At 26.6% G+C, this 57671-nt stretch carries 55 protein-coding genes, 1 tRNA gene and 1 rRNA gene (2 of these 57 only partly in view); 31 read left to right on the top strand and 26 right to left on the bottom strand.

Features of this window, described 5'->3' with window-relative positions; all coding sequences use genetic code 4:
- Together EXC58_RS02760 and EXC58_RS02755 are read right to left on the bottom strand one after the other, a co-directional pair.
- Positions 1-245 carry the 5' end (the start) of a DNA polymerase III subunit beta family protein gene (locus EXC58_RS02760; RefSeq protein ID WP_129725517.1) on the bottom strand. Its footprint begins 871 nt before the window's first position, so 245 of the gene's 1116 nt are visible here — the first part of the coding sequence; it begins with the start codon at positions 243-245; its stop codon lies beyond the left edge, outside the window.
- A gap of 131 nt (positions 246-376) precedes the next feature.
- A complete protein-coding gene (locus tag EXC58_RS02755; protein WP_129725516.1) occupies positions 377-1792 on the bottom strand; it encodes a DnaA ATPase domain-containing protein in 1416 nt (471 codons plus the stop codon).
- Between the two features lie 208 nt (positions 1793-2000).
- On the opposite strand from EXC58_RS02755, the gene EXC58_RS02750 reads away from it, so the two are divergent.
- The 6 genes from EXC58_RS02750 (at position 2001) to fusA (ending at position 8481) form a co-directional block, all read left to right on the top strand.
- Complete coding sequence (locus EXC58_RS02750; RefSeq protein WP_129725515.1) at positions 2001-2921, top strand: ABC transporter ATP-binding protein; 921 nt, start codon at positions 2001-2003, stop codon at positions 2919-2921.
- A gap of 7 nt (positions 2922-2928) precedes the next feature.
- Positions 2929-4041 (top strand): hypothetical protein, encoded by a 1113-nt coding sequence (locus EXC58_RS02745; RefSeq protein ID WP_129725514.1) that lies wholly within the window; start codon positions 2929-2931, stop codon positions 4039-4041.
- A complete protein-coding gene (locus tag EXC58_RS02740) occupies positions 3998-5296 on the top strand; it encodes an aldehyde dehydrogenase family protein (RefSeq protein WP_129725513.1) in 1299 nt (432 codons plus the stop codon). Before EXC58_RS02745 ends, EXC58_RS02740 begins: the two co-directional genes overlap by 44 nt.
- Before the next feature lie 116 nt (positions 5297-5412).
- Positions 5413-5829, top strand: coding sequence for a 30S ribosomal protein S12 (rpsL, locus tag EXC58_RS02735; protein WP_129725512.1), 417 nt, complete (start codon positions 5413-5415; stop codon positions 5827-5829).
- Between the two features lie 61 nt (positions 5830-5890).
- Complete coding sequence (rpsG, locus tag EXC58_RS02730) at positions 5891-6361, top strand: 30S ribosomal protein S7 (RefSeq protein WP_129725511.1); 471 nt, start codon at positions 5891-5893, stop codon at positions 6359-6361.
- Positions 6362-6390: 29 nt separating this feature from the next.
- On the top strand, positions 6391-8481 hold the full coding sequence (fusA, locus tag EXC58_RS02725) for an elongation factor G (protein WP_129725510.1): 2091 nt from the start codon (positions 6391-6393) through the stop codon (positions 8479-8481).
- A gap of 46 nt (positions 8482-8527) precedes the next feature.
- On the opposite strand, the gene EXC58_RS02720 is transcribed toward fusA, so the two are convergent.
- Positions 8528-9064: a hypothetical protein gene (locus EXC58_RS02720; protein ID WP_129725509.1), complete on the bottom strand. Its 537-nt coding sequence runs from the start codon at positions 9062-9064 to the stop codon at positions 8528-8530.
- A gap of 265 nt (positions 9065-9329) precedes the next feature.
- Between EXC58_RS02720 and cypl the strand changes: the two genes are divergently transcribed.
- From cypl to EXC58_RS02705, 3 genes are read left to right on the top strand one after another with little or no spacing between them, the layout of a single operon-like run.
- Positions 9330-10556 carry an ABC transporter thiamine pyrophosphate-binding lipoprotein p37/Cypl gene (cypl, locus tag EXC58_RS02715; RefSeq protein WP_129725508.1) on the top strand — a complete coding sequence of 409 codons (1227 nt, stop codon included), beginning with the start codon at positions 9330-9332 and terminating at the stop codon, positions 10554-10556.
- The gene (locus EXC58_RS02710; RefSeq protein ID WP_129725507.1) at positions 10549-11277 is read left to right on the top strand and encodes an ATP-binding cassette domain-containing protein; all 729 of its coding nucleotides are present in this window, start codon (positions 10549-10551) and stop codon (positions 11275-11277) included. Before cypl ends, EXC58_RS02710 begins: the two co-directional genes overlap by 8 nt.
- 1 nt (position 11278) lies before the next feature.
- Positions 11279-13030 carry an ABC transporter permease subunit gene (locus EXC58_RS02705; RefSeq protein WP_129725506.1) on the top strand — a complete coding sequence of 584 codons (1752 nt, stop codon included), beginning with the start codon at positions 11279-11281 and terminating at the stop codon, positions 13028-13030.
- 59 nt (positions 13031-13089) lie between these two features.
- Here EXC58_RS02705 and EXC58_RS02700 read toward each other — a convergent pair whose 3' ends face one another.
- The 3 genes from EXC58_RS02700 to EXC58_RS02690 are packed head-to-tail and all read right to left on the bottom strand — an operon-like array spanning position 13090 to position 19316.
- The gene (locus EXC58_RS02700) at positions 13090-17448 is read right to left on the bottom strand and encodes a PolC-type DNA polymerase III (RefSeq protein WP_129725505.1); all 4359 of its coding nucleotides are present in this window, start codon (positions 17446-17448) and stop codon (positions 13090-13092) included.
- Positions 17449-17487: 39 nt separating this feature from the next.
- The gene (locus EXC58_RS02695) at positions 17488-18549 is read right to left on the bottom strand and encodes a phosphatidate cytidylyltransferase (protein ID WP_129725504.1); all 1062 of its coding nucleotides are present in this window, start codon (positions 18547-18549) and stop codon (positions 17488-17490) included.
- A 23-nt stretch (positions 18550-18572) separates the two neighbouring features.
- Positions 18573-19316: a phosphotransferase gene (locus EXC58_RS02690; RefSeq protein ID WP_129725503.1), complete on the bottom strand. Its 744-nt coding sequence runs from the start codon at positions 19314-19316 to the stop codon at positions 18573-18575.
- Between the two features lie 127 nt (positions 19317-19443).
- Here EXC58_RS02690 and EXC58_RS02685 point away from each other — a divergent pair, with 127 nt between their 5' ends.
- Together EXC58_RS02685 and trmB are read left to right on the top strand one after the other, a co-directional pair.
- A complete protein-coding gene (locus EXC58_RS02685; RefSeq protein WP_129725502.1) occupies positions 19444-20811 on the top strand; it encodes an FAD-dependent oxidoreductase in 1368 nt (455 codons plus the stop codon).
- Positions 20812-20890: 79 nt separating this feature from the next.
- Positions 20891-21499, top strand: a complete 609-nt coding sequence (gene trmB / locus EXC58_RS02680; RefSeq protein WP_129725501.1) for a tRNA (guanosine(46)-N7)-methyltransferase TrmB — start codon at positions 20891-20893, stop codon at positions 21497-21499.
- A 21-nt stretch (positions 21500-21520) separates the two neighbouring features.
- Here trmB and EXC58_RS02675 read toward each other — a convergent pair whose 3' ends face one another.
- From EXC58_RS02675 to EXC58_RS02660, 4 genes are all read right to left on the bottom strand, one after another.
- Positions 21521-22429: an energy-coupling factor transporter transmembrane component T family protein gene (locus EXC58_RS02675; protein ID WP_129725500.1), complete on the bottom strand. Its 909-nt coding sequence runs from the start codon at positions 22427-22429 to the stop codon at positions 21521-21523.
- Positions 22429-23364, bottom strand: coding sequence for an energy-coupling factor transporter ATPase (locus tag EXC58_RS02670; protein ID WP_129725499.1), 936 nt, complete (start codon positions 23362-23364; stop codon positions 22429-22431). The genes EXC58_RS02675 and EXC58_RS02670 overlap by 1 nt, the downstream gene beginning before the upstream one ends.
- Positions 23355-24155: an energy-coupling factor transporter ATPase gene (locus EXC58_RS02665; protein ID WP_129725498.1), complete on the bottom strand. Its 801-nt coding sequence runs from the start codon at positions 24153-24155 to the stop codon at positions 23355-23357. The genes EXC58_RS02670 and EXC58_RS02665 overlap by 10 nt, the downstream gene beginning before the upstream one ends.
- A 68-nt stretch (positions 24156-24223) precedes the next feature.
- Positions 24224-24832: a ribonuclease HII gene (locus EXC58_RS02660; protein ID WP_129725497.1), complete on the bottom strand. Its 609-nt coding sequence runs from the start codon at positions 24830-24832 to the stop codon at positions 24224-24226.
- A 67-nt stretch (positions 24833-24899) separates the two neighbouring features.
- On the opposite strand from EXC58_RS02660, the gene EXC58_RS02655 reads away from it, so the two are divergent.
- Positions 24900-25403 (top strand): hypothetical protein, encoded by a 504-nt coding sequence (locus tag EXC58_RS02655; RefSeq protein ID WP_129725496.1) that lies wholly within the window; start codon positions 24900-24902, stop codon positions 25401-25403.
- A complete protein-coding gene (locus EXC58_RS02650) occupies positions 25396-26802 on the top strand; it encodes a phosphotransferase (RefSeq protein ID WP_129725495.1) in 1407 nt (468 codons plus the stop codon). Before EXC58_RS02655 ends, EXC58_RS02650 begins: the two co-directional genes overlap by 8 nt.
- 62 nt (positions 26803-26864) lie before the next feature.
- On the opposite strand, the gene EXC58_RS02645 is transcribed toward EXC58_RS02650, so the two are convergent.
- The 3 genes from EXC58_RS02645 to EXC58_RS02635 all read right to left on the bottom strand — a co-directional run bounded on the left by EXC58_RS02645 (position 26865) and on the right by EXC58_RS02635 (position 27794).
- Positions 26865-27170, bottom strand: coding sequence for a thioredoxin family protein (locus EXC58_RS02645; protein WP_129725494.1), 306 nt, complete (start codon positions 27168-27170; stop codon positions 26865-26867).
- A 158-nt stretch (positions 27171-27328) separates the two neighbouring features.
- Positions 27329-27434 (bottom strand): 5S ribosomal RNA (gene rrf / locus EXC58_RS02640).
- A gap of 39 nt (positions 27435-27473) precedes the next feature.
- A complete protein-coding gene (locus EXC58_RS02635) occupies positions 27474-27794 on the bottom strand; it encodes a hypothetical protein (RefSeq protein WP_129725493.1) in 321 nt (106 codons plus the stop codon).
- A gap of 83 nt (positions 27795-27877) precedes the next feature.
- On the opposite strand from EXC58_RS02635, the gene EXC58_RS02630 reads away from it, so the two are divergent.
- From EXC58_RS02630 to EXC58_RS04760, 3 genes are all read left to right on the top strand, one after another.
- On the top strand, positions 27878-28279 hold the full coding sequence (locus EXC58_RS02630) for a hypothetical protein (RefSeq protein ID WP_129725492.1): 402 nt from the start codon (positions 27878-27880) through the stop codon (positions 28277-28279).
- Between the two features lie 307 nt (positions 28280-28586).
- Positions 28587-29528 carry a hypothetical protein gene (locus EXC58_RS02625; RefSeq protein ID WP_197723784.1) on the top strand — a complete coding sequence of 314 codons (942 nt, stop codon included), beginning with the start codon at positions 28587-28589 and terminating at the stop codon, positions 29526-29528.
- The gene (locus EXC58_RS04760; protein WP_197723783.1) at positions 29529-30152 is read left to right on the top strand and encodes a hypothetical protein; all 624 of its coding nucleotides are present in this window, start codon (positions 29529-29531) and stop codon (positions 30150-30152) included.
- Between the two features lie 93 nt (positions 30153-30245).
- Here EXC58_RS04760 and EXC58_RS02615 read toward each other — a convergent pair whose 3' ends face one another.
- The 10 genes from EXC58_RS02615 to lysS all read right to left on the bottom strand — a co-directional run bounded on the left by EXC58_RS02615 (position 30246) and on the right by lysS (position 39174).
- Entirely contained in the window at positions 30246-32180 is a 1935-nt protein-coding gene (locus tag EXC58_RS02615; RefSeq protein WP_129725491.1) for a transketolase-like TK C-terminal-containing protein, read from the bottom strand.
- Positions 32173-33708, bottom strand: coding sequence for a PTS ascorbate transporter subunit IIC (locus EXC58_RS02610; protein WP_129725490.1), 1536 nt, complete (start codon positions 33706-33708; stop codon positions 32173-32175). Before EXC58_RS02610 ends, EXC58_RS02615 begins: the two co-directional genes overlap by 8 nt.
- Positions 33709-33716: 8 nt before the next feature.
- The gene (locus EXC58_RS02605; RefSeq protein WP_129725489.1) at positions 33717-33992 is read right to left on the bottom strand and encodes a PTS sugar transporter subunit IIB; all 276 of its coding nucleotides are present in this window, start codon (positions 33990-33992) and stop codon (positions 33717-33719) included.
- Positions 33982-34437 carry a PTS sugar transporter subunit IIA gene (locus tag EXC58_RS02600; protein ID WP_129725488.1) on the bottom strand — a complete coding sequence of 152 codons (456 nt, stop codon included), beginning with the start codon at positions 34435-34437 and terminating at the stop codon, positions 33982-33984. Before EXC58_RS02600 ends, EXC58_RS02605 begins: the two co-directional genes overlap by 11 nt.
- Before the next feature lie 9 nt (positions 34438-34446).
- On the bottom strand, positions 34447-34746 hold the full coding sequence (locus EXC58_RS02595) for a hypothetical protein (protein WP_129725487.1): 300 nt from the start codon (positions 34744-34746) through the stop codon (positions 34447-34449).
- Positions 34739-35410, bottom strand: coding sequence for a hypothetical protein (locus EXC58_RS02590; protein ID WP_129725486.1), 672 nt, complete (start codon positions 35408-35410; stop codon positions 34739-34741). The genes EXC58_RS02595 and EXC58_RS02590 overlap by 8 nt, the downstream gene beginning before the upstream one ends.
- Positions 35410-36039: a hypothetical protein gene (locus EXC58_RS02585; protein ID WP_129725485.1), complete on the bottom strand. Its 630-nt coding sequence runs from the start codon at positions 36037-36039 to the stop codon at positions 35410-35412. The genes EXC58_RS02590 and EXC58_RS02585 overlap by 1 nt, the downstream gene beginning before the upstream one ends.
- The gene (locus EXC58_RS02580) at positions 36002-36682 is read right to left on the bottom strand and encodes a beta/alpha barrel domain-containing protein (RefSeq protein ID WP_129725484.1); all 681 of its coding nucleotides are present in this window, start codon (positions 36680-36682) and stop codon (positions 36002-36004) included. Before EXC58_RS02580 ends, EXC58_RS02585 begins: the two co-directional genes overlap by 38 nt.
- 178 nt (positions 36683-36860) lie before the next feature.
- The gene (locus EXC58_RS02575; RefSeq protein ID WP_129725483.1) at positions 36861-37709 is read right to left on the bottom strand and encodes a Cof-type HAD-IIB family hydrolase; all 849 of its coding nucleotides are present in this window, start codon (positions 37707-37709) and stop codon (positions 36861-36863) included.
- Entirely contained in the window at positions 37699-39174 is a 1476-nt protein-coding gene (gene lysS / locus EXC58_RS02570; RefSeq protein ID WP_129725482.1) for a lysine--tRNA ligase, read from the bottom strand. The genes EXC58_RS02575 and lysS overlap by 11 nt, the downstream gene beginning before the upstream one ends.
- A gap of 130 nt (positions 39175-39304) precedes the next feature.
- Between lysS and EXC58_RS02565 the strand changes: the two genes are divergently transcribed.
- From EXC58_RS02565 to rlmD, 12 genes are read left to right on the top strand one after another with little or no spacing between them, the layout of a single operon-like run.
- Complete coding sequence (locus EXC58_RS02565; RefSeq protein ID WP_165177541.1) at positions 39305-39616, top strand: hypothetical protein; 312 nt, start codon at positions 39305-39307, stop codon at positions 39614-39616.
- Entirely contained in the window at positions 39609-41240 is a 1632-nt protein-coding gene (locus EXC58_RS02560; protein ID WP_129725480.1) for a DAK2 domain-containing protein, read from the top strand. Before EXC58_RS02565 ends, EXC58_RS02560 begins: the two co-directional genes overlap by 8 nt.
- Before the next feature lies 1 nt (position 41241).
- The gene (plsX, locus tag EXC58_RS02555; RefSeq protein ID WP_129725479.1) at positions 41242-42222 is read left to right on the top strand and encodes a phosphate acyltransferase PlsX; all 981 of its coding nucleotides are present in this window, start codon (positions 41242-41244) and stop codon (positions 42220-42222) included.
- Between the two features lie 2 nt (positions 42223-42224).
- Positions 42225-42905 (top strand): ribonuclease III, encoded by a 681-nt coding sequence (gene rnc, locus EXC58_RS02550; RefSeq protein WP_129725478.1) that lies wholly within the window; start codon positions 42225-42227, stop codon positions 42903-42905.
- Between the two features lie 9 nt (positions 42906-42914).
- On the top strand, positions 42915-45854 hold the full coding sequence (locus EXC58_RS02545; protein ID WP_129725477.1) for an AAA family ATPase: 2940 nt from the start codon (positions 42915-42917) through the stop codon (positions 45852-45854).
- A 3-nt stretch (positions 45855-45857) separates the two neighbouring features.
- The gene (locus EXC58_RS02540; RefSeq protein WP_129725476.1) at positions 45858-46298 is read left to right on the top strand and encodes a GAF domain-containing protein; all 441 of its coding nucleotides are present in this window, start codon (positions 45858-45860) and stop codon (positions 46296-46298) included.
- Positions 46299-46353: 55 nt separating this feature from the next.
- Positions 46354-46911: a peptide deformylase gene (gene def / locus EXC58_RS02535; RefSeq protein WP_165177538.1), complete on the top strand. Its 558-nt coding sequence runs from the start codon at positions 46354-46356 to the stop codon at positions 46909-46911.
- Positions 46912-46913: 2 nt separating this feature from the next.
- A complete protein-coding gene (locus tag EXC58_RS02530; RefSeq protein WP_129725474.1) occupies positions 46914-48059 on the top strand; it encodes an SWI/SNF complex subunit SWI3 in 1146 nt (381 codons plus the stop codon).
- A gap of 10 nt (positions 48060-48069) precedes the next feature.
- The gene (locus EXC58_RS02525) at positions 48070-48966 is read left to right on the top strand and encodes an MSC_0882 family membrane protein (protein WP_129725473.1); all 897 of its coding nucleotides are present in this window, start codon (positions 48070-48072) and stop codon (positions 48964-48966) included.
- Positions 48966-49517 carry a DJ-1/PfpI family protein gene (locus EXC58_RS02520; protein WP_129725472.1) on the top strand — a complete coding sequence of 184 codons (552 nt, stop codon included), beginning with the start codon at positions 48966-48968 and terminating at the stop codon, positions 49515-49517. The genes EXC58_RS02525 and EXC58_RS02520 overlap by 1 nt, the downstream gene beginning before the upstream one ends.
- 33 nt (positions 49518-49550) lie before the next feature.
- Positions 49551-50093 carry a 16S rRNA (guanine(966)-N(2))-methyltransferase RsmD gene (gene rsmD / locus EXC58_RS02515; protein ID WP_129725471.1) on the top strand — a complete coding sequence of 181 codons (543 nt, stop codon included), beginning with the start codon at positions 49551-49553 and terminating at the stop codon, positions 50091-50093.
- Entirely contained in the window at positions 50056-51381 is a 1326-nt protein-coding gene (gene rlmD, locus EXC58_RS02510; protein WP_129725470.1) for a 23S rRNA (uracil(1939)-C(5))-methyltransferase RlmD, read from the top strand. The genes rsmD and rlmD overlap by 38 nt, the downstream gene beginning before the upstream one ends.
- Before the next feature lie 49 nt (positions 51382-51430).
- Here the strand turns inward: rlmD and dcm are convergent, their stop codons facing one another.
- A complete protein-coding gene (dcm, locus tag EXC58_RS02505; protein WP_129725469.1) occupies positions 51431-52591 on the bottom strand; it encodes a DNA (cytosine-5-)-methyltransferase in 1161 nt (386 codons plus the stop codon).
- Positions 52592-52695: 104 nt separating this feature from the next.
- Between dcm and EXC58_RS02500 the strand changes: the two genes are divergently transcribed.
- The 3 genes from EXC58_RS02500 (at position 52696) to EXC58_RS02490 (ending at position 54471) form a co-directional block, all read left to right on the top strand.
- Complete coding sequence (locus tag EXC58_RS02500; RefSeq protein ID WP_223211620.1) at positions 52696-53604, top strand: type II restriction endonuclease; 909 nt, start codon at positions 52696-52698, stop codon at positions 53602-53604.
- Positions 53605-53665: 61 nt separating this feature from the next.
- The gene (locus EXC58_RS02495; protein ID WP_129725467.1) at positions 53666-54292 is read left to right on the top strand and encodes a DUF6037 family protein; all 627 of its coding nucleotides are present in this window, start codon (positions 53666-53668) and stop codon (positions 54290-54292) included.
- A 103-nt stretch (positions 54293-54395) separates the two neighbouring features.
- A tRNA-His gene (locus tag EXC58_RS02490) sits at positions 54396-54471 on the top strand.
- Positions 54472-54500: 29 nt separating this feature from the next.
- Here the strand turns inward: EXC58_RS02490 and EXC58_RS02485 are convergent.
- Complete coding sequence (locus tag EXC58_RS02485; RefSeq protein WP_129725466.1) at positions 54501-57095, bottom strand: DNA topoisomerase IV subunit A; 2595 nt, start codon at positions 57093-57095, stop codon at positions 54501-54503.
- Between the two features lie 440 nt (positions 57096-57535).
- Positions 57536-57671, bottom strand: partial view of a transglutaminase-like domain-containing protein gene (locus EXC58_RS02480; protein WP_129725465.1) — the 3' end only. The gene runs 2006 nt beyond the window's last position; only the last 136 of its 2142 coding nucleotides appear in the window; the start codon falls outside the window, past its right edge — the gene reads right to left on this strand; the stop codon is at positions 57536-57538.

Here is a 57671-nt window from a genome sequence, read left to right as displayed (position 1 = left end):
ATGTTTTTTAAAATCGAAGCATTGATTAAAGTTTTACCAACTTCTTCAAGTTTAATAATATTTTCATCTATTTTAATTTTTTTACGAGCTGAAATAGTAGAAGATTGAGCAGTTATTGTTAAGTAATCGGAATTTATTTTAAAGTATAAGCATCTAAAAGGCATAAAAGAATCAGTTGAATCGATATATAAACTTAAAAATTCTACAATAGATTCAATTTTATTTTTTTGTATTGTAAATTTCATATTTTTCCTTATTAAATATATATAAATATTATGTGTTGTGAATTTGTGAATAACTAATAAAAAAGCTAATTTTTTCTAAAAAATCAGTTAAAAATAAGCTTTTTCTATTATTTTATTTTGTGAATAATTTCTTAGTTATTTTCTATCTCTGCTTTTAACGTATCGAAAGTTCGTTTAACTGAAGACATATCTTTTGTTTCTTTTTCGAATTTTTTAATAGCATTTAAAATAGTAGTGTGGTCTTTCTTAAGTATATGACCAATTTTAGTTGAGGAATAATTTAAAATAATGTTAATTAAATTAATAACCATGTGCCGAGCAATTACAATTTCGCTTTTTCTGGTTTTTGAATAAATTTCAGAAGAAGTAATTTTATAATATTTGCAAACCCGTTCAATAATTTCCTCTGGAGTTATTTTTTTATTTGGAGTTACAAAATCTTTAAAAGCGTTTTTAACAACATTAAAGACATAATCGCTATTTAAAATCTCTTTTTTAAAGAATTTTAATTTAGTAATCGCACCCATTAGTCCACGAATTGAATCTGAATGACCATTAATGATGTAATTAACACTTTCTTCATCAAAAACATCAATTTTTAAATCGTCTTCTTTTTCTAAAATCTCTACAAAAATTTTCTTAAAATCATTTTTGTTCGGTTTATGGATTTTAGTTTGAATTCCTGAGCGTAAGCGAGTTATTAGCCGTTCTTCAAATAAAGGAGTAATATCTTTAATTTCAAATTCAGAAGCAAAAACAGTTAATTTACTAAGCATCATTCGTTTATCAATAACGTTAAAAAGAAAGTTTTTGGTTGCGATTTTTTTACCTTCTGCAAAAATTTGGAAATCATCAAAAACAATTAAATCCACATTTGAGTAGTATTTTAGTATTTTTGAGATTTTATCTTGATCGTTTTCTTTGATTAAATTTGAAATATAAGTAGAAAAATTAAAAGGACTAATGTAAATACATGAAGTTGATTTTTTGGTACTTTTAAATTCGTTTATTAGTGCAGAAAGTAAATGAGTTTTTCCAAGACCTGATTTACCTGATAAATATAAAACATTAACTCCGGTGTCTTGTTCAACAACACTTTTAAAAATTCTTAATGCTTCCTTGTTAAAATCACTTTCAACGTAGTTTGCAAAGGTTAATCGAGTGTTAATCTCTTCGTTTTGAATTTGAATTTTAATAGCTTCTTTAATTCTTTTTTGATTAACTTTAGTTTCTTGAAGATGTTTTTTATGTTCTTCTAAGTTAGTGTTAATAAAATCTCAAACATACTGATCTCCTAAAATCTCTTTTACCGCTGATTCTAGTGCTTGAGTACACTCGTTTTTGTATTTATCTAAATAATAATTTTGAACCTCTAAATTACTAAAAATAATGTGTTTTTTTTCACATTTAATTACCTGCATTTTTTCAAAAAAAACAGAATATCAAAGATTATCAACTTTATTAACTAAATTTTCTTTAAATTGCTCAGTTAAAATTTTTAAATCTAATTCACTATAAGCTGAATTTTCTCTGATTAACTCTTTCATGTTTTAAATTTTATTTGTTTATTAGAAATATTTTAAAACTATTGTGAATTACTTTTATAAATTAAAGTTATTCACAGTTTTATTCACAACCTATAAACCTGTAAAATGTGAATATTAATTAAATTTAATTAATAATTAAATACCTTTTAATTAGTTGTGGATATTTTTTGAATAAGTTAAAAATTATTAAATATAATAATAAAGTAATATGTACGACAATGAAAAAGAAAATATTCTATCAATTAATAATTTAAATAAAAATTTCGGAAAATATAAGGCTTTAAATAACTTAACCTTTAATGTAAAAAAAGGTGAACTTTTTGGTTTTTTAGGAATAAATGGGGCAGGAAAAACTACAACATTAAATATTATTTTAGGTCTTATTAAACCAGATTCAGGTAATGTTTTTATAAATAATAAAAATATTAATGATTATCCAGAATATATTCGTAGTCAAATAGGTGTTGTTTTTCAAGAATCGATTTTAGATAATTATCTATCAGTTAAAGAAATTTTATATGAAAAAGCTTATTTGTACTTTAAAGATAAAAAGAAAAAAATCAAAGAAAAAGTTGCCCAAATAATTGAATTATTTGAATTAGATGATACTAAAAACAAATTTTATAAAGATCTTTCGGGTGGACAAAAAAGAAGAGTTGATATTGCTCGAGCATTAGTTCATTCTCCAAGTATTTTATTTTTAGATGAACCAACAACAGGTTTAGATCCAAACTCACGTAAACTAGTGTGAAAAATATTAAATAATTTACGAAAACAAAATCATCTCACTATCATTTTAACCACTCATTACATGGAAGAAGCTAGCAATTGTGATAATATTATTGTTCTTAATAAAGGAGAAATTGTTGCTCAAGGTACAGTTGCTGATTTAAAAAATAGATACACCAATGCAACATTAAAAATTTATTCTAAAAAAAGCAATTCACTGGAAAAATATATCCAAAAAACCAATAAAGAATTTATTTTTAAAAACAATTGCTACTTAATTAATTTTAAAAATACCAAGGAAATAAAAGAATATCTTTTGCTTCATCAACAAAATTTTAGTGATATTGAAGTAATTAAAGGAGACATGGACGATGTCTTTTTATCGATAATTAATAATTAAGGAAAATATGAGTACTTATATCTTATTTAGAAGACAATTTATTTCATTGTGAAATCAAAAATTTCGTTTTTTATTTAGTGTTTTTGTTCCGATTTTTATTTTTACAGTTCTTTTGTTAATTTTAGATTTTGTTGCAGTTAAAAGAGGATCGAAGTCACTTTTAACTGCAACTAATTTCCAAGTAGGAACTGGACTTCTTTTTTTAATAACCATTATTAATGGAGCCACTTTAACTGTTATTCAAATTCAAGATAATTTTAATAATGCAGTTAATGATATTAAAATTACTCCAATTAAACATTGAAAAATTAGATATAGTTATTTTTTGTTTAATTTTTTAATTAATTTTATTACTGCAGTTTTTATTTATTTGATCTTTATAGTTATTACATTAGCTTTTGATGCAACTGAATTAGAATCATTTAATCGAAATAATCAAAATTTAAAAAGCATTGCTTCAGAAACTATTGATTCAGTAGCGTCTTTAATAAAATATATTAAACAAATCCCTGAATTATCAGCACAATACGGAAATAATGCTGATGAAATTTTAAAAAATTTAGAAAACATTTATACCTCAGCATCAAATGAAGCTACTAAAGCTTTATTTGATGCACAAACTATTAATGTTTTAAATTTAAGTACCATGTCTTTTACTTTATTATTAACAATTTCTAGCTCTTTATTTGCTTCATTATTTTTTCCGATAGTTTTATCACGTTTAAAATCAATTAACATATGACAAGCAATTAATGTTGTGCTAATTTTATTTGGTGGATATTTTATTGGTACTTTTATTCATTTATATTATTATCCAGGATGATTAAGAGCATTTTGTTCAATTATACCAACTACACACTTATTACAAATTGCAAGACATTCATTATATGCCGGAACAGTAGGTGAAGCAACAAATTTATCGCTTAACCCAATTAGTTTATTTAATCAAAATATATCAGTTTCGTGAAGCTTAATTTATGTGTTATTTTGAATAGCATTTTTATTTTTTATTAATATATTTCTTGATAAATTAATATCAATGTGAAATATATTTAAATATCACTTAAAGGAAAAATATGGAAAATTTGTTAAAAAATCAACTTATTGATTTAAAAAATAAAATAAGCAAATATGAACAAGAGATCATTAAAGCACTTAAAGAGGATTTAAACAAAAGTGAACATGAAGTTATAATGAGCGAACTTTATCCTGTTTATAAAGAATTGAATTTTTTTATCAAAAATGCTAAAAAAATCACTAAATTTAAAAATCTCAAAACTATTTCAAATAACCTTTTTTCACAAAAAGGTCATTTTTATAAACCACTTGGAAAAGTTCTTATTTTTAGTGCATGAAATTATCCTTTTAATTTAACTTTAAACCCTTTAATTGGTGCTTTTGCAACAGGAAATAGTGTATATTTATCTTTACATCCTTTTACTCCAAATATTAATAATGTAATTGAGAAAATTACATCAGAATTTGAAAATATAAGTATTTTACAAACAAATAATTTTGAAGATTCTTTAACTTATGATAAATGAGATTTTATCTTTTTTACTGGTGGAAATGTAAATGGAGAAAAAGTTCGTAGAAGAGCTTTTGAATTAAATATTCCTTATTGTTTGGAAATGGGTGGAAAATCCCCTGTTATTATTACTAAAGATGCAAAATTAAATAAAAGTATTGAACAGATTTTATACGGAAAGATTTTAAATAGTGGACAAACTTGTGTTGCACCAGATTATTTAATTATTCACGAAGAAATTAAAGAACAATTTGATAAGTTGTTTATCGAAGAGATTAAAAAATTAAAGCTTGATCTTATAGATAAGGATGATAAAATTAGCAAAATTTTAAGTAAGAAAAGATTTGAAGATTTAGTTAATGAAGTTAAAAGTCAAATATCTTTAGAAAATTTTATTGAAACAAAACAAAAAATTCCTTTTTGCTATTTAAAAAGCTTAAATTTAAACTCAAAATTAGCTTTTGAAGAAATAATGGGTCCAATTCTTTATGCAAAAACTTATAAAAATAACAATGAAATAATTGATATAATCAATCAAAACCCAAATCCGCTAATGATTTACTTATTTACACAAAATAAGGAAGAAATTGAATTTATTAAAAAAATCAATAGTGGCAATTTAATGGTTAATGGAACTATTGATTTAGTTGGAGATTCGGAACTTAATTTCGGTGGATATAAACAAAGCGGAACCGGAAAATATCATGGATGAGCTTCAGTGGAACTTTTTAGCTTTAAAACTGCTTATTTAAAAGTTAAAAAAGATTGATTTATCAGATTTAAAAAATATCCATACACTAAAGAAAAATTAAAAATTTTAAGAAGATATTTAAATCTTATAAGATAGTTTTAAAAAGAAAAAAATAATTAAAAATATGATACACCAGAGACACGTTTTAATGTATAATAATCTCATAACTTACGTATGTCAAAATTAAATTAAAATATAGAAAGGAAGCTTAAATGCCAACAACAAACCAATTAGTTACAAGTGGTCGTGTTTCTAAAGAGAAAAAGCAAAATGCACCTGCTTTAAGCTTAAGTTACAACTCACTTATTAAAAAAGCTAAAAAAATGGCTTCACCATTTAAACGTGGTGTATGTACTCGTGTTGCAACAATGACACCTAAAAAACCTAACTCAGCATTACGTAAATATGCTCGTGTTAAATTATCAAACGGGATGGAAGTTACTGCTTATATTCCAGGAGAAGGACATAATCTTCAAGAACACTCTGTTGTGTTAATTCGTGGAGGTCGTGTTAAAGACTTACCTGGGGTTAGATACCATATTGTTCGTGGGACTCAGGATGCTGCTGGAGTAGCAAAACGTAAACAAGGACGTAGTTTATACGGAGCTAAAAAAGAAAAAGCAAAATAGTTTAAATTAATTTTACTTAAATATATTTATTATTAAATGAATCAAAAATTAGGAGGACAATATGTCAAGAAAAAAAAGTGCACCTATCCGTGAAGTACTTGCAGACCCAGTTTTTAATTCTGTAATTGTTACAAAATTAATTAACACTATTATGCTTGACGGAAAAAAATCAATTGCTCAAGATATTTTATATTCAGCATTTGAAATTGTTAAAGAAAAAACTCAAAAAGACCCAATGGAAGTGTTTTTACAAGCTGTTGAAAATATTACTCCACAACTTGAAATTAGAACTAGAAGAATCGGGGGAACAAACTACCAAGTTCCTACTGAAGTTTCTCCGCGTAGAAAGAAAACACTTGCTCTTAGATGACTTGTTAATTACGCTCGTTCAAGAAATGAAAAAACTATGGATATTCGTTTAGCAAACGAAATTATCGATGCATCAAATAAAACAGGGGGAGCTATTAAAAAACGTGAAGATACTCATAAAATGGCCGAAGCTAACCGTGCTTTTGCTCACTTTAGATGATAATGAGATCATTCATATATAATTAGTTTATTATGGCAAGAGATTACGAATTAAAAGATTACCGTAACATCGGTATTATGGCCCACATTGATGCAGGTAAAACAACAACAACAGAAAGAATTTTATTCCACACAGGTAAAATTCATAAAATTGGTGAAACACATGATGGTGCTTCGCAAATGGACTGAATGGCCCAAGAACAAGAACGTGGTATTACTATTACTTCAGCTGCTACAACAGCTTTTTGAAAAGGTAAAAGAATTAACGTTATTGACACACCAGGACACGTTGACTTTACTGTTGAGGTAGAACGTTCATTACGTGTTTTAGATGGAGCTGTTGCAGTGCTTGACGCTCAATCGGGAGTTGAACCTCAAACTGAAACAGTTTGAAGGCAAGCAACTAATTACAAAGTTCCTCGGATTGTGTATGTAAATAAAATGGACAAAGCTGGAGCTGATTTTGCAAAATCAATTGAATCAGTTAAAACCAGACTTGGAGGAAATGCGGTTGCAATTCAATGACCTATTGGAGCTGAATCTGATTTTAATGGGATTATTGATTTAGTTACCATGAAAGCAACTACTTATAATGGAGAAGCTCAAGAAGAAGAGTTCCCAACTGAAATTCCAGCTGATTTATTAGATATTGCAAAAGAAAAAAGACAAGAACTTCTTGAAGCAGTAGCTAATTTTGATGAAGAAACAATGATGATTGTTCTTGAAGGTGGAGAATTAGATGAGGCTTCATTTAAAGAAGCCATTCGTAAAGCAACTTTAACTTCAGAATTTTTCCCTGTAGTTTGTGGAACATCATTTAAAAACAAAGGTGTTAAGAAAATGATTGACGCAGTAGTTGATTATTTACCCTCACCTCTTGATATCCCACCTATTAAAGCTTATGAAGGTGAAAATCAAGTAGATGTTTTAGCAACAGATGATGCTGATTTTGCTGCTTTAGCGTTTAAAGTTATGACCGATCCATTTGTTGGAACATTAACCTTTTTCCGTGTATATCGTGGAGTTTTAAACAAAGGAAGTTATGTTTATAATTCAACTAAAGAACAAAAAGAACGTATTGGTCGGATTTTACAAATGCACGCAAATAACCGTGTTGAAATTGATGAATGTCGTGCTGGAGATATTGCTGCTGCTGTTGGACTTAAATCAACAACCACTGGTGATACTTTAATATCAGAAAAATCACAAAAAATTGTTCTTGAAAAAATGGTATTTCCAGAACCAGTTATTTCGCAAGCTCTTGAACCAGAATCAAAAGCAGCAACTGAAAAATTATCTTTAGGATTACAAAAACTTGCAGCTGAAGACCCAACATTTAGAACATACACTGACGAAGAAACTGGTCAAACAATTATTGCAGGAATGGGAGAATTACACCTCGATATTATTGTTGATCGTTTAAGACGTGAATTTGGTGTTCAAGTAAAAGTTGGAGCCCCACAAGTTTCATATCGTGAAACAATTACTAAAACCGCAGAAGTTGAAGGTAAACACATTAAACAATCTGGAGGTAAAGGACAATACGGACACGTATGACTTAAGTTTGAACCAAATCCAGATGCTGGTTTTGAATTTGTTGATAAAATTGTTGGTGGAAAAATTCCTAAAGAATATATCAAACCAATTCAAAAAGGACTTGAAGATAAAATGGCTGCTGGTATTTTAGCTGGATACCCAATGATTGATATTAAAGCTACTTTATTTGATGGTTCATACCATGATGTTGACTCTTCAGAACTTGCTTATAAAATCGCAGCTTCTAAAGCTCTTACTAAAGCTAAAGACGCCATTGGAACAGTTTTGCTTGAACCTATTATGGATGTTGCTGTTGTTGTTCCTAGCGATCACATCGGAGATGTTATTGGAGACCTTTCGCGTAGAAGAGGACTTGTTAATGACCAAGAACAAAGAAATGATGGAGCTACAATTGTTAGGGCAGCTGTTCCTCTTTCAGAAATGTTTGGTTACTCAACAGAACTTAGATCAATGACAAGTGGACGTGGAACATACCAAATGCAATTTGATCATTATGAAAAAACTCCAAAAAATATTTCTGATGAAATTATTAAACGTAGAAATATTCAAAATAAAGACGAAGATTAATATTTGTAAAAAAGCAAAGAAAAACTCACAAAAGTGAGTTTTTTGCTTAATCATTTTGAATAAATTCAACTTTAAATTTATCTTTTAATAGCACAAACAATTGGATAAAAAACATTACTATTAATAATATAAAAATTATTAAAATAAAGAAACCAAAAAACGCTGAAAGAAACATTAACAAAGCTAAAGCTACTGCAAATGTTAATGAAATAATAAATTTAATTTTATATGAGCTAGCAAATAGTTGTTTTTGTGAATTATCCATTTCTGAAACTTGTAATATTTTTTCGATACTTTTATATTTAATAGCTGCCATTATATTAAGAATTATTAAACCAATAAACAAAGCTAAAATAGTAATAAATAAAATAAATCCAAATACAACCAATCCAATTGAAAGAGCATATGTATTTACTCCTGGACCTTGAGAAGCGAAAGTAGCAAATAAAACTCCAATATTAATTCCAATTGCAATGAAAAAAATTAATAGTGACAAAAGAATAATAGCTATAAAAGCTAAAGATAGTACATTATATTTTCGAATATGTTGTTGTTCTTTTTGTATTAATAATTTTGTATTCATATCATCCTTTCTTATTATTTAAATAATTAATGTATTATTATTTTACACTTCAAAAAAAAAAAAAAAAAAACTTAAAAATATAAAAATATTTACACATTTAATAATTATTAAATATAATATAGGTTGTTATTAACGAGGGTGTCTACATTTGTAGACTGAGAAATACCTAAGCTGATCAAGGTAATGCTTGCGTAGCTAAGTTAAAAAAATTTTTTTAATTTAAAGTTATTTTTCAGTATAAACCCCTTACTAAAGGAGTTTTTTTATGACTAAATTTTTTAAAAAAATTAAACTAATTTTAGTAGGTTCATTATTTATTGGACCATTTTTAAGTGTTTCTTGCTTCTCTGAAAAAGAAGAAAATCAATGAGATACTGATATTAAATTTTATGTTCCTCAACCCAATAAAGGGTACACAGAGGAAATGAAAACTCAGTTTGAAAAAACATTAACTAAATATTTCAATGAAATCAAAAACCAAAATTCTTCATTGAAAAATAATCCTGATGTTTCGATAAAACTAGAATATGCACAATCTAGCGGAGATTTGTATCAAAAATTTTTAGCAAATAATGTTGATAATGATTTTGCTATTATGAGTTATTCAGATATAAGTAAAAAAAATAATGATGAATTACTTCCTTCTGTTGCACAAACTCAAACATTAAAATTTTTGTGAACTCCAGAAGTTACTGCAAAATTTCAAGATAAAAAAGAACAGGATCCTTTATATTTAATGGCTCAACAAGCAAATAAATTACAACTTGAAGATTCTAGATTTGGTTCTTACCCACTTGATTGAATTGGAAAAGAGACTCAAATGATGTGAGATGGTTCAAAATATGGAGTCTTTTATAAAAATGATCAATATACTGAAAATTTTTACGGTTCAATTTTAATTTCAGGGACCTCTCAAGAAAGAGAACAAATTAAGAAATCATGACTTGAAAAAGATTGAGATACTTTTAAAAGTTTTGGCATTTTATTTAATAAAAAAACCTCTCTTTCTAAATTTATTGTTCCGGTGTCAATCATTGCTAAAAATTTTGGAAAAACCTACAATGAAATTTTTGAATATTTAAGCAATGATAATAGTTTTGTTTCAGCAGGGAAAGACCCTGCAGTTAATTTAGGGATTAAAACTAGCTCAGGAAAAACTTATAAAATAGCTTTTGATTATGATGGAGTTTTTAACTGAACACCTCCGACATGAAATCCTGATTCTGCTGAAAAAACCTATAATTTCAAACCAACTAATTATCCAGAAGAACAGATAAGATATCTTACAATGGTTGGCCCTTTATTTTATGATGCAGTATTAGCACGTAAAAGAATGCCTGAAGCTCAAAAAGAAATTTTTGCTCAAGCATTAGCTAAATTGCAAAATTCAGAAAATACATATGGTACATTTTCTGGATTTAACAAATTTATTCCTTTAAATGATCAAAAATTAAAAGATAACATTAAAACACTAAAAAATATTTATGAATAATATTGTTGAATTTAAAAATGTTAAAGTAAGTTTTAAAAATGAAGATTTTTTTAAGAACATTAATCTATCACTTCCAAAAGAAAAAATGATCGCAATTGTTGGTAAATCCGGAGCTGGAAAAACTACTTTAGTTAATTGTATTTTAAAAGGAATCCCTATTGAAAGTGGTGATATTTATTTGTTTAATCAAAACATTAAAACCACAAAAAACAATTGAAAAAGGTTAATTTCTAATGTTGCTTATATGACTCAAGAACCTAATTTAATTCAAGGAGATAGTGTTTATAGCAATGTTAAAAGATCATTTAGAAATTATAAAAATTGATTTTATAAATTACTTAGTTTACTCACTAAAAAAGATGAAGAGTTTCTTTTTGAAACTCTTAACAAGCTTAATATTTTACAAAAAGCATTTCAAAGAGTTGAAACTCTTAGTGGTGGAGAAAAACAGCGAGTTGAACTTTGTAAAGCAATTATTCAAAGATCACAACTTCTTATTGCTGATGAACCTACTTCAAATTTAGATTATGAAATGTCTCAAAAAGTTATTGAAGATATCAAAAAAGTTAACCAGATTGAAAAAATATCTGTTCTTGTAATTATTCACGATTTAAAATTAGCTTATAAATATTTTGATTATTTTTTGATTATAAAAAATCAAAAAATTTCCTTAATTAAAAAGGATAATTTAACTTTTAACACTTTAGTTAAATTAATTTAAAATGAAAAATAACAAACTTAGATCTTTTTTTCAATATCAAATAACCATTGATGGAATTTCAACTGGTTGAAAAATTAAAAAAAGCTGAATTTATATTTTTTGAATAACTTTAATTATTTTTATAATATTAATTTTTTATTTTTACGACTTTTCGCTAAATTTTCCTGATGGAAGTGATATTTTTTTAAGAAACTTTAAAAAAATATTTACCTTTAGTTCTGTAAGCACCTTTGAAACTGGTGGGAATTTATGAATAAAATCATTACAATTTTTATTTATAAATATTAAATATGTTATCGCAGGAACTTTTGTAGGTTTTGTTATTGCACTGATTACTTCGTTTTTTAGTAGTGATCAATTTAATAATAAAATTATTTGTAATATATTTAAATTTATTTTATTTTTTCTTCGTGCAGTACCAGAAATTGTGTTTATTTTAATTTTTAAAAATACTTTAGAATCTGCTGATACAATTTTGTTACTTGCTTATTTTTGATTTTCATGATTATGATTACATAAATATTTTGTTGAAGTTTTTAAAACTGTTGATACAAAATTCTATTATTTATCAATTCGAATGGGAAATAGTAAAATTCGTTCATTTTTTAGAGAAATTTATCCACGAATTGATAATAAAATAATTGGATTGTTGTTATACTCTTTTGAATCTAATATACGATGAGCATCCTTACTTTCAAATTTTGGACTAATTGGAATTGGACTTTTAACTAACCATGCAGCACAAAATGCTGGAACTAATATTGAACAACTCGGAATACCTTTATTAATTTTAATTTTATTTATTTTGTCTTTAGAGTTAGGAGATTATTTATTTAGAAATTTTGTTTTAAAACACCTTCCTTTCATAAAAATTTCAAGAAATAATTTTCTAAAATGAATTCAAATTAACTGACAAAAGATATTTAAATTAATTCTATTGTTATTTTTAATTATTTTTAGCATATATATATTTTTCTCATTGAATTATTCAATTTTTAAAAACAATTTTTTCCTTTCATATACAAATAATTTTTTTAAACCTGATTTTTCCGTTTTTAATTTAAGTAGTTTTTCAATAGAATTTAATCCTATTATTCAATCATTGCAAATTTGAATTCACACATTTTTTACACTTATAATTTTATTTGTCTTAGTTTTATTTTTCCTTCCTTTTTTAATTGAGAATCAAAATAGTAAATACACGATTACATTAACTAAATTTTGACTTATTGTATTTCGAAGTGTTCCATCAATTATAGTTTTCTTTGTTTTTAGTCCTTTATTTAATTCGAGTTCAACACTAATTTTAATCATTTTAGCCTTTCATAGTTGTGGTTCAATTTTAAAACAACTATCTGATTCTGTTAATAAAATTGATGCTTCTAAATTTAAAAATCTTAAACTAATTGGATGAGGAAAATTTAAAATTTACAAACATTATGTTTTACCTTATTTAAAGAAAGATTTAATGACTTTATTTACAATTTACATGGAAATTATGTTTCGAAGTATTATTTTATATAGTTCCTTATCTGAAAGAGAATTTTTCATTGGAGGAAAATTATTTATTTACTTAAACGGAAGAGTGATTGAGTTTAATAAAGCTTTTGCGTACATGTGAATAATAATGTTTAATATTTTTGTTTTAAATATTGTTACTAATTTAATTTTAAATTTTGAAAAAGTAAAACAGGAATTTTTAAAAATTTACAATAAATTTAGCAAAACAAAAATTCTAAAATCAAATATTTAATATTAATAAAAAACCATTTTCAAGCTAAAAATGTAGCAAAAGAAAATGGTTTTTATTTTTTAAAATAATTTCATTTGATCAGTATCATCTAAATTACTTAGTACACCAAGATTATTTAGAGTATCTAAAAGTGTTTTGTTAATTGAAGTTCGTTTTGCAAAATCTTCTTTAGAAAGAAATTCTCTTTCATTTCGAGCTTGAATAATCCGTTTTGCAACCGATTCACCAAGTCCCTTTACAGATGAAAATGGTGGAATGAGTTTGTTTTCTTTTTTATCAATTACTCATTCTTTTTCAAGAGATTTTTCTAAATTAATATTATCAATTGAAAATCCCCTCGCATATAATTCTCGCACTGATTCAAGAGTTGTTAATAATGCATCATCTAAAACAGATTTATTAGGTAGTTTGTTAATTTCATTAATTTTATTATTGGTTTTAATAGCTCCATGATCATTTACAATTGTTTCAATATCAAATTCATCTACCCTAATTGTCAAGAAGGTTGCGTAATATTCAAGTGGATAATAAAGCTTAAATCACGCAATTCTTCAAGCCATAAGAACATATGCTGCAGCGTGGGCTTTAGGGAACATATATTTAATTTTTTGCATACTCTCAATGTATCAATCAGGTATATTGTTTTTTTGTAATTCTGCAACTTCTTCATCAGTTAAACCTTTACCTTTACGAACTTTCTCCATGATTTTAAATGAATAAAGAGCATCAACACCTTTACTTTTTAGATAATATAAAATATCATCCCTACAACAAATTACATCTCTAAGAGAAAAGTCTTTATTTTTAATTAAACTTTGAGCATTATTTGCTCACACATCAGTACCATGAGAAAGGCCTGATACTGAAATTAGATCTGCAAAACTTGTAGGTTTTGCTTCTTTAAGCATTCTACGTACAAAGTTTGTTCCAAATTCAGGTAAACCAATTGCTCCTGTTTCTTCTCCACCAATTTGTGAAGGAGAAATGTTTAATTCCTTTGTTGAAGTAAAAAGAGACATTACTCGAGGATCTTTTTTAGGAATATCTTTTTGAAAGTTAATATTAGTAATTCTTTGAAGCATTAAAATTGCAGTTGGATCACGGTGTCCTAAAATATCGAGTTTTAAAACATTATCATGAATAGCATGGAAATCAAAATGGGTTGTTTTTCAATCAATTGTAATATCATCAGCTGGATAATTAGTTGGGGTAAAATCCTCCACTTGAAATTCTTTAGGAATAATAATTATTCCTCCAGGATGTTGTCCGGTAGTTCGTTTTACTCCAATGATTTTTGAAGATAAAAAATCAATAAAATTTCGTGAATAGCCAAATTTATATTCTTCTTCAATTTTTTTAATATAACCAAAAGCGGTTTTTTCTTTAATAGTTGAAATTGTTCCGGCCCTTAATGTGTTGCTTTCTCCAAAAATACGTTTAACTTCATTATGAATTTCAGCTTGATAATCTCCTGAAAAGTTTAAATCAATATCAGGAACTTTATCTGCATTAAATCCTAAAAAGGTTTCAAAAGGAATTGAATGTCCATCTTTATCTAACAAGGTTCCACATTTTGGACAATTTTTATCATCTAAATCATATCCAGATGTAATTTGGTTGTTTTCAATTAATTCAAAATACTTACATTTTTCGCAGATATAATGCGGAGGAAGTGGATTAACTTCAGTAATTCCCGCCATTGTAGCTACAAGCGAAGACCCAACACTTCCCCTACTTCCAGCAATTGAACCCATATCCTCACATTTTTGAATTAGACGGTTAGAAATCCAATAAATAACATCATAACCATATTTAATAATTGGAGTAATTTCTTTTTCTAATCTTTCTTCAATAATTTTAGGGAGATTTTCTCCATATTTTTCTCTTGCAGTTTTATAAACTAGGTCATAAAGTTTTTGGTTTGAATTATCAAATTTTGGAGTGTATAAATCTTTTTTGATAACTTCAATATTATCATCTACCATTTGCTCTATTTTTTTAGGATTATTAATAACAATATCTTTAATTAGTTTTAAATCTTCTAAAAAAGCAAATTCATCAAGCATTTCACGAGTAGTTAAAAAGTGTAATTGTGGAACAGTTAAAGTTCCTGATTCAGCTTTGGATTTATTAAATAAAAAGTGTGGAGCCCCTCCAATTCCCATTGAATAAACAAGTGATTTATAAAAAATTTGGTCTTGTTCACTTTCGTAACGAGCATCAGAAATAGCTACTACTGTTTTCCCTAAATTTGTTGCGTCTTTAATAAGTTTTTTAAGTGCTTCTTGAACTTGTAAAATCGTTAACTCGTTTTTTGAAACTTGATTTAAAAACGCTTTTGGATGTGGAACCTCAATGTAATCAAATAAATTTAATAATTCTTTTTGTTGAAATTCACTACCAAATAAATATGCATCAATTAAAGGGCTTCGAATTCCACCTGATCCAAATAATAAGTTTTTTGATTTAATTAAATCATCATAAAAAAGCTTTGCACGACCAAAGTAACGTTTAGTTAAAGCTAAAGTTACAAATTTGAAAAGTTCTCTTAAACCTTCTTGATTTAAAACCATTATACTTATTTCATCAGGACGAACGTTAGAATAAAATCCATCAGTAAGAAAGTTAGATAATTCTTTACAAGTAAAAATATTTGATTTTTTTAATGTCTCAATAGCAGCTATTCATGTATTAGCCAATACTCGAGCATCATAATCAGCACGGTGAGCTTCACTTTCGTTGTAATCAATTGATAAATATGAAGAAAAAGCACCAAGAGTGTGTCTTCTTTTTCACGGAAAAAGCAAACGAGAAATAGCTAGAGCATCAATAAATGTTGTATTTGGGATTGGGATATTATATTCAATGAATTTTTGCTGTATAAATCCCATATCAAAATTACAGTTGTGAGCAACTGCATAACGATTATTTAAAATTTCATAAATTCTATTTAATCCCTCTATTTGCGAAAGCCCTTCATCTTCTAGCATTTTATTGGTAATTGAAGTTAAACTAGTGGTAAAAGACGAAATAGGAGCAGAAGCTTTTAGGAAAAACTGAAATTCATCAATAATTGTTTTATTTTTAATTATTACGCCACCAAATTCAATAATTTCACCAAATCGAGCTGATAAATTAGTCGTTTCTAAGTCAAAAGATACATATTCAATATCATCTAAATTTAAATCTTCAAAGTCATTTAAAAAAACTTTATTATTTTTATGAATTACATTAAAAGCAGCCCCATAAATTGGTTTTATCTTAGCTTTTTTAGCAGCTTGATAAAATTCTGGAAAAGCTTGAACACCGTTTAAGTCAAAAATTCCTACTGCTTTGTGTCCGAAATTTTTAGCTATTTCAATAACTTGAGATGGACTCATAATTCCATCCATAGTGTTCATTTTAGTTTTAGCATTTAGTTCGATACGTTTAACAGGTTCATTATCAACTTTAGCTTCCAAAGAAGATTTGGTTTTAACAATTTGCTTTGCTTTAATAATTTTTTGCGTTTTGTCAAAACTTTCACTTAAAGAACCATAAACTTCAACTCAATCATTAACTGAAAAAATTCCATCATCAGATAATTTTTCTTTTTGAAAATACGAAACTTCAATGGCGTCCTTTAAGTCAGATATTCAGTATTTATAAATGAAAAAGTTTTTACGGTCAATAAAATCACTTTTATAAATTTGACCTTTAATTGCAACATTATAATCTTGAGGTACTTCAATTAGCGAATGAACATCTTTTATATTTAATTGTTGATAATTTGATTTATTGGAGTTATATTTATTTTTTTTAGCATTATAAACACTTTTATTAAAGGAATCGTTGTTTGAATTTGATGATTGGAGCAATTTTTTTTCTTGTTCTAAAATAAAGCTTTCAGGGACAATTTCTTTTTTAATTTCAATTTTTTTTAGTTCAATTTCAAAATCTATTTTATTTAAATTAAGATTATTAAATTTTTCTTTTAAATAATCAATAATTTCATTAAAAGTGGTCTCCATTTCAGGATCAGTATGAGTAAAAACTCATTTTCTGGTTTGATGATTAAGAATAAGAATTGACTGGTTTTGATAATTTTGTGCTATCTGAGCAAATTTAGGTTCGTGCAAAAGAAAATAAAAAACGTAATCTTTAATTTTAAGATCTTCAGGATAATAATCATCAACAGAAAAATTTACATGAAGCGTTAAATCTTTAAAATCTTCAATTTTGTGTTTAAGCAAAGAAAAATCAGAAACCGAAGGAATAGTTTTAAAACAAATTGTTAAATATGCACTTTTTTGGTCGTCGCTAAAAATAATTTGATTATTTGCAATATATGCATCTTGAATTGATTCAAGTTCTCCTAATTTTGAGTATTTTGCAAAATTATTAAAAGATATATCACTATAAAATTCCTTATTTTTCATTTCTTCTCCTTTTATACTTTTTAATTATTAAAATTTTGATTAAAAAACAATAGTTATTAGTGAAAAAAATATAAATACAAAAATTATACTGTCAATGCGATCTAGAATTCCCCCATGCCCTCTTAAAATCTTAGAAAAATCTTTTATTTCATTTCAACGTTTAATCATTGAGAATGATAAATCACCAATTGTTGAAATAATTGGAATGAAAAGTGTAAATAAAACTAAAGAAGTTCTGGATAAATATACTGAATTTTCTGGTTTTTGAACTGCTGTAAATAAAATATTAAAATAGTTTTTATCACTTTTTTGAGATGATAAATCAATAAAATTTAAAGAAATAATTAAAGTAAAAACAACTAAAAAAGAGCAAATAAATCCACCAATAAAACCCTCTCAAGTTTTTTTAGGACTAATTGTAGGAGCTAGTTTATTTTTAAAATATTTATTACCTAATTTTATTCCTACAAAAAATGCTCCAATATCTGAAGCAATAGCACCAGCACTTAAAATAATAATATAAGATAATCCTGAATGAGTGGACATTAAAAATACAAAAACTCTAAAAAATGAAGCTATTAAGAAAGAAACAAGTAAATATACAAGTGTTCTTAAGAATAAACTTACATAATTAATATCTTTAATTGTAATAAGCCGAATAAGAGCAAAAATTAGTGCATTCATCACTAATATAACATAAAAAATCCACTCATTATAAACAATGTTAAATAAAAAAGAAACAAGTTTGAAATCATCTTCTATTACGGTAATTCCAAAAATAAATTTTAGGTAATTAATTCCCAATATTAGTGAAATTTGTTGAAAAAGACTTAAAATAATTGCATGATTTTTATTTTTAGTAAAAGCAAAACTTAATTCATAAAATGCTCAAAATCCAAAAACTCCATACAAAATTAATGAACTTATTCTTAAAAAAATATGTCCTATATTTGAAGAGTTTCCTCAGTTAAAATTAGAAAAAGTATAAAAAGATAATCTAAAAATAATAAAAATAACAATCAATCCAATTGATAAAAAAATAGCAGGCAAAATTCTTTGCTTAAATAAAGCGTTTTGAGTTTTTATTTTAAGTAAGTTCATATTAATTTAATTATAAAGAAAAACTATCTTCTAAAGAGATTGTTTTTCTTTTTGTTTTCATAAACTTGAACACTATGTTCAACTAAGTCATAAAAAGGTTTATCATCAAATGGCATTGTTTCTTGAACGTTTAATCATAAAATGATTAGATAATAAACAAAAATTTTATGTTGAAGTAAATATTCTTCTCAATATAAATCATATCGATTTAAAAATACTTTTTCTTGATGTTCATTCAAATTATTACTAGTTATAAAGTAAGCTAAATCAAAATGTTTATCACCCATTGAAGCATATTCTCAATCAACAATTCACAATTTTTGATTTTGATCCATTAACATATTGGTTTTAAATAAATCATTATGTAAAGGACGATTATTTTTAATTTGTGCTAAAATTGTGTTTATTCGTTTGTAATATTTATCTAAAATATCAATTTTAATATTTTTTTGTTTAATAATTTTGCGATATTCTTTGACTCTAGCAGCGTGATTGGTTTTAGGAAATTTTAAATCAGATTCATGCAAAGCTTTTAAATAATCAGCAACTTGAATTAAGGCTTCATCAGTAAATTCAAAATCTACTGAATCAATAAATTGATATTTTAATCATTGCGAAGAATTTTCGATTAATTTAGGCACAAAACCTAATGAATCTAAAATCTTATAATCGATTTTATGATTGAATTGATTGTACTTTTTCTTTTGAATAAAAAGATCGTTATCCCTAAAAGATTGGTTAGTGTATCCTAGATTAATTTTTTTCATAATTTTTTCCTTTATTTTAGGTAAAAATGCCGAAATATTTTTCAAAATCAGCATTAAAAACCTATTATGTTGCTATAATTATATAAATTATTAATTAATTAAAAATTAAATATTCGAAAGGATAAATATGAAAATTTTAGTTGTCGGAGCTAATCACGCTGGAACATCATTTTTAAGAACTTTACAAACAATTAAGGCTCAAGACAATGTTGTGGTTTATGATCGTAATACTAATACATCATTTTTAGGTTGTGGAATTGCTTTATGAGTTGGTGGTGAATTTACATCGCCTGAAGGATTATTTTACTCTTCTCCAAAAATTTTAAGAGAAGAATATAATGTTGACTTAAAAACTGAACATGAAGTGTTAAAAATTGACAGACACAAAAAAGAAGTTTTAGTTAAAGATTTAACAACAGGTAAAGAATTTACAGATAATTACGATAAATTAGTTTTTGCTGGAGGAACTTGACCAATTGAACCTCCTTTTAAAGGAAGAGAATACAAAAACATTATGCTTTCAAAACTTTTCCAACATGCAGAAAAGATTTTAGAAGCAGCTAATGATAAAAATGTTAAAGATGTTGTTATTGTCGGAGCTGGATATATTGGAGTTGAGTTAGTAGAAGCTTTCAATATTAAAGGTAAAAATGTTACATTAATTGACCTTCAAGAAAGAGTAGTTCCAAATTACTTTGACCCTGAGTTTACTGACGTTATGGAAAAACGTATGAAAGAAGCAGGAGTTAAATTACAACTTGGAGAATCGGTTGTTGAATTTAAATCAAAAGACGGAGAATATGTTTCATCAGTTGTAACTAACAAAGGTGAATATAAAGCTGATCTTGTTATTCTTTCAATTGGATTTAAACCAAGAACTGAAGCTCTTGAAGATGTTGAAAAATTAGCAAATGGTGCTGTACTTGTGGATCAATACCAAAGATCAGTATCTGATAAAGATATTTACGTAATTGGAGATTCAGCATCAATGATGAATCAAGTTTCAGGTCAACATTGTCACGCTGCCCTTGCAACAAATGCTGTTAAAACAGGACTTGTTGCTGCAATGAGTCTTTCAGGAATTGATATTCCATTCCCTGGAGTTGTAGGAACAAATGCTATTAATGTTTTTGATTGCCACTATGCTTCTACAGGAATGACTAAAAAATCAGCTGAAAGATTTGGACTTACTAATGTAGCAGAAGAATACTTCATTGATAATGATCGTCCTGAATTTATGAAGGAACATGATAAAGTTGCAATTAAACTTACATACGATAAAACAACTTACAAACTACTTGGAGTACAAATTGGTTCATGAGGTAAATTCTACCACACTGAAGTAATTTTCATGTTTGCTTTAGCAATTCAAAAAGGATTAACATTACCAGAAATTGCTTTAACAGATGTTTACTTCTTACCACACTTTAATAAACCATTTAACTTTTTCCTTGTACCATTGCTTAATGCTATTGGTGTTAAATACAAAAAATAGATATTTTTATAAAGTTATAAAGAACAAAAACCAGCGTTTTTGTTCTTTTTGTTAGACTTTGATTATAATTAATATTACTATGAGATTAAGACACAATAAAAATGCATCTGGAGAACTTGAAAAATCACCTTATTTTATAAAACATTTTCCTATTACATTAGAAAATGAAAATATTTTAGAAATTGGAGCAGGAAAAGGTGAAATGATTTCCCAAATGGCTTTAGATAATCCGCACAAAACTTTTTTTGCACTCGAGAAATATCCAACAGTAGCTTATAAAATCTTAAAAAAGATTAATCGATTACAATTGAAAAATTTATTTATTATTACTGAAGATGCTTCTAAAATTCCCGAACTTTTTAATGGAAAAATTAATCAATTATGACTAACTTTTTCAGATCCATGACCTAAAAACGCACACGAAAAAAGAAGGTTAACCTATAAAAATTTTTTGAGCTTATATGAGCAAATTCTTACAAAAAACGGGAAATTAAGGTTTAAAACCGATAATGACAAACTTTTTGAATATTCAATTACATCCCTTAAAGAAAATAATTGAGAAATTTTAACTTTTACCAATGATTTGCACAGTAGTAAGTTTGCTATGGACAATTATCAAACAGGATATGAAATGAAATGATCATCAAAAGGAAAAAATATTAATTATTTGGAAGCAAGAAAAATCTAGCAAAATGTTGCTAGATTTTTCTTAATAAATTGCAAGAAGTGAAGTTCATATACTTGGTAAATAAGTATGGTCTACATAAGTATTATATGCTATAAAAACACCAAGTCCAATAAGTGATAGTGTCACCAATAAGTCTCTTCAAGTTAATTTTAATTGTCTATATTTGGTTCGTTTTGAATATGGTTCATAACCACGAGTTTGCATTGCATCACTTAAATCATCAGCTTTAGCAAATGATGAAACAAATAAAGGGATAATTAAAGTCGAAAAGGCAACAGCTTTATCTTTCATATTTCCATTTTTAAAATCAATTCCCCTTGAGCTTTGTGCTTTCATAATTCTTTGTGATTCATCAAGCAATGTGGGAATAAATCTTAATGCAATTGAAATAATCATGGCAATAATTTGAGTTGGAATAAAAAGCAATTTTAAAGGGAACATTAAATCTTCAATAGCTTTAGTAAGTAAAATAGGACGAGTAGTATTAGTTAATAAAGTAGTAGCTAAAATCATTGTAAAAACTCTTAAAAATAGTGCAATACTTCGATTTAAAGCAAGCATACTAACAACAAAAGTATGATCTCCTTGTGGGTATGTTATCCCTCAAATATCTTTTGCGATTTGATCGATTTTTTCATTATCTAAAATTGTTTGTTTTACATCTGTGTACTTAATAGTTAATAAATTAATTAAGAAAATAATAATAGCCATAACAATTGGGAATTTAGCCATTCGAAAGACTGATTTAACTTTCTTTACTACTGTAAAATAAACCACTAAAAGAGGAATAAGTAAAATTAAACTATCAATGTAGTATTTTGACATAAAAGCAAAAACAACATAAAATACCACAACTAAAATTTTTAAACGAGGATCAAGGTTATAAAAAAATCCTTTTCTAGGAATATATCTTCCAAAAACACTTTTCATTATTTATCTCCTTGAGAATTAATCCAATTAGCTAATTCTTCAATTGATCTTACAGGAGGAACATTAAGTCCTTGATTTCTTAATTTATGCACAAAATCAAGTAATTTAGGTGGTTGAAGATTATTTTCTTTTAAAAATTTAATGTCATTTAAAATCTCATATGGAGTTCCATCTTTGCAAATTAATCCATCTTTAAACACAATAGTTCTTTGAGCTCTTTCTAAAACATGATCAAGTTCATGAGTGACATTTACAATTGTAGTTCCTTGCTTATTTAAGTTACTTAAAATATCAAGTATTTCCACTACTCCTACAGGATCTAAACCAGCAGTAGGTTCATCTACTACTAAAAATTGTGGTTCTAAAGCTAAAATACCTGCTAAAGCAACTCTACGTTTTTGCCCTCCGGATAAATCAAAAGGACTACGTTGTAGGTATTCTTCAGGAAGACCTACTAGTTTAATATATTTTTTAGCTTTTTCTTTAGCTAGCTCTTTTGACATTCCAAATGCTACCGGAGCAAAAATAATATCTTCTAAAACAGTTTGTTTAAACAATTGATATTCAGCAAATTGAAAAACCACTCCAATTTTATTTCGAATCATTTTCGAAGCTTTGAATTTAAAAGATTTTTTAAGTTTTTTATCTTTTGAGTATAAAAAACTTAAAAATTTTTCTTTATAAACAGGAAGTTTAACAAGAATTTCTTTATTGGTATTTGGATCTTCGACAAAAATTCAAGACACTTCCCCTTCAGTTGGATTTAATAATCCGTTTAAATGTTGAATAAAGGTGGTTTTTCCGCTTCCGGTTTGTCCAATTACTCCGATATATTCACCTTGATTAATATCAATAGAAATTCCATTTAATGCTTTAAATTCTCATGGAGTATGTTTTGAGAAAATATGTTGAACATTTTTAAGTTTTATTTGCATATTTTGTTTATTAACTCCTCTTCATTATATGTTGGTTCAATTCCTTTGATTAATGAACTAAGTTTGTAAACAAAAGGTGAATCAATTTTAGCAATTTCAATAATTTCTTTATTATTTAAAATATCAATTGGTTTTCCGGATGCAATTAATTTACCTTGTGAAAAAACCAAACATTTATCAGCTAAAATAGCTTCGTCCATGTCATGAGTAATTGAAATTAAGGTTTTGTCCTTTTTTTCTCGAATTCCTTGAATAATCTCAATAACCTTACTTTTTCCTTTTGGATCGAGCATTGAAGTGATTTCATCAAAAATAATTACTTCAGGATCAAGAGCAAGCACTGAAGCAATAGCTACTCTTTGTTTTTGACCTCCTGAAAGATTTTCAGGTTCACGTTCTAAATAAGGTAGCATATCCACTTTTTCAGCATATTTACGCACTGTTTTAATCATTTCTTCTCGAGACATTCTTTTGTTTTCAAGACCAAAAGCGATATCATCTTCAACTGAAGAACCAATAAATTGGTTTTCTGGATTTTGAAAAACTATTCCAATTTTTTTTCTAACATCAATTAAAGTTTCACGCGAATAAATTATTCCGTCAATAGTTACTTTTCCTCTAGTAGGCTTAATTAGGGCTGAAAGAATTTTAGAAAGAGTACTTTTTCCTGATCCGTTATGACCTAAAATAGCAACATATTCTCCTTTTTGAATTTCAAAAGAGACATTTGAAAGAGCTGGAACTTTATCGGTTTCTCGATATTTAAAAGTAACATTTTCGACTTTAATCATAATAATAATTTTACCACAATTAAAAAATTATTTTTTGCACAATAACCGCTTAAAAAGTGCAAAAAAAGCTAAAATTTGCTTACTTTTAAAATGTGTTCTTTAATAGGTTTGTACTTAATTCGATGAATTGGAATAATACCTTTTTTATCAATAGCTTCTTTATGCTTTTTGGTTCCATAGCCTTTGTGATTTGCAAATCCATAACCTGGATATTTTTTATCAAGTTCAATCATTAAATTATCGCGATATACCTTTGCAATAATGCTTGCAGCTGCAACATTATAAGATTTTTGGTCCCCTTTAACTAAATTAATTTGTTCTAAATGAACAAAGATTTTTTCAAAATCAGTAATAACTACTTCTGGACTAATTTTCATTTGATTAATGCAATTGGTCATTGCTATTTTTGATTGTTCTTTAGGGTTTGAATTATTAATATCCTCAACACTTCTTGAACAAATTTGTACTTCTAAAGCGTGGTCAAAAATTTCTTCAAAAAGCTCAAGTCTTTTTAAAGGACTTAATTTTTTTGAATCGTTAATGCCTTTAATTTCGCGATTATAAGGCATTATTACACAAGCGGCAACTAGCGGACCAGCTCAAGAACCTCTTCCTGCTTCATCGCATCCTGCTATTACTTTTTTAGTAGATAAAAATCGTTTTTCATAATCTAACATAAAAAAATTATAAATAAAAGCTAAGAATGGACTTTAAAATATTAAGCTTTTATTTATAATTTTTAATATGCTAGATAAAGTAAAAGTCCATTGTGATGAATGTAATGAAAATTTTGAATTTTATTTTGGGCTTGCTCAAGAACTTGAAAAAATTGGTTGATTTTTAAATAATATTGTTAAGACTCAAAAAAACTTATTAGATTTTAACGTTTATTGAAATGAATTTGGTTCACAAACACAACATTTAAACAAAATTTTTGGTACTAATGTTGATTTAAAACAAGAGTATGATCAAATAATGAATTTCTTTTCAGATGAGGAAAAACAATTATTAGTTTTAAACCCTTTAATTGGATTTGATTTAAGTATTTATCCAGTTGTTTTAGAAAGTCAAATTAATCAAGCTAAAAAAGAATTACTTCATTTACCGATTGTAGAATTAAATTTTATTGGAAAGAAAAAATATTCTAGATCATATCCAGGAGTTTTATATATTCATTTTAACGAAGAACATACCTTATTTACTTGTCCTAATCATCTAAAATTAATAGCAAAGAGAATTGATGAGTAATTTAGTTGAAAAACATTTAAACTTAGTTAATGATGCTTTAACAAAACAAGGTATAAGTAAGATTGATTTAATGAAATTAGAATATGAAGGTTTTCATAATTACACATATTTAGCTCAAATAAATGACAAAAAATACCAAGTTCGTATTAAAAAAAATTTTTTAAAAGAACAAAGCAATTCTGAGAAACAGTATTATTTAAAAGATAAAGAAACTCTTTATTATGATGAAAATTTACTTATTAGAGAATGATTTGAGGGAGAAACTTTAGAAAATTTGAAACTAACAAAAGAAATTCAAGTTGCTGTTTTAAAGCACTTAAAAGAATTTTCAAATAAAGACATTAATGTAGAAGAATTTGACTGATTTGAGCAAAAAATCAATCTAAAAGAATATAGTGAAATTATTAAAAAATTTAAAAATAAGCCAAAAATACTTCAGCATGGTGATTTAGCTTTGAAAAATATTTTAATAAACAAGCAAAACCAAGTTAAATTTATTGACTTAGAATGAATTAGATTAAATTTTATAGGTTTTGATGCAGCAACTTTATACAAAGAGGGTTTTGATGAAAAACTAATCTTAGAAAATTTAGAAATTACTAAAGAAGAATTTAAAGATTTATTATTTATTTGTGATACTTTTAATAATTATGTTTATAAAATAAATTACATCCCAAAAATCAAAGAAGAAGTAAAAAAAATACAGCCAATAGAATCTTTTTCAAAAAGTTCATATCGCTTAAACGATAAAATTGTTCAATTTAAAAATGATTCGAATTTATTTTTAATCAAAGAACTAGGAAATGAAGATTTTTTAGCTCCAATTTTATATGAAGATGAAAAATTAATTTTAAGAAAATGAATTCCTGAGCAAAAATTTCATTTTTGCAAAGGTAATTTAAGACGATTGTCCACAAAAATTAAGAAGTTTCATCAGCTTCCCAATCAGCAAAAATATATAATTGACCAATTTATTTTTAATCTTTATCAAAAGTTTCAAAGCAATAAATGAGTACAAAGTATCAATCAAAACATTATTGATAAAATTTTTATGAATTTAAAAAATCCACAAAATTTAGTTCTATCACATAATGATTTACACCCTGGAAATATTATTATGAGTAATAATGACGGAAGGTTTAAATTCATTGATTTAGTTAATGCTTCGCTTAACAGTAAATACTTTGATTTAGCCTATTTGAGTACAAATTTAAATTTAAATGAAGATAAAGAGTTACATTTACTTAAATGTTATGATAAAAAATCTTCCGTTGAAGAATTTTATAAATATAAGTGTATTGTAAATTTTTATGGACTTTTATGAAGTTTGGAGTTAAAAGATTTTTCAATGCTTGAAGTTAATTTATCAAATATTAATAAATATCAACAATATTTATAAGAGTAAAATATTAAAAAAGCAATCTCTTTTAAAAAAGAGATTGCTTTAATTAATCTTTAAAATTATAAATAAGGTTCTAAATCTTCTTTAAGTTGTTCGTAAGGTCTGTATCCAAGCATTTTGTGTACAATTTGTCCATCTTTGTAAACAAGTACATAAGGAATTGATTGAACTCTTTCTTGACTTGCGTATTCTTTTTCATTATCAACGTCTACTTTTAAAACACTAACTTTATCTTTTTGAGCTAATTCTTCAAGAACAGGCCCAAACATTTTACACATTCCACACCATTTTGCGTGGAATACAACTAAATGAAATCCGCTTTTAACAGTTTCTAAAACCTCGTTTTTTGTAGAATCTTTAACCATAAATTCCTTTCAATTATATTTGCTATAATTATACATAAAATATTTTCAAAATGTAAAAAGTTTATTTTTACTTACTTTTTTGCTAAAAAATTGCATTTTTGTTTATTTTTTTTCTAAATATTGCTGTTTTTTTATTTTTGAAAAATAGAAAATAAAAAAAACAGCAACTCCCTATTTTCACATTTCTGCTATCGTCGGCACTAACAGGCTTAACTACTGAGTTCGGAATGGTATCAGGTGATCCCTGTTGCTATAATCACTGTAGTAATAGTATAACATAAAAAATCAAATTCAAAAATATTTTTAATTTTTTACATAAATATTAAAATTAGTTACTGAATTAGTCAATAAACTGACAAATTTTTGTTCATCTTCTGCTGAAAGGTTTAAATTTTTAATTCCACTAAAATAAATTTTTTCAATATCTCAGCGCAATTGATATTTATTTTGAGTTATAAAGTAAATTAAATCTTCCATAAACCATTCAAAAAATTTATCATCATATGGCAAATCTCTAAGCAATTTATGAATGGTAATTTGAAATTCACGATTTTGAAAATCGGTAATTTCAAAATCAAAAGATAAATTTAATTCAGCTGATGATTTATTTTGGAACTTATTCATATAAATATTTTACATTTATTTAAGTAAACGACTTTAAAAGTTTTATAATCTTATTATCATTTAAAAATTAAGGATTTTTAATTATGAATAATTTAAATACTGTAGCAGTTAAACCAAAAACTTTAAGTATTACTATCTCACAAATTTTTGTTTTTTTATTTTTAAGTTTATGTTTAATTAGCTTTGTTATTAGTAGTGCTATTAAACCAAAAATCTCATATATGTTTTTAATGGTAGTTCCTTTTAGTTGATTAATTTGTCTAAGTGCATTTGGGACTACAATTGCTTATAAACGCAAAAAAGATTCTAATAATACTATATTTTGGTTGTTTATTTCACTTTTTTCGCTATTAAATATCTTTTTAACTAGTTTAGCAATAGGTCTTATTAGTGTTGATAAATCAGTTGCAGGACATGTCTTATTTTCGTGCATGAATTTATTGATTATTGTTTTAAATATTTCTTCTTTATTTGTTAAAAAATAGTAGCTATATTAAAGCTACTATTTTTGTATTTTTTAAATATAAATCAATTAAAAAAATTTATTTTACAAGCTTAACTCGTGATAAAATATAAATGCATTAACAAAGTTAAGAAAGGTTTTTAAGCAATTATATTTAAGTTTAATTGTTTAAATTAAAAAATCATTATTTTTTATAATAAATAAGCACAAGTTCATTTAATTTGTTCATGTGGATTTTTATTTTTTATTAAAATTTTAATAGACTTACTACAAATATATTATAATATATTTGTAGTAAGTATTATTATGTAAATTAATTGGAGGATTCTATGAATATGACTTTAAAATATGTAAACGGGAAAAATATGTTGATAAATGTTAAGAATCAACTTGATCAGTATTTTACAAAAAGAGATATTGCTAAAAAATTGTTTTCAAAGACTTTAAAGATAATTAGCAAATATGAAAATATTGATAAATATACATGAATAGAACCTAGTACAGGAGAGGGTTGTTTTTTAGATTTATTACCAAAAGACAAAAGAATCGGAATTGATATTGATCCAAAAAGAGATGATGTTGTTAAAAGTGATTATTTAAAATACAAATTACCTAATGAAAATTTTATTGTAATAGGGAATCCTCCTTTTGGTCATAGAGGTGTTTTAGCACTTGAATTTATTAATTATTCCCAAAATGCTGATTTTGTTTGTTTTATATTACCAATGTTTTTTGAAAGTAAAGGTAAAGGTAGTGTTAGATATCGTGTAAAAGGATTAAATTTAATTCATAGTGAAGTTTTACCAGAGAGTTCTTTTTATACTTTTGACGGCAAAGATATTGATGTGAAATGTGTCTTTCAAATCTGATCAAAAAATCATACAAATCCAAAACTTCATAACTTCAATTGATACTCTTTAGGAGAAAAAAACCCCTTTAAGAAATATTTAGATGTTTATACTGTTTCAACCGCTAAGAGTAGAGAGTGTGGTAAAAAATGAATTTATGAAGAAAAAGCAGATTTTTATTTAGCATCAACTTTTTATAAAGTAAATAAAGTTGTTTATGATTTTAAAGATGTTAAATACAATAGTGGAATAGCAATTAAAATAAATACCAAAAATTCTAAAGAAATTAAAAAAATTAAAGATTTATTTGAAAAACAAAATTGAATCAATTATAGTTCTTTAGCTACGAATTCATGCAGACATATTGGTAAGAGTCATATTTATGAATTATTATTAGATAATGGCTTTGAAAAGGAATTCTAAATGAAACCTGAAGAAATTTTACTAAATGTTATCGAAGATAAATATAAAGAAGATAAATTAGATCAAAAGGATACAAATAAAATATTTTGAAAAATTGTAGAATTTGAGGCTAACGCAATAGGAGCTATTGGCGAAAGATTTGTTAAAAAATTATTAAAATCATTCAATGTAAGTCTTAAAGATAACAATAAAGATAAAACAATACATAACGAATATGATATATGAATAAATAAACCTAAAAAAATATTACTTGAAGTAAAAACAGCAAGATTAGGTAAAAAAGTTAAAACTTTTCAATTTAATGGAATAAATCCTAATTATAATTATGATTATTTAATATGTATAGGAATTACAAAAGAAGATATTTATTATAGAATCATTTCAAAAAATGTGGATTTTAAATATATTCATAATAAAAACCAAAGAGGTCATTGAATTGATATTGATGGAAAACTCTGAAAAATAATTGAAATGAATCCTGGAAATTCAGTTAATTACAAATTAACAATAAATCTAAAAATTATGAAGCACATCAGTTTATTTAAAGAGGAGTTTTTTAATATTTTAGATTTAAAAGAAAATGAAAAGAAACTACAAAATATTTTAAAAAAAGAAATAAAGTAATTTTTATCCACAAAAAACAGTAAAATTAAGTTTTATGCTAATAAAAAATCTCTCTTATATTTTTCTATAAGAGAGATTTTAATTTAATATTAATTATTTAGATAAAAAACTTTTTACTTTAGCTAATATGTTTTCTTTTGTAAATCCATTTAATTCATAAACAAAATCACCAGGAGCTGAATGTCCAAAATCATGTGCTAAATGAGCGTCAAATTTGTTATATTTAGCTAGTTTGAATCATAATGGATCATTAGTTGCTTCAACAGCAAAGTTAGGTAATTTGTCTAAACTTAAATTTTCAATTAATTTTTCGTCTTTAAGCAATAATTGTAAAGAAGGCACCGAAATTACGTTGGCTTTAATTCCGTCTTTAGCTAATTTTTGAGCAACTTTATCAACTAATTCAACTTCAGAACCACTAGCAAGTAAATTAACCTGAGCATTTCTTGCGTGGTGAACATAATAAGCTGCTTTAAAATCATCTTTTTGTAAGTTAAATGATTTTAGTGGTTGACGAGTTGAAATAATTGCCGATGGAGTATTTTTTAATGCTAGAGCATATTTAAATGAGTTAAGCATTTCATTTTCATCAGCAGGTCTAAAAACAAGGTAATTTGGAATGCTACGCAATGCAGTGACTTGCTCAACTGGTTGGTGAGTTGGTCCATCACCTCCAACTTGATATGAATCATGACTAAAAACAGTAATATTAGGTAATTCCATAATCGAACCTAATCTAAGAGCTGCTTTTGCATAATCAGCAAATACTAAAAAAGTTGCTCCAAAGGTAGTTAATCCTGAGTGAAGATTAATTCCGTTATTAATTGCACTCATAGCAAATTCTCTAATTCCATATTTAATGTTTTTATCTGAATCAAATCCAACTTTGGTTGCTCCTCTTAAATCAGCTGATCCACCTACAAAGTTTTGGTGATGTGTATCCATAAACTTCATAATTTCATCAACATAATCTCTAGTTGCAACATTGGTTTTTTGGAATTTAAATCCTGAAAAATCAAACGATTTTTCTTTATTTAGAATTTTTTCTAATTTAACTGCAAGTTGTGGATATTTTTCTTTGTATTGAGCTAATTTTTTTTCTCAACGAGCGTATAAATTAGCTTTAGATTTAAGTAATTTAGCACCAAAATCATATGCTTTAGGGTCATATTCAAAAACATTTGTATGACTTAAACCTAAATTTTCTTTATATTCAATAGTATCTTTTTCACTTAAAATTCCATTGTGTCCTTTTGGGGTATCAGCAACTTTGGTCCCAAAAGCAATAGTTGTGCGAACTTGAATATATGTTGGTCGAGTGCTTTTTTGAGCTTTTTTAAGAGCTTCAATAATATTTTCTGGTTTATTATTTTTCAAAATAATGGTATTAAATTTAATTGATTCAAAATATTTTTCAAAATCAACATTATTAACTTCAGTTGCAGAAGTATCAATTTGCATATTGTTGTAATCATGAACAACAATAAGTGAACTTAATTTATTAGTTCCAGCAAAAGCAAGTGATTCTAAAGCAACCCCTTCTTGTAAATCACCATCTCCACATAATACAAAAACATTATGATCGATAATTTTAAAATCTTTTTGGTTGAATTGGTTGCTTAAATATTTATTACTATAAGCCATCCCAACACCCATAGCAACCCCTTGACCAAGTGGTCCAGTTGAAGCATCAATGTAATGAAGCTTTTCAATTTCTGGGTGCGAAGGGGTTTTTGAATCATAAAGTTTGTGAGCTTTAATATCATCTAAAGTAAGCAATCCCATTAGATGATAAAGTGAATAAAGTCCCATTGAACCGTGTCCAGCCGAAAGAACAAAACGATCACGGTTAAATCATCTTGGATGTTTTGGCGAGAATTTTAATACTTCTCCAACCATTGAGTAAAAAAGTTCTGATGCTCCAAGAGCCATTCCAATGTGACCTTGGTGAGCATTGTTAATTCCATCAATTGCGACAGCACGCATATTAGCTATAAATTCTTTGTGAGTAAATTGTTTTTTATACATTTGCAAGATTGTCCTTATTTCTTTTACGATTAATTATTTTTTTAATAAGTCCATCGGTTGCTAATCCTAAGTAAGTTAGTAAAATAACTCCAAAAGCTACAAATTTTCCTGCTTTTGGTATTAATCCTAACACTCCAGGAACATACCCAATTAAATAATCAGTATCTCCTCAGTTTAGAGAAGCTACTGATGTATTTACAGCGTTATTGCTTGTAATTAGCGAACCTAATTGGTTGGTTGCTGTTGGTGCTCAGTTTCCTAAAACAAAGAAAACTGGAATAAAGGTGATAATTAAACCTCCAACAAAAGGCCCAACAATTGCACCAATAACACCACCTTTGACATTACCAAAAACCCCAGAAGTAGCACCTAAGAAAAAGTGAGGAACTAGTCCAGGAAGAACAACAGCAGGAATTAGAGATGCTTTCCCAAGTCCAATTGTTATGAACATACCAATTATACCAGCAAAAAATGAAGATATAAAGCCAATTATTACAGCATTTGGTGCATATGGAAATACTACCGGACAATCCACAGCTGCTTTTGAGTTTTTAATTAGTTTGTCACTAAATCCTTTATACATTGGAACTAGCTCTCCAACAAATAATCTTACCCCTGCTAAAATAATTTCAACCCCTGCAGTGAATGTGAATGCTTGAACAAACATGGTAATTACTCAATTACCACTTGAAAGCACTCCATAAGCTGCCGGAGAGTTTTCTTGCGTAATTTTTCCTAGTTCATATAAAATTCCACCAGGCAAAAAAGCCGCTAAATAAAAGACAAACACAGTTATCGAAATAGACACTAAAGTGTTTCTGAAAAAGTAAAGTGACTGAGGGAATTTAATTTCTTCAGTTGATAAAACTTTTCCTTTTTTAAGTTTATAAATTCCTTCTCCAATAAGTCCTGAAAGTGCATAACCAAATCCACCAGTGTGACCTAAAGCAATTTCGTCACTTCCAATAATTTGTTTCATATATCTTTGTTGTACTGCTGGAGAAAGCACCATGTAAATAGCCATTAAGCTTGAAGAAGTAAGTAATGCAAGTGCAAAATCTCCAGCATTATTTTCAAAATCAAATCCAATTACGTACATAATTGCAGCGAGCATTAGCGAACTGTAATATAAAACGTGACCAGATAAATAAACATATTTAAAACGAGAAGTTAATGCTAAAAGCATATTAAGCAACATTGATACAAGCATAATAATTGATCCTAATGTTGCAATTGATGGAAGAGCACTAGATAAGGCACCTGCAAAAGCATCATTATTTGGAATAATTCCATTTAATGAATATACAGATTGAAAAACAGGTTGAAATTGGTTTAATGAACCAACTAATACACCAGCTCCACCTCCTAAAATTAAAAATCCAACAATTACTTTAAAGGTACTAATAACCACTTGTGATGCTTTTTTTCGTAAAACTAAAGCACCAATCATAGTGAAAATCCCAACCAGTAATGCCGGAGTTCCAACAAATGCTTTTAAAAAATTAAGCATTCAAAATAAGAAAGGCATAAATTCTCCTAATTAAGATTTAATAATTTTTTTAATTTAGTAGTTAATTCTTCTTTAGATAAAATGTTTGTTAATACTACCATTTTTTCTGCAGGAAAATCTAAAACCGGAGCTACATCAGCTCCAACAATTACATAATCAACTCCTTTTTTATCAAAAGAAGAGATGTTAGTATGTTCAACTGATTCATATTGAACACCAAGTGAATCTAAAACACTTTTTACATTCATCTCAAGTAATAAAGATGAACCAAGACCTGATCCACAAACACACTTAAAGTTCATATTTTTCTCCAAATTGTGTGATTAAATCTAAAAATTCTTGTTTTGACTTTACATTTAAAGCTTTTTGCTTAAATTCTTGATTCATAAAATAATTTCCAAATTCTGAAATAAGCTCAAAATGTGAGTTATTATCTGGAGCTGAAAGAGTAATAATAATTTTTGCTACCTTATCAGGCTGGTTGTTAAAAATAATTTCTTCGTTTAAAATTAAAGTAGAAGTAGCAGCTTTTAAGCAGTATTCTCCAGCTGGAGCATGCAATAAAGCAATTCCTTTTTCAAGAACATAATAAGCTCCAAATTTCTCAGTTGAAAGCAAAATTTCTTCTTCTAACTTTTGGGTTGCTTTATTTTGTTTAACAAGCATATTTACTCCAAGGTGAATAGCTTCTTTTCAAGACACCTTTTTATCCATATACTGCATTAATTGTGGGTCAAATAATTTCATTATAACTCCTTAATTGTTTAAAAATGCGACTAACATAAATAGTGTAAACAAAAGTATAAGCATTATTATAAATGCAAGAAAAATTCATTTACCAGCTTTGCTTGAAGTTTTGGTTTTAACTTCTTTAGGTACAGGAAGAGATTTTAAATAAAAAAACTTGTTTGGATTTTTAGCTAAAATCAACGATTCTTGTTCTTTTTGCTGATACAAATTTTTAATTTGTTCCTCAGATAAAGAATGTAAATATTCTTCATTTATTTCATATTTATAAATTAGATGCTCAATCATTTGTTCTTTTGTATTATTCATCTTTACCTCAATTTTTAAAAGCTTTAACTGATTGGGAGATTATTTGAATATAAAAAGTTAAATACTTATTTAAGATGTAGAATTTTTTGTATTTTAAATAAGCTAAAATAAAATTCAAATGTTGGTTATGATAATTTTCAATTAAATAATTTTTAGTTTGAATATAAACATGTTTATAAATTTTATAGTTCATTAAATAATCAATTGCAATAACAAAAAGAAAAATAAGCAAGAATAAAATTGAAAATATTCATAATCCAAACATCAACAAAATTCATGAAGCTGTTAACGAAACTAGACCAATTATTTTAAAAAATAATTCTATTTTTTGGTCCTGAATTTGTGTAAATTGAGTTATTTTTCATAAAAAAACAATATTCACAAGAGAATAAATATTTGAATCTAAAAATTGTTCATTTAAATAAATCACTTTTTTAGATGAATTAAAATTTTGTTTAAAAAAATGTGTATTTAAAGATATTTTAAAGTTACAATTATATTTATTTGAAAGTGCTGATTTTATTTTTGTTAAAACAGATTCATAATACTGAATCTTTATTTTTTGATATTTTATTTTTAAATTAAACCCATAAACATAATATGCAAATAATTGAATTAGTAAAATTACAATCAAAAATAAAGACCCGTAAATACTAAAATTCATTATTTGTTAGAATTTCCCTTAAATAGGTTGTTTTTCAAAAAAATATCAATTACTTTTTCGATATGTAAATTTTGATCATTGTTCTCTAAAATTTCTTCATTTAATTCATTTATATTCATACAACGATATCTAGTTTGATTATCAATTTGTTCTAAATTAAGATTCTCATCAATAAAAATCACTACTTCATAGTTATTTTTAAATCTTCTATTTAATCATCCGCTCATTTGATTAAGTCAATTAGTTTCTCATTTATCCTTTTTTATTCATTTTTTATTTTTTAAAACATATATTCCATTATCATTAATTTCAATTTTATTTTGAGTATCTTTAATTAAATCACTCAGAACATAAATTTTGCTTTTACAAATAACAATTCCCGAAAAGAGTGTGTATTTATTTTTAGAGAAAGGATTTTTAACTAAAATATTACTTAAAACAAATGCATTATTTAATGAATTTAATATTCTTAGCTTATCGATAGTGTCTTTTGTTGTATGTCCGATATTATTACTTTTGTAAATAACTTTTTTAGTAATTTTTAAATAAATTCTTCAAATAATAACAGCAATAAGAATTAAAACTAAAATACTACTTAAGATAATTGTCGTTAGAGTTAGAAAATTCATTAAAATTATCCTTTCATCAATTAAAAAATATAGAAATATTACCTTTAAATGAAAAAATTATCGATCCTCCAACAGCAACATCTACATGATTTTTTGAAAATTCTATTGCATTATTAGTTCTTAGTCCACCATCTGAATATATTTCAATATTCGAATTAATATTTTTTATTTCTTTGATTTTACTAAGCAAGTTAATATTTAAAGGTTGTCCAGTTCCACCGATTTTATCAATGGTCATTACAAGAATTTTTTGTGATTCTAAAATAATATTTTTGAAATCATTGGGATTATTTAAAGCTTCTAGCATAATTCCAAATGATATATTTGGATAATTACTCACTAATTGCTGAAATTTATTAAAATCCACTAAATTTGAAGGAAGAAAAATAGTTTTAAATCCCACTTGAATTAATTTATCTACTAATTTTATTGGTTCAGATGTCATTACATGAGCATCAAAATGAACATTTGGATATCTTTTGATTAAAGCTGATGCTTGTTCAAAAGTAGCTCCAAAATTTTCAACAAAAATTCCATCCATAAAATCCATATGAATGTGCTTTAAACCTAATTTTGTTAATTTATCAAATATTTTTAGTGCTTTAAATGTATCAACAGCACAAAAAGAAAGTGCAAATTTCATTGTTAATTCCTAACTATCCAAAATGATTATATATATATATATATATATATATATAAGAAGTAAAAAGTTGATTTTTACATACATTTTTAGGGGGTGTTCCATATTTTTTCCACATTTACTACAATTTATTTTCATTCAATGAAAAACGAAAAAAGAACAAACTTAGTAAAGTTTGTTCTTAATTAGTTTGGTTTATTAATTCAAATATTTTTTTACCTATAGTATCACTTTCGTGATCTCCGATAATTTCACTTGCTATATTTTTTGCTTCCGGAGTTCCATTTGACATACAGAAACCAAAACGAGAATTTCGTAACATTTCGCAATCATTACCACTATCTCCAAATGCAATTAAATTCTCTTTAGATAAATTTAAATTTCCTAATAACTTCTTAATTCCTTGATATTTAGAAATTCCAATTGGATTTATATCTGTGTAATTAAAATTAGTTAAACAAACAATTGCTTGGTCTTTAAGTTCTTCTTTTAACTTGTTAGTTACTATTGGTCAAAGCTCCGTTGAACTTTTTAATGACATTTGTAAAAGATTAGTTGAATTTAAATTCGAAAGATCATCACACTGTTCTAATTTTAATCGATTAAAGATTTTTAAGCGTTTTTTCTCATCATCGGTCATTCATGTAGGATATTGATTTTGATTTTTAGTAGCAACTAATGTACCATTTAGAACATCAGTATCAAAATTTAATAATAATTCATGTTCTAATGCATATTTTCTAACTTTATAATAAACTTCTTTTGAGAGTTTTCCATAAATATTGATTTTATCGTTATTTACGTCTCAAATTATCGAACCATTTGAACACACAGCAAAATGAATATTTTGAATTATTTTATTTTTAATTAAATGTTTAACTTTTAAAATTCCTCGTCCGGTTGCAAGCACATTATAATGTCCTTTTTGCTCACTGTATGTAAGAGCTTGTTGAGTAAGAGGATCAATTGTCCCGTTTCTTTTTAATAAAGTACCATCTAAGTCAAAAGCAAATAAATATTTATTTTGCATTGTGTTTTCTTTTCATAGTAGGGAATAATAGAACGTCTCGAATTGAATCTTTTTCAGTTAAAAGCATAGTTAAACGGTCAATGCCAATTCCACATCCACCAGCTGGAGGGAATCCATATTCAAGAGCTTCGACAAAGTCTCAGTCAATATCACTAGCTTCATCATTTCCGCTATTTTTTTCATTTAACTGATCTTCAAAACGTTTTAATTGATCTATTGGATCACTAAGCTCAGTGTACATATTTGCGTATTCTTTAGTGTTAATAAATAACTCTGCTCTTTCGGTAAAACGTGGATCTTCGCTTTTTGCTGTTAGTGGAGAAATCTCAATTGGATGCCCAGTTACAAAAGTTGGTTGGATTAATGTTTCTTCAATTAAAGCTTCAAAAAGTTCGTTGATAATATGACCTAATTTAAAGAATTTTTCTACTTTAATTTTGTGTTTTTGAGCTATTTGAACTGCTTGTGCAAAATCAATATTTCGAAAATCTACCCCTGTAGCTTGAGAAACTGCATCAACCATGTTTATTCTTTGAAATGGTTGATCTAAATTTATCTGCACCCCTTTATTAATTACTTTTTCTTTTCCAAGTTTTTTAGCAATACTTTTAATTAATTCTTCTGTGCGATTCATCATTCCTTCTAAGTTTGAGTAAGCTTCATAAAACTCTATTGAAGTAAATTCAGGATTATGGGTTGTATCTATTCCTTCGTTTCGAAAAATTCTTCCAATTTCATAAACTCGATCAACTCCACCAACTAAAAGTTTTTTAAGTGGAATTTCTGTAGCAATTCGTAAAATAAACTCTTGATCAAGAGCATTATGAAAGGTTTTGAAAGGTTTAGCACTAGCTCCAGAAAGATAATCATGCAAAAAAGGAGTCTCAACTTCCATGTATTCAAGATTGTCAAAATAATCACGAATTGCACTAATGATTTTGCTTCTAATTCAAAAAGTTTTTAAACTCTCTTCATTAACAATTAAATCAACATATCTATGACGATATCTTTCTTCAACATCAGCAAGACCATGGTATTTATCAGGAAGAGGTTTGAGTGCTTTAGTAAGTAACTTAATATTAGTTGCTTTTAAAGTTACTTCACCAGTGTGAGTTTTCATTGCCACACCTTCAACATAAATAATGTCCCCTAAATCAAAAGTAGCAACAAATTTTCCAAGTTCTTCATTTGCTTTTTTATTAAAGTAAACTTGAATTTTTCCGTGATAATCCTTAACTAAAATAAAAGGACCTCTCATAGTTAAAATCCGACCAGTAATAGCGTATTTTGTTAATTTTTCTTCTAATTGTTCTTTTGAAAACTCTAAATTTTCATTAATTATTTGGTCAGAATAAGTTAATTTTTCTAAATCATTTGCTTTTGCAAAAGGATTGATATTTAATTCTTTATAAGTTTGTAATTTATTTCTTCTTATTTGTTCTTGTTCAGTGAGTTTATTCTCCATTTTGGTCTCCTTATGAGTATTTTTTAATTATATTAAATTTATATCCATCTTAAATTATTTATAAGCCCGTAAATTGATAAAAAAATGTAAAATATAAATAAAATTATAATTTTTAAATTAGGAGGCTAACGTGGAACTTTTTCAAATGAAAAAACTTTTTGTTTTGAAATTATCTTCAGTTCCTGGAATTGTTAATATTCAAGCAAATCAAGAATCCCAAACTTCAGAAATTCAAAACGAGTCATTAGACCCTATGGATTGAGTTGAAGTTTTTTTAACCCCTAATGGTTGAAGTTTTGTTGCTAGCATTAAAGTTTTAAATGCAATTTCAGTTAAACCTCTTATGGAAGAACTTTATAGTCAAATTAATTACGAATTAGAAAAACAAAAAGAAAAAATAAGCAATATAACCATTTTTATCAGAGGTGTAAAAAATGTCTAAAAATATTAATGGGAAAGAACTTGCTCAAGCTCTGCTTTCAGGAGCTAATGCACTACTGAATACAAAAAATCAAATTGATGCTTTAAACGTATTTCCAGTTCCAGATGGAGATACTGGAACAAATATGGCTGCTACTATTGGTGGGGCAGTTGTTAATTTAATGAAAGTTTCCACCCAAAATACTGCAGAAGTCCTTGCACAGGTGGCAAATGATATGCTATATGAAGCTCGTGGTAACTCGGGAGTGATTTTAAGTCAGATTTTTAAGGGTTTTGCTTTAGGGGTTTTTGATAAAGAAACGTTAAATACTCATGATTTAACACTTGCTTTTAAAGGAGCGGCGGCACGAGCTTATAAAGCTGTTTATAAACCAGTAGAAGGGACAATCTTAAGTGTTATTCGCGAAGTTGCTGAAAATTTAAGTGAAAAATATAGTGATTCTAACGAAGATATTGAGAATCTATTTGCAGATGCAGTTATTTTTGCTCGTAAAAGTTGTGATAACACACCAAATTCTTTAAAAATTTTAAAAGAAGTTGGTGTTACTGATTCAGGAGCAGAAGGTTTATATAAAATCTTATGAGGAATTAATGAGTATTTTTTAGGAAAGCCTGTTCAAAAAAGTGACAAAAGTGAAGATATTGCAAATTTTATTTCTGAAACAGAAACTTATGATGGAGAATTTGGTTATTGCACTGAGTTTTTAATTGAACTTAATGACTTAGAAAGTTTTGATAAAGAAAAATTTATTAAAAAATTAGAAAAAGTCGCCACTTCTTTAGTTGTTGTTCAAGATGATAATTTATTAAAAGTTCATGGACATGCATTAAGACCTGGAGACATGCTTAATATTTCACAAAAACAAGGTGAATTTATTAAAATAAAATCAGAAAATATGACCTTACAGGCTAATAATTCCAAAGCTCAATCTGAAGAATTTGCAAAAGCTCAAGAAAAAAACAAAAGAGTAAAAAATGCAATTATTTCATGTAATTTAGGAAGTGGAATTATTAAAATAATGAAAGATAATAATTGTGATCATGTTATTGAAAGTGGCCAATCTCAAAATCCTTCTGCACAAGAAATAATTCAAGCAATTCAACATGTTAATGCAGAAAATGTGTTTATTTTGCCAAATAATAAAAATATAACATTAGTAGCTCAGCAAGCAGCTGTAGCTACTAAAAATTGCAATGTAATTGTTATTCCAACAAAAACTCAACTTGAAGGGTTAACCGCACTTTTACATTATAATCCTAAAAATAAAGTTAAAGATAATGTTTTGAATCTTAAAAGTGCAATTAAAGGAGTTAATTCTGGTGAAGTTACAACTGCTGTAAGAACGGCAAAAATTAATGGAATTAAAATCAAAGAAGGTGATTATCTAGGAATTGCAAATGGAAAAATTGTTTCTTCAACCCAAAGTTCAATTAATGCAGCTAAACAAATCATGAGTAGATTGATTAATAAAAAAAGCGAAATTGTAACAATTTTTTATGGAGTTGATTCAAGCTATTCAGATGCTGAAGAAGTTTCTAATTATATCTCTTCAAAATGGGACATTGAAGTTGAAATTTTTGAAGGAAACCAACCCAATTATCATTTTTTAATAGGAGTTGATTAAAATGTATAAATATTCAATTGGATTTGACATAAATGGAAATGATAATGGACCTGTAGCTGCTTTAGAGGCAGCTAAAGAATTTGCTCTTGCAAATAAAGATACAAAAATTGTGCTTGTTGGAGATATTCAAAAGTTAAATATCCACAATTTACCTGATAATATAAAATTAATTGATAATCCAAATGTACCGAGTGATCCAAAAAATTTAAAACAGTCTTTAAAAGAAAATACCTCAATGAACGAAATTATTAATTTATACGAAAGTGGTGCAGTACAAAGTTTATTATCTTCAGGAGATAGTGGAAGTTATATTTCTGCATTAACATTAAAAATTCGTCGCTTAAAAGGAATTTCTCGTCCGGCATTTATGCCTGTTGCAAATGCTATTAATGGAAGAAAATTTGTTTTTTTGGATGTTGGAGCTAATTTAGATGTAAAGTCGCAATGACTTGAAGAATGAGCCATTTTAGCATCGATTTTTTATAAAACTATGTTTAATGAACCTACTCCCAAAGTAGCTCTTTTAAATATTGGAGTTGAAGATTATAAAGGACTAATTCCCACAAAAGAAGCACATGAAAATTTAAAAAACAATAGAAATATTAATTATTTGGGTTTTCAAGAAACTAGGGATTTATTTCGAGGATATTTTGATGTTGCTATTATTGATGGATACGGTGGAAATTTAGTGCTTAAAAGTTATGAAGGAGCAGTTTTAACTCTTATAGATTCACTTAAATCAAGCATTAATAAAACTTTAAAACGTAAAATTGGTGGCTTACTTGTTAAAGATGCTTTTAAGGATGTTATGAAAATTTTAGATTATCGTAATGTCGGAAGTGCTTGAGTACTTGGGGTTAATTGTTTAGCTTTAAAAACTCATGGATCAAGTGATAAGAAAAGTTATCTTTCAGCTTTAAATCAGCTTAAAGATGCTTTAAAAAAAGATTTATTAAATAAAATAGTGAAAGAAATTAATTAAATATGAATATAACAAAAGCCAAAACACTTGAAGAATTTTTAAAATTCCATGAAATTAACCCAAAAAATCACAAACTTTATTTTTGTGCAATTACCCACTCTTCTTATGTTGCTTTAAAAAAAGGACTAAATAGCTATGAACAATTAGAGTTTTTAGGAGATTCAATTTTAAATTTTTTATCAAGTGAATATATTTTTCGCAAATACACAAATTTAGAACCTGGAAAACAAACTCGAGTTCGTTCAACTGCCGTTAGAACTGAGACCTTAGCTGAATTATCTGAAAAATTAGGACTGGTTGATATTTTAAAAACAGGAGTAAAACAAACTGAAAGTGATGTTAAAAAATCATTAAAAGTTAAAGCTGATGTTTTTGAATCAATGCTTGGAGCGATCTATTTAGACCAAGGATTAAAAGTCGCTAAAAAATTTCTTGAAAAATACATTTTTCCAGTCATTGATAAAGTTCATGCACAAAGCAATAAAGATTCAAAAACTACATTACAGGAATATATTCAAAGCTTTTCTAAAGATGGAGTGACTTATAGTGTTTCACAATATGATGATAAAAAGTTTATAGCTAAAGTAATTTATGATAAACAAGTTTTTGGTGTAGGGATTGGGAATTCAAAAAAAGAAGCTGAGCAAATTGCAGCCCAAGATGCTTTAAATAAACTTAAGTAAAGGATAAAAATGAAATTAATTAAAATAGAAGCTCACGGATTTAAGTCTTTTGCCGATCCAGTTATTTTAAGATTTGATGGTGGAGTTGCAGGAATTGTGGGTCCAAATGGTTCGGGGAAAAGCAACATTAACGATGCCATTAAGTGAGTCTTAGGAGAACAAAGTGCAAAAGAATTACGTGGAGATGAAATGAAAGACGTAATTTTTGCTGGTTCTAAAACCACAAAACCTCTTGATAAAGCCACTGTAACTTTAACATTCGAAAACAAAGATGGACTTACTTCATATGAGGGAGAAACTATTTCAATTACTCGTTCTTTAGATCGAAATAAATCTTTAAATGAGTATTTTATTAATGGACAAGCTGCTCGCCATAAAGATATTAAAGCTATTGCGATGGAAACTGGGATTGGAAAAAGCTCACTTGCAATTATTTCACAAGGAACTGTTAGTGATATTGCTCAAGCAAGCGATGAAGCTCGTAGAGGAATTTTTGAAGAAGCTGCAGGAGTTTCAAAATATAAATTTAGAAAAAACGAATCGCTTCGAAAATTAGAAAAAACCGATGAATCTTTAAAAGTTATTGGCGCACATGTTAGTGAATTAGAAAAACAACTTGAACCACTTAAAAAACAAGCGGAAAAGGCTTTAATTTATAAAGAAAAAACTGCTCAGTTAAAAAATGTTGAAATTGCTTATTTAGCTGAAGAAATTGTTAGATTAAACGATCATGTTTCATTATTAAAAAGCGATATTGAAGGTGTTGAAGAAACTAAAAGTGATTACAGCAATAAAATCGAAGAATATAACATAAAAATTAACCAAAGAAAAGTTGAACAAGGTGATTTAAATAAAAGAATTTCAGAGCTTTCAGCAAAGAAAAATGCTTCTGAAAGTCGTTTAAATGAACTTAAAATTATTTATGGTAAAGAAACAGCAAGAAGAGATTTAATCGCTTCTGGTGAAATGCAAGTTGATTTAAAAGAAAAAAAAGAAGCGCTTCAACAATCTTATCTTGAACAAAAACAAATATTAAAATATTTGTATCAAACCCAAGAAGAAACAAAATCTAAAAAACATCAAACCCAAGAAAAATTGGTCCAAGTCAATGTTGCTATTAATGACTTACAAACAAAAATTACCAATTTAACCAGAAAAAAGCATGAAATTGAAACTCAAATTAAAATTTTAAACTCAAAAAAAGAAAGTAGAAGCAATCTTTATAAAGGGACTAGAACAATTTTAGATAATTCGCACAATTTTAAGGGATTAAAAGGAATTGTTGGAGATTTACTTAAAGTTGAAAAACAATATACCACTGCTGTTGAAGCAATTCTTGCTTCAAGCATTCAGCATGTTGTAGTGGATAATTCTGAAACAGCAGTTAAAGCTATTGAGTTTTTAAAAGTAAATAACGGTGGAAGAGCAACCTTTATTCCGCTAAATTCAATTAAAGAAAAATTTATTAGAGATGATTATTTACTTGTTGCAAAAAATAATTTAGGTTTTATTGGTGTTGCTAGTGAACTTGTTAAAGTTGAACCAAAATATGAAATTTTAAATAAATTTTTACTTGGGAATACTGTCGTAGTTAATAATATCGATTCAGCCAACAAAATTTCAAAAATACTAGATAAAAAATATTTAGTTGTAACTTTAGATGGAGATCTTGTTCGTCCTGGTGGAATAATGGTTGGAGGAACAAAACAAGAAAGTGATGATATTTTAGGACTTGAAGATAAAATTAAAGAATTAGAAAATCTTATTCCGGGAATTATTGCTCTTGAGCGAAAAAATCTTAATGATATTGAAGAATTAAAAAATCAAAGCATTAATTTACAAAATTACGTATCATCATACGGAAACGAAATTTCAGCATCAGAAATTTCAATCAAACATACTCAACAAAAATTAGATAAAATCCAATCAGAGTTTTCAATTATTGGTGATGATTTATCAAAAATTAATGGACAAACTATTAATACAACTATCGAGCGAATTAATCAGCTTGAATTAGAACTTAAAAATTATGTATTTGAATTGAGCGTCCTTTTACAGCAAAAACATAAAATTGATGCAGAAATTGAGCAATTAAATGAACTGAGAAATGAAGCTAATAAGTTATTTAGTCAGCTTACAGAATCATTTAGCAAAAAACTTTATGATGCTCGAAAATCTGCAGATACTTTAGCACAACACCGTTTAAGACTAGCGAGCTTTTATAATCTAACTTTAGAAAACGCATCAGCAAATTATAAATTAGAAATCCCTGCAGAAAAAGCTTTAGAAGTAATTACCGAACTTAAGCAAGAAATTAGTGCATTAGGAAATGTCAATTTAGATTCAATTGCTCAACTTGAAGAAGTAGAAGAAAAATACAATATATATGTAACTAATCGAAATGAGTTAGAAGAAGCTAAAGAAACAGTTTTAAACGCAATTGCAGAGCTTGATAAAATCATTATTACTCGTTTAACTAATATTGTTAATGATGTAAATGTGGAGTTTGAAAATGTTTTTAGATCAATGTTTGGTGGTGGAAGTGCTGAAGTTAAATTTGTCAATCCAAGCGATATTTTAGAAAGCGGAATTTCTATTTATGCACAACCACCTGGTAAAAGTGTTAAAAATTTAAAACTTTTCTCAGGTGGAGAAAAGTCATTAATTGCTATTTCGTTATTATTTGCGATTTTAAAAGCTCGCCCACTACCACTTTGTATTTTAGATGAAGTTGAAGCTGCTCTTGATGAATCAAATGTAGTGAGATATGCCAATTACTTACAAGAACTCAAAAAACAAACTCAATTTATTGTTATTACTCACCGTCATGGAACTATGTCTAGAGTTGATCATTTATTTGGTGCAACAATGCAAAATCGGGGAGTTACAAGCTTTTTCTCAGTTAAACTATCTGAGGCTGAAAAATTAATTCAAAAAAATAAGGAATAATTTATGAAAGATTATCAAAACTTAATTGCTGGAGAGAAGAAAATTTATAGCATCTTAGCCAACACTTCAGCATATATTTGAGAAAAATATGCAAATTTAAATTGAGCAGGCTTTTATGTTAATGAAGATAATTGTTTATATTTGCATGCTTTTCAAGGAAAAGTTGCTTGTTCAAGTATTGAATTTAATCGAGGAGTTTGTGGGCATGCCGCTACAACTAGAAAAACCGTTGTAGTAGATGATGTAAATAGTTTTGAAGATCATATTGTTTGTGATATTAATTCAAAAAGTGAAGTTGTTATTCCTATTATTGTGGATGAACAATTATTTGGAGTACTTGATATTGATGCACCAGTTATTGCACGTTTTGATAAACAAACTGTTAGTGAACTTGAGCAATTAGTTCAAATATTACAAAGAGAAATTGCAAACTTATTAAGGTAGCAAAATAAATCAGAAACTAAGGGATAAAAATCCCTTTTTTAGTAAAATTAAACATATGAAAAAATTTGATGTAAAAATTGTCAATTTGCCTGATGAAGTTTTGCGTAAAAAATCAATTGATGTACCACTTCCATTAAGTGAAGAAGATATTCAATTAGCAGAAAAAATGATTTATCACATTGACGATTCTCAAAAAGAAGGAAGTGAATTTAGAGCTGGGGTTGGAGTTGCAGCGGTGCAATATGGAGTTTTAAAAAACGTTTTTTATGTTTATTTACCAGACAAAAATGGAAATGCAGTTTTTAAAGATGTTTTATTTAATCCTAAAATTGTGCGTAAAAGCGATCAATTAGTTGCTTTATCTCAAGGAGAAGGATGCTTATCAGTTCCTGAAGAGTGACCAAATCAAGAAGGTTATGTACCTCGAAGCAACAAAATCACAGTCCAAGCTTATAGTTACACCAAACAAGGCATTTATACCTTTGATTTAACGGGATATTTAGCTATTATTTTTCAACATGAGTTAGATCATCTTCAAGGAAAACTTTTTATTGATCGAATCAATAAAAAAGATCCATGAAAAAAACCAAATAGGAGAACAATTTTAATTTAAACATGAATGAACAAGGAACTAAGATCTTAGATCAGATTATTAACTTTTTAAATGGTGGTGCCGGAATTGGTATTCTTGCAAGTGCATCATTATGGATTATTTTAACAGGAATTATTGGAGGATTTTTTTATCGCTGAAAATTCCTAATTACTGTTGGAATATCTTTGATTATTGGAATGGCCGCTGCACCTATTTCAGCATCAATTTTACAAACATTCCTTAAAAATGTGGATAAAGATTATCAAGAAGCAGTTGAAAGAATATTACATTTTGCTCCAATATACTTTTCTTTAGCAGTGTTTTTTGCTCTTTATAGTATTTCATTTATTATTTTTACCATTATTTGTCTTGCTAAATTTAAAGTATTAAGAAATGCAAGAAAATCAAAAATTTGAAAAAGAGTTTTATATGGAGTTGGAACTGGAAGCTTAATGGTACTTCCTGCAGTTGCACTTTCAGCTTCATTACAAACCAAAAACAAACAAAATGACGGATTTAGTAGATTTAGCATAGGGTTTATGACTTTTTTTCAAAGTGAAAATCCTTCAATTTTCTTAAGTCAACTCAAAAATATTTCTAAATTATCAAAATTAGTAACTGATCCTAAAATTACAGAAGCTTTAAATAAAGATTACAGTAAATTAACTAAAGAAGAAAAAGAACAAATTCAAGAAGATGTTGTTAAACCACTTGCTAATTTACTTAATGATCCTGATTCAAGAAAAGAATCGCTTGAAATTTTAGCCAAAACTAAAATTACAGAAGGAAAAACTGTTAGTGAACTTACCAGTTCATATTCACCAGAAATTAAAAAAGCCGAAGAAGAATTAATTAAAAACAACGCAGAATATAAAAAAGCCGTTGAATCAAATAATGAACAGGCTAAAAAAGAAATTTTAATTAAAGAAGTTAATAAACAATTAGATAATCAACTTAAAAATGGTGATTTATCTTCAGAATTAAAGCTAGTTTCAGATTCAGTAGGATTACTCAATGATGATGCTAAAAAAGATGTTATTGCTTGAATTGGAACCTCAGTTGATAAACAGCTTGGTAAAGATAGCGGATTTTCAAAAGATATATTAGATAGTGTTTTAGCTCATTTAAATCAAAGCGTTCAATCTACAGAAAACAAGGAAAATAATTAATCTAAAAAATATGTTTCAGCCTAAAAATTCTAATGATACTGTTGAAATGTATTCAAGCAATGAGTTGCAAAAACATATAAATGAGCAAGAAAAAATTATTAACAAATATCAAGATCCTCAACAAACCCTTTCACCTGTTACCTATAAGGTGATTCAAAAAGAAAAAAGAATTTTAAAAATAACAGCAATTTTTTGAATTTTAATTATTTTAGCCACATTAGCTAGTGCTTTAAGCAATTATTTAATCAATACTAGAATTGAACCTTCTTCTGGAATTTTTAATTGAATACTCATTGGAATTGCTTTTGTTTTAAGTGTTTATATGCTTTTTAAAAAGCTTATTAGAATTAAAGATTTTAAAAATATAGAAAAAAGATATCGAGAAAATGTTGTAATAGGAGATATTGCTGCTAGCACAGTTTTTGCGGACTTATATAAATCCTTATCAAAAAGAGTAGTTACTTATACTTGATTGTATGTTTTCTTTATGACTTTTTTTGCTTTAAATTTACTTTTTCTATTCTTGTTAAATCGAGCAGGATTATGAGAATTTAAAACCTCTCCAGAAAGTTCATTTAGGATTGAATTTACTATTAATTTTAAAAAAATGTTTACATCATGATTTGGGAATACTAATGCAGTTTTAATTATTGGATTAGTTATTGTTATTTTAATAACCATTCTTTATTTATATTTAAATTTATATAATCGAAGCAGAATTTTTGATGTTAAATCACTAATTGTCCATGATTCAGCCCAATTTATAACTGAAGCAGACCAAGCAAAAAAAAGTTTAAATAAAGCTTGAAGAAACACATATATTATTATTTTTATTCTTGTTTATGTCTTGCCGTTTGCGTTATTTTTATTCTTACTTTGAAGAGGAATAATTAGAAGGAAAAAATAATGAAAATTTTAGTTGTTTTAGAAAATAGATTTAATGATATTGAATTAACCAACCCACTTTCATGTTTAAGAAGAGCCGATGAAAAACTTGAAATTGATTATTATCACCCAAGTTTGAAAAGTATCAAAAGTCAGTATGGACTTTTTGAAATTACTAATATTAAAAATCTAGTTAATTTAGATGATTATGATTTACTCTTTATTCCTGGAGGATATGCAGCTCAACTTTTAAGAAGTAATGAAGAAGCCTTAAAACTTATTTCTACATTTAAAGGACCTATTGCTGCTATTTGTGATGCTCCTAATACTCTTAGAGAACACAATTTAATTGATCAAAATACCCCCTATTCAGGATATCCAAGTCAATGATCTGAAGAATTAAGAAGTTTAAATTATAAGCCAGATTATGTGACTAATTTATTAAAAGATAAAAAACTTATCACTGCTCGATGTGCAGATGCTGGAATGCAGCTTGGATATGAATTAGTTGAACATTTTTACGGTCAAAAAGCTTTAGAAAAAGTTCATTTAGCTATGAGAACCACAAAATAGCACTTAAGGTGCTATTTTTTAAAAAGGAGTAAAATGTTAAGAATTATTTCAGGAATTTACAAAAATAAAAAAATTAATCAACCTCAAAAAGAATTAACACGAGCAACTACTGAAAAAGTCCGTGAAGCAGTTTTTGGAAGTTTGCATTTTAAAATTCAAGGTGCAAAATGTTTAGATTTATTTTCTGGTAGTGGAGCTTGAAGCATTGAAGCAGAAAGTCGAGGAGCTTCAGAAATTGTAGCAATAGAGAAAAACAGGAGTGTTTTTACAGTTATTTTAAATAATTTAAATTTACTTAAAACTAAAAATATCAAAGCACTTAATATTAATGCTCTTGAATACCTTCAAAAAAGTTCTGAAAAGTTTGATTTTATATTTATTGATGCCCCTTTTAAAAATGTAGATTTGGTAAATGATAGCCTAAATTTAATTGCTGATAAAAATCTTTTAAATGAAGATGGAGAAATTATTATCGAAACAGACATGTATAAAGAAATAGTTATTCCTTCAAATATGAAAATTTATAAGCAAAAACATCATGGTAGAATCGAGCTACTTTATGTGTGCTGAAGTTAAATTTAAAAGCAATTGTATTGAGTTAAGCTATGAAGGATATGGGGTAGCAATATATCAAGGAAAACGCATTTTTGTGCCTAATTTTTTCCCTAGTGAAGAAGCAATTATTAAAATTACCAAGATTTATTCTAATTATGGATATGGTGTTGTTGAAAGTTGAATTAAGCAAAGTTTGTATCGAAATAAAAATCATATATCCACAAATTCTGCATCTTTAATAAACTTACAATACTCAGAACAATTAAAGTGAAAAGAGCATTATTTAAACAAATTATTAACTAGAAACTTAAATATTGATCAAAAAATAATTCAGCCAATTATTGCTAGCCATGATGTTTTACACTATCGAAATAAAGCTAGGTATAGTTTATTAATAGAAAATCAAAAAGTTTTTTATGGCGAATATTTAAATAAAAGCAAAACTTTAGTGAAAGTTAGTGATTTTTCACTTAATAAAATTAAGTTAAATGATATTTTAAGTTTTGTTTTAGAAAAACTTAATTTAATTTATCAAAACAAACCTGATAAGGTTAAATTTATTAAAGAAATTACTTTTAGGATAAATGGAAATAATCAAGTCCAAATATTATTTAGTTTACATTCAGATTATGATTTACCAAATAAGCTTATTAATTTATTAAATGAAAATCCTTTTATTGTTCAATTATGTGTAGAAAAGAAAAATATTAGTAAACAAATTTTTAAAAAAGAAGATTTTACAATTAGCTTATTTAATAAGAAATTTAATTTAGATACAGATAATTTTTTTCAAGTTAATTTAAATGTTTTTGAAAAAATCTTAATCAATATTGAAAAATATTTAATAAAAAATCATCAAAATAAAACTTTAATTGATGCTTATTGTGGAGTGGGTGTTTTTTCGCAAATTTTTAATTTATATTTTAACCAATTAATTGGAATTGAAATAAATCAAAAGTCAATTAAGTATGCACAAAGTAACGCAAAACTTAATCAAGTTAATAATGTATTTTATTTTGATGGTAAGGTTGAAAATATTATTAATCAAAAACTAATATCTACAAAAAACAGTACTTTAATAATTGATCCACCACGTGCAGGGTTAGATATTAAAGTAATAAATTGAATTGTTAAGAAAAATATTTCGGAAGTAATTTATCTGTCATGCGATCCACGAACACTAACAAGAGATTTAAAAGAATTTATTGTTAATGGTTATGAAATTAATCAAATAATACCTTTTGATATGTTTCCTAATACTCATCATATTGAAACTTTAGTTTTCTTAAAAAATATTAGTTTAAAATAAAGAATAAAAATCAAGCAAAGATTGCATGATTTGATTATTTTTTATCTCTTTACTTATTTAAAATTTTTAATATTTCTTTTGCAATTGCATTAATTACTGGTACAGCTACAGAATTTCCGAATTGCTTATAACTTTGTGTATTACTTACAGGAATTATAAATTCTTCAGGGAAACCTTGAAGTCGAGCTGCTTCTCTTGGTGTTAGTTTACGAGGATTTTTATCTTTTTGTTGAATTAAAATTTCGCTACCATCTTTATAATAACGAGCTGAAATAGTATTTGTGTAAGGACTATCTTCATTAAATATTGAATAGCCAAATCCGTTACCTTTTTTCTTGTTTTCGATTTTTCTTTTTTGATGCCCTTTTCATAAAAGATCAGAAATTGTGTATTTGTCACTTACATTTTTTTCTAAAATATCACCAAGTTTTATTTTCTTTTTAGAAGTTCTTGGAAAATTAAATTTTTCATAATTTTTAACTTTATTTTTATGAAATCCAACAATATAAATTCTTTCTCTATTTTGTGGAACACCAAAATCTTTTGCTTTTAAAAGAGAGTAATAAACACGATAATTTAATGATTCAAGTATATTTAAAATAGTTTTAAAAGTTTTCCCCTTATCATGTGAGATTAAATTTCTGACATTTTCAAGTAAAAAACATTTTGGTTTTTTATCTGAGAGAATTCGTGCAATTTCAAAAAACAAAGTTCCTCTTGAGTCCTCAAATCCTAATTTTTTACCAGCTTGTGAAAAAGCTTGACAAGGAAAACCCCCGACTAAAATATCGTGATTTGGAATATTTTTGCTATCAATTTTAGTAATATCTCCATCCGGAGTATCTCCAAAGTTAGAACGATAAGTTTTAATGGCAAACTTATCGATTTCACTACTAAAAACAACTTTTGTTTGCTTGGTTAAATGAAACCCTAATCGTGTTCCGCCTATTCCTGAAAATAAGTCAATCATGGAAAATTTTGCACTTTCATTATTAGGAAAGGGAGCTATTTCAGGAAAATTCAATATTTGTTTTAGTTCTAAATATGAAGGTTTAGATTCGCCTCTCTCTCATCTTCGAATTGTTCTATCGCCATATTTTGACATGCCAACTGCATCAGCAAGTTCTTTTTGAGTCATATTAAGTTTAAGTCTTTTATTTTTAATTTGCTCAGATATTAAATAAATTGAATTTTGCGTTAAATTGGACATTTTTACCTCCGATATGATAAAAATGGCATAAATAAAGGACAATATGTCCTATATATAACCTAATACAAAATAATTTTACACTAAATTTTAAAATGAGGTTTAAATTGAAGACAACAAAATTACAAGATTATAAAAAAATCATCAAAATGGAACGAAATAAATTTTTTGATGCACCTTTTGATTTAGCTTATAAAAATTTCGTCAATCTAGGATATGATAAAAAAACTAGACGTTTTTTTAAAGAAAATGCTAGTGAAATTGTAGAAAATTTAAGATCTAGTTGTTGAAAAGATTTTCTTAATACTGAAAAGAAATTTAACATAAAAATGTTTAATGTTTTAATTAATCAAAAATACGCTAACTCATTATTTCCAAATGAAGCAATAACTAATTTTCTTAACGAATATAGTGATTATATTTATGAACTAATTCTCTCTAATACACAAAGTAGAAGAAGTAGAGCCGGCAAAGAATTTGAATCTATTATTGAATTGTTATTAATGGGGGCTGAAATTAAATTTGAAAGCCAAGGGATTCTCACCATAGATCGATTTACAAAAAAAGAAATGGGTAAAATGATTGATTTAGTTTTACCAGGTGTAATTGAATTTAATATTGATAAAACAAACATAATTATAATTAGCGCTAAAACTACATTAAGAGAACGTTGACAAGAGGTTGTTGAAGAAATGTCAAGAACAGGAGCAAAGGAAATTATCCTTGCTACTTTAGATGAGAAAATAAATGAAAAACTTTTCACTTTTCTAAGTGAAAAGAATATTAAGATTGCAACAACTAAAAAAATTAAAGAGGATAAATATAAAAATAATTCCATAGTATTAACTTTTGAAGATTTAATAAAAAGGGGCTTAAGGAATATGGAAAAATGAAAAAACTATAAATTTAATAGTGACAAAAAAGAATTGATAAAAAATTTGTATATTAAACAAATAGAAAAACATAGAGATCATAAATTTGTTGTTGATTTTTACAAAGATAAATTAAATGAATAAAAAAGAATAATTATAAATTTAAGTTTGCTAAAATTAAAAATAATAGAAAATTGGGGAAAATATGAATATAAACATAATAAAACTAATTGATGATATGAATTACAAAGAAATAAAAACAGTTTATTTTAAATTTAATTACAAAAATTTAAAATACTATGTTTCTTTAAAAAAATTAGATAATCTAGAACCTAGATTTCGAAAAGACTCTTTATACAAATTAACTTTTAGTAAAAGAGAAGATATTTCTAAAGAATTCATTTGTGAATCTGAAGGAAAATTCATATGAATAGGATGAGAAAGATTTAACGAATTTAGAGAATATTTTGGTATTGAATTAAAAGATACTAAAACAAATTTAATAAAAAATTTTGCTAGTTATTTTTTTAGTAATATTCCAAATAAGGTACCAGAAGCTAATAAAGATATTGAAAAATTTTTAAACTTAAGTAAATCAGATTCGATAGCTTCAGATGATCCTAGAAAAATTTACTGCATTGGTGTGAGAAGAAATTCTAAAGGTAGAAAGAGAACAGAATTTAATTTGGTTAAAACAAAATTATTAAAAGAAAAACTTTATAACTATTTTAAGGATGATGATTCTATAAGTTTTCTCTATTCCAGATTTATTGAACATAATAAAACTGTTAATGAAATTTTAGATGCTTTTACAAAAAAATTAAAAAAATAAAATTTAATAAATATTTAAATAAAGAGAATTTATTATTTATTCTTGATGTATTTTATTATCTCTCTCATTATTTTTGCTTTGTGGTATAATAATCTTACAACTGGCAAATGTGGTGAAGCGGTTAACACAGCGGGTTGTGGTCCCGTCATGCGCGAGTTCGAATCTCGTCATTTGCCCCATTTAATAAAAACGCCCCTAAAGGACGTTTTTATTTTTTAATTTTACTTAGGGTTTCATTAACTTTTGCAAGTAGCTTATCTAAATCACTTTCTAAATTATCTAAATTAGATTCAGTAAGTCGAAATTCTTTTTGTTCTTGCTCAAGGTTTTTAGCATCAAAAAGTTCTTTGGAATGAATTTCTAAATCTTGAGTTTGATAGTTTTTCTTAATTTTTACTTTATATAAATTATCAACGGTAATTTCAATTAATTCAGGATTTGCTTGTGAAAAAGAATATTTTTTAATTGGATCTAAAAAAGTGTTTCCACTTTGATTTTTAATCAAAAGCATATCAGTATCTCGAGTTGGGTAAATATCAGAAATATTAAAGGAAGTATTTTTGAAATGATCTTTAAAAATAGCTTTTCCTTTAATGTTTTTTGGAACAATTGGGATTTTTTTTGAACGCATTTTCTTTAAAAATCCATCATCAGTAATGAAAGTAATCACATCATCACTACCAGCAATAGTAAAATTATTGACCGTATCACTTAGGGAAAGATATATCCCTTTGTTTCCTTTTGCTTTAGGTCCATAAAGTCCTAATTCATTTTCTGAATATTTACTTGAAAGCCCATTTTTTGTGATGATAATAATATCTTTAGTTCCATTACTTAAACATGCATTAACCACTAAATCTCCTGGAGCAAGAGTCATAGCAGTATAAGTTTTATTTAAACGGGAAACTTGAAATTGTTTTAAAGGAGTTTTTTTAAACATTCCATCTTTGGTTCCTAAAACAACAAAAACATTGCTTTCTCAATTAGAAACTTCAATAATAGAAACAATTTCTTCACTTGGTTTAGTATCAACAAAATCACTTAAATGCATTCCTAAGTCTTTTCATTTGCATTCTTGAATTTGATAAACTGGAATAAGTGCATAATTACCTAAATTAGTGATTATTAAAAACTGATTTAAAGTATTAGCTTTTTCATAATGAATTAAATAATCTTCTTCTTTGAGAACATAATTGGCAAAATCATTAGCATCAGCAACTCGTTGAGAAATGCGTTTTAAATATCCGTGCTTTGAAATTCCGATAATAACTTCCTCAGCTTTGATAAGATCGGTTTTTTGGTAGTTAAATTCATATTCATCAGCTAAAATTGTGGTTTTTCGCTCAGTTGCAAATTCTTTTTTAATTTCTAATAATGCATTAATGATAAATTTATTGAATGCTTTAGAATCTTCTAATAGTAAGTTAATTTTAGAAATTTGCTCTTCTAAAAAAGCTTTTTCTTTTAAAAATTCTTCTTTATCAGTTTTACTTAAACGATAAAGTTTCATTTCTGCAATGGCAGTAGCTTGGTTTAAACTAAATTCAAAAAATTCCATTAAATCTTTAATAACTCCAGCTTTAGAACCTTGAGCTTTTCGAATAACTTTAATTACTTGATCAGTAATTTCGCTTACTTTGATAAACCCAAGTACCAGTTCAAGACGAAGTTGATTTTTGGCTAGATCATATTGTAAAGTTTTAGTTTTAATATCTTTAACATGATCGATATAACTTTCAATTAAAAGCATTAAATTAGCGGTTATAGGTGAGTTATTTAAAATAACGGTATTATTGTAGTTATAAAATACTTGTAGACTGGTTTTTTGGTATAAATAGGAAACAATACTATTTTCATTTGCGTCTGCTTCAAGAGTAATTAAAATACTAATTCCATTACGATCTGATTGGTCTTTAACTTCAATAAAACCATCAATTTGCTCATTTGATGCTAAATTTTCAATTTCATATACTAATGAGGATTTAATCACTCCATATGGAATTTCAGTAATTTCAATAAATTTATTTTTCCCTTTAACAAAAACATTATAACGACTAAAAAGACGAATTTTTTCTTTATTATTTTTTCCTATATCAAGTGCTTCCAAAATTCCTTTATTTCCATGAATAATTCCGCCAGTAGGAAAATCAGGTCCTTGCACAATTTGTGATAATTCATCAAAAGTAAGTGAAGGTTTTTTAATTTTTGCAATTGCTGCATCAATAATTTCACCTAAATTATGTGGAGGCATTTCAGTAGCCATTCCAATTGCAATTCCCTTAGTTCCGTTGATTAATAAATTCGGCAAAATGCTTGGAAGAACTTCGGGTTCAATTTCTGAATCGTCAAAATTAGGAACAAAATTAACGGTATTTTTCTTAATATCACCCAAAATATAATTAGCAATTTTAGCCATTTTCACTTCGGTATAACGCATAGCAGCTGCTGGATCATCATCAAGAGAACCGACATTTCCATGCATATCAAGCAAAGGGATGTTCATTTTTCACCATTGAGCCATATTAACCATTGCTTCATAAACTGATGAATCTCCATGAGGGTGGTATTTACCAATTACATCTCCAACAATCCGAGCTGATTTTTTATATGCTTTATCATTGGTTAATCCAAGTGAGTGCATTGCATATAAAATTCTACGTTGTACTGGTTTTAAACCATCTCGAACATCTGGAAGAGCTCTTTGTTGGATAACATACTTTGAATAGCGTCCAAATCCTTTTTCAAGAAGTTTGTCAACTGAATTTTGAATAATTTTTTCTAATCTTTTATTAATATTACTCATTGTATTTTAATTTTACTTTAAAGACAGAAAAATAAAAGCATTCAAAAATAAACTATGACAAGTTTCCTTAATCACAGTTTATCTAATTTTGAATTAGTGAAACAAATTAATGTTCAAGATTATTGAATTTCAATGTTATTATGAAGTTGAATATATTTTTGTTCTTTAGGGTTTTTAAAAACATCAAGTTTAAATTTTGATCATTTAATTTTAATTACGATTTAAAAATAAATCGATTTTATCTTAAGTAAAAAGCTTTAAATATTGCTATTAGTTTTTTGTTTAAACTAAAATTTTCAGATTGATAGCTTTTCACCTTCTGTTAACAAAAATTTTATTTTAAGTATGTCATTTTCCTAATTTGGACCTCAAAAGTTGGACATTAAAATCAAAATTAAGGTTTCATATCATTTTTAAAAAATCAAAAAAAATAAAAATTTTTAAATATTATCAGGAAGATTTTTATATTCGTATTCTTTTGGGTTTTTGAAATACATTAAAGTGGTTTCATATGATCCTAAATCAAGTCTAAATTGATTCATATGTTCAGAATTTCGTTCTAAGAATAAATCCTTA

The organism is Mycoplasmopsis citelli, from assembly GCF_900660645.1.
GTDB classification, from domain to species: domain Bacteria; phylum Bacillota_I; class Bacilli_A; order Mycoplasmatales; family Metamycoplasmataceae; genus Mycoplasmopsis; species Mycoplasmopsis citelli.
This window is presented reverse-complemented; position numbering and strand designations above follow the sequence as displayed.